Raw genomic sequence first — 57671 nt, 5'->3', positions numbered from 1 at the left:
CCACCACCATTATTTAAAACTGCGGTCATAAACTCCAAAGGGTAGTAGCACTTTAAGAACAAACTCTGGTAACTTTCTACGGCATAGGATGCCGAATGTCCTTTAGCAAACGCATAGCCTGCAAAACTTTTGATCTGATTCCACACCTCAAAAATTAAATCATCATTAAAGCCTTTATTTCTACAATTGGATATAAACTTTTGTTCTACCTCTAAAAACTCTTTCCTTGACCGATATTTACCACTCATTCCTCGTCGCAATATATCTGCTTCGCCAAGTGTAAGATCAGCAAACTGATTTGCTACTTTAAGCACATCTTCTTGATAAACCATAACTCCATAAGTCTCTGGCATAATTTGCATTAATATAGGATGAGCATCTTTTCGTTTTTCAGGGTTACAATGGCGTCTAATATATTCGTCTTTCATACCCGAACTAGATACACCTGGTCTAATAATGGAACTGGCAGCAACCAAACCCAAATAATTATCAGTTTGCAACTGTTGCATTAGTCCACGCATCGCTGGAGATTCTACATAATATGCACCAATAGCACCACCCGATTTTAGCAGTTGATTGATGTTTTTGTCTGCCTTAAAGGCTTCTACATTTGTAATGTCTATATCTTGTGCTTCTGGTCTGTTGGTTTTAATAATTTCCAAGGCTTCTTTAATTTTTGCCAAGCCACGTTGCCCTAAAATATCGAACTTAAAAATGCCAACATCTTCAGCAATTATCATATCAAACTGAACCGTTGGGAATCCTTTGGGTGGAAGATCTGTAGCGGAATAATAATGCACTGGTTTCTCTAAAATGATGATGCCAGCGGAATGCACGCTAAGATAGTTAGGGAAACCCTCTATAAGTTTACCATAGCGTAGTACCAATTTAGAGATGTCATCTAAATTAGATAAGGTATAATTACCCTTGCTTAATTTATCAATTTCTTCTTTTGGCAAACCGAACACTTTGCCTAATTCTCTTACCACAGCACGGTATTTAAAGGTGTTGTAAGTAGCCATTAATGCTGTATGCTTAAACCGTTTAAAAATATATGCGGTAACATCGTCTCTGTCCTTCCAAGAAAAGTCAATATCAAAGTCTGGTGGTGATGCTCTAAACGGATTGATAAAACGTTCAAAGTACAAGTCAAGTTCAATTGGGTCTACGTCCGTAATACCAATAATATAGGCAACAATACTATTGGCACCACTACCACGACCAACATGAAAATAGCCTTTGCTTTTGGCATAGCTTACGATGTCGTAATTAATTAGGAAAAAGGACACAAAATCCAAGGTCTTAATGGTGTGTAGTTCTGTTTTTAAGCGTTTAATAACTCTAGGTGATGGATTGCTATATCGCTTTTTTAGGTTTTGGTAACATAAACGTTCTAATAGCTCATAATCTTCATTAAAAGTGTTGGTATAGAGCTTTAGATTTTGTGATATTCTATGGTTTCCAAACGAAAAATCAATGGTGCAGGTGTCTAATATATGTTGTGTATTCGCTAATATAAACTTAAAGTCCATAAACGTTTCTTTCAACGTTTCTAAAGGATACATCTTATCCGTTATAAGACATTCTTCGGAAGTATCTAGTTTACTTAACAAGCAATTCTTATCAATTGATCGTAATAAACGATGCGCGTTAAAATCACGTTTATTTCTTATGGTGACTTGTTGTTGTATAACTAATTTGTTTTTATAAGAGAGTAGTTTTGAGAAACGTAATTTCCGTAATTCCTCTACAGAAACACCAATAAATTCATAAGGCTTAAATTCAGTTTTTTCAAGTTGTAATACCTTTTCAAATGGGTAAATGACGTAGCAATGGTTAAAGATCACTGTTGGTATCTCTGGTAATTTTATTCCCTTTTCAGAATGATAGGAGAGGTACTGGTTAAGTTCCCTAAACCCCTCATTATTCCTAGCAATACCAACGTATAATTGATCGTTGTCATTTCTAAAGTCAATACCTATAATGGGTTTTATATTGAAATCTTTTGCTTTTCTAACAAAGTTTAAACAAGCAGACGTATTGTTGATATCTGTTAATACCAAAGCCTGTATACTATTTTCCTTGGCTAACTCTAATAAGGCTACCTCAGAAAACGTTCCAAAACGTAAGGAATAATATGTATGGCAATTCAGGTACATTATTGATTTCTATGTGCTAATAAAATTGGTGGTTCACCACTAAAAGGGTTTTGAAAACGTCCTATGGTTTTTGCTCCCATTGATGAGGCTCTCATAATACTCAATTCTCCATAACGGTTTCTAACCTTATCCATAGCGTTATAGAGGTTTATCATTTCCTCAGTGTCATCAAACATGTTAATTTGATAATGACCACTTACAATATCACTAATCTTTACACCAACTAAGCGAATAAGAATTCGACGTTGATATAATTTTTCAAACAATTCCATAACTTTTGGTATGATTATATGATCTGCACTTGAGTATGGAATTTTTATTTGTTTACTGTATGTATTGAAATCAGAATAACGAATTTTAACACTTACAGTTCCTGCTAACTTGTTTCCTTTTCTTAATTGAAAAGCTAAATTTTCTGCCATTGCAAAAACGGTTGTCCTTAGAATGTCCATATCAATTGTGTCTTTATTGAATGTTCGTTCTGTGGAAATAGATTTTCGCTCGTGAAAGGGAATAAGAGGTGGGTTATCAATACCGTTTGCTCTTTTCCAAATTGTTCTTCCATTTGCACCTAATGCGCTAATCATCATTTCAATTGGCATTTGTTGGACTACCTTTACGGTATCAACACCCAAATTCCGTAGTACTTGATAGGTCTTTGAGCCAACAGATGGAATTTTGCGAATGGACAAGGGTGCTAAAAAATCTTTTTCAAAACCAGTATCTATCTTTAGTTGATTGTTAGGTTTGGCTTCACCTGTAGCTACTTTTGACACTATTTTATTGGCTGAAAGTCCAAATGAGATTGGCAATCCTGATTCCTTAATAATCCTTTTTCGTAAATCTGAAGCATATTTGTAGCATCCATAAAATTTATCCATTCCTGAGAGGTCGGCATAAAACTCATCTACACTGGCTTTTTCAAATACTGGCACACTCTCCTTAATCACCTCTGTTACTAAATGAGAATATTTAGTATATATTGATGAATTACCACGAATAACTATAGCTTCAGGACATAAACGTCTTGCTACTTTCATAGACATACCTGAATGCACACCAAAAGGGCGTGTTTCATAACTACAGGCTGCTACCACGCCACGGTCTCCTGTACCACCAACTAATAAAGGTTTGTTTTGTAAACGCCTGTCTATAAGGCGTTCACAAGCGACAAAAAAAGTGTCTAAATCTAAATGCAAAATGCTTTTCTCCATAATGCAAAATTAACTACATATATAAGTAATTATTGCTTATATTTGTAGTATTATGAAGATTATATCAAAAAACATTCGCCATCTTAGAGGGCTTAAAGGTTTAACACAAGAGACCTTGGCCGAAAACCTAAATGTTCCAAGATCTCGTATTGGCTCTTACGAAGAAGGACGATCTGCGCCAACTTTAGAGTTTTTGATACAACTTTCGGATTATTTTAGTTTGCCCATAGATATATTATTGCGAAACGATTTGACAAAATCTAAGGATAGTGCATTTATAGAAATAGGTAGTCAACGTGTGTTGTTTCCTATTTTGGTAGATGCGGACAATGATAATTTAATAGAAATTGTACCTGCGAAGGCTACAGCTGGTTATTTAAATGGTTATGACGATCCTGAATACATAGAGCAACTTCAAAAAATAAAACTTCCTTTTTTACCAACAGGAAAGCACAGGGCTTTTCCCATAAAAGGGGATTCTATGTTGCCGATGAAAGATGGTGCTTTTGTAATTGGTAGGTTTATAGAAGACAGAAATGATATAAAAACAGGTAAGACCTATGTTTTGGTTACATTAAACGATGGTATGGTTTATAAACGTGTAATGAATAATATAGACTTTAATGGCTCATTATTATTGATGTCTGATAATAAAACTTATAATGATTATAGCGTACCTATTGACGAAGTCTTAGAAATATGGGAATTTACATGTAGTATTAATACCCAAGAATACACAGAGGAGGAACTTAAAATAAGTAGTATTCTAAGTATGTTTAATGAGCTTGGAGTTGAATTGAAGGCTTTAGGGGAGGTTTTGTAATAAGTTCATTTGGTTTGGTAATATGAATACTATTAAGTTTTAGGAATTACACTTACTTTTCCTATATTTATTGTCCCTTAATTAATAGCGACTCACAATGAGCCGCTTTATTTGTTTAAACTAATATCAATCAATGTCCGAAAACCAACAACAACTACATCAAACACTCTGGAATATCGCCAACGACCTACGTGGTAATATGGATGCCGACGATTTTAGAGATTACATACTAGGCTTTATTTTTTACAAATACCTAAGCCGTAAAATGACACTGCACGCTAACAAAGCACTAGCACCAGATGGCTTAACCTATGATCAAGTAATGGGTCATGAGCAAGAAGAAGCGCTTATTGATGCCTTGCGTACCGATGCGTTAGACGCTTTAGGGTATTTCTTAAAACCAACCGAACTGTTTAGCGAGTTGGCAAAACGTGGTAATTCTGATGGTGTCAATAAGTTTATACTAGAAGATTTACAAAAAGTACTCACTAGCATAGAACAAAGCACTATGGGTAGCGAGAGCGAAGATGATTTTGGTAACCTCTTTGAAGATTTAGACCTTACCAGCAGCAAACTAGGTAAAACCGAAGAAGCCAAAAACGAGCTTATCGTAAAAATACTAAACCGTTTAGAAGCCATTAACTTTGATGTAGACAATGCCGAAAGCGACATTCTAGGTGATGCTTACGAGTATCTTATTGGGCAATTTGCAAGTGGCGCAGGTAAAAAGGCAGGCGAGTTTTATACACCACAACAAGTATCTAAAATATTGGCGCAGTTAGTCACTACTGACAAAGACCGACTTAAAAGCGTGTACGACCCAACTTGTGGATCTGGTTCCTTATTACTACGTGTGGCTAAAGAAGTGAATGAAGTTGGCGCCTTTTATGGGCAAGAAAGCAACCCAACCACGTACAACTTGGCACGTATGAACATGATCATGCACGATGTGCATTACAAACGTTTTGACATTTATAACGACGATACACTAGTCAACCCATCGCCAGTACATAGCGAACTTAAGTTTGAAGCCATAGTGGCAAATCCACCGTTTTCTGCAAAATGGAATCCAGATGCTATTATAAGCGACGAGCGTTTTTCACCATACGGAAAAATGGCGCCCAAAAGTAAAGCCGACTTTGCTTTTGTACAGCACATGATTTACCAGTTAGATACCAATGGGACTATGGCGTGCGTATTACCACACGGTGTTTTATTTCGTGGTGCTGCCGAAGGTCACATACGCAAGTACCTTATTGCAGATACCAACCAGCTAGATGCCGTAATAGGCCTACCAGCCAATATTTTTTACGGTACCAGTATACCAACTTGTATTTTGGTACTTAAAAAAGACCGTAATACCAGCGCTCGCAGTAACAACATCCTGTTTATAGATGCTAGTAACCATTTTGAAAAAGTTAAAACCCAAAATGTACTACTACCAGAACATATAGATAAAATAGTTTCAACATATAGAACTTATTGTCATCCTGAACTTGATTCAGGATCTCAAGCCACACAAGACAAATACAGCTATGTAGCTAGTCTAGATGAGGTAAAAGATAACGATTACAACCTAAACATACCACGCTATGTAGACACCTTTGAAGAGGAAGAACCTGTAGATCTTGCAGAAATCTCAAAACAGCTTAAGGAAGTTGCTGAGCGTAGTCGAAGCACAGATGAAGTAATAGCAGGCTTTTGTAAAGAACTAGGAATAAACACACCTTTTTAATGGCTACTCAAAATAACAATACCAACGTCATGATGAGTCACGAAACCATAGCTTCAAATGCACCTAAAAGACTGGTGCCAGAACTACGCTTTAAAGAGTTTAATGGTGATGGGTTTGTTAAAAATATCTTCGAAGATATATTTCTTTTTACAACAGGGAAAAATATTAAGCAAAATGAAGCTTCACCAGAATTTGAAATTCCTTGTGTTAGATATGGAGAATTATACCATATGTACAATGAAGTAATTCATGAAGTGGTAAACAAAACAAACCTCGATAGAAGAGAATTAAAATTCAGTGATGGTGATGAAATTCTATTGCCATCAGCAGGTGAAGACCCTTTAGATATTGGTTCAGCATCAGCACTTACAATTAAAAATATTGCGATTGGTCGAACAATAAATATCTTAAAACCAAAATACGAATCAGTTTACTCGCAGATCTACGCTTCTTATTACATTAATCAAAAATTAAAGCGAAAAATAGCATCATTAGCAAAAGGTGTTAGTATAAGTAATGTTTATAATTCTGATTTAAAAGGCTTGTACATCATATTACCATCCCTAGCAGAACAAAAAAAAATAGCCCAGTTTTTAACCGCAGTAGAAAGCAAATTACAGCAACTCAACCAAAAAAAGGAGCTGCTGTCGCAGTACAAAAAAGGCGTGATGCAACAACTGTTTAGCCAACAACTACGTTTTAGAAAAGATGATGGCAGTGATTACCCAGATTGGGAAGAGAAACGGTTGGGAGATTTTGTTAAAATAAATCAAGGATTGCAAATCTCTATTTCAAAAAGGTATCTTGAACCTGTAGAAGGAAGTTATTTTTATATAACAAATGAATTTTTAAAAGAAAAGTCTGAAAAAAAGTATTTTATCAAGAATCCACCTAACTCAGTTATTTGTAAAAAAGACGATATCTTAATGACCAGAACAGGTAATACAGGACAAGTTGTTACTGGTGTTGAAGGAGTATTTCATAATAACTTTTTTAGAATAAAGTTTAATAAAAGCTGTATCAAAGATTTTCTTTATTACTTTTTAGTATTAGATAAAACTCAAAATACAATTTTAAGATTAGCTGGGACATCTACAATCCCAGATCTGAATCATGGAGATTTTTATAAATTGAAGATAAGTCTTCCATCCATCGAAGAACAACAAAAAATCGCCAGCTATTTAAGTGCAATAGATAGTAAAATAGAAACCGTTACCCAACAAATAGAAGCCACACAACAATTTAAAAAAGGCTTGTTGCAGCAAATGTTTGTATAGTATGGGTAAAGACTTTAAAAATATATTACAACAAATAGAACAAGTTCATTTAAAGACGTTTGTTAAAATAAGTGTGTTTAAGTCTAAAGAAGGTTTGTCTCACCTAGCAACAACGAGAAGAGGTATGTATTGGTTATGGACAAGTTTAACATTAGAAGAACTGAAGCGTTTGCCTCATAATGATTTAAAAAAAAGACATGTGCCAATTGCTAAACGTATTTTACAAAGGGAAGGTTTAAGCCATATTTGCAAGATTACACGTAATAACTATCGTATAGTGTATAATGGTGTTGGAGGTTATCGTACAACAGATAAGGGGTTTGGGTTGAGAGAACGCATTTTACAAGAAATAACTTGTAATGATGCAAGAACAGGTACACTAAATATTAGTTATGGTTGTAGAGATTTGAGTAAATGGGCTGTAACTTTTTTTGATTTTGATGATCCACAAAATTCTTCTATTCTAAAACAACTTGGTACTAACGCACCTTATGTAGACTATGCAGAAGTACTAGAAGATCTTTGTCGTATGGAATTTGGAACACCAATACTATGTAGAAACTGAAAAACTAAAAAAATCATAGAAGCTGTTTATAAAAGAATTGTTGCAGCACAGGTTTGTTTAAAATGAAGATATGAGACAAAAAATCACAATCTCAAGACTAGAAAAAGAAGGCTTTAACAAGAAAGTAAAAGGTTCGCTAACTTATTATTCAAAAGAAACCTTTTTTGTTACCTCAGGATTAAAGAATTGGTCATATGGATGGGAAGAAGGAGATCCTGTTATAAGTCAGGTATCACAAATTGAATTTATGGATGAAATTCAACCATTGATTAAAGTAGGAAAAATGAAATAAAAATATGGACATTAGAAAATATAAAGACTCATTTTATTTAGTTGAATTATCTACCAAAATAGAGAAGATGATACAACAAATCACTTTATAAAACAGTTTAAAAAGGTATGCTACAGCAGATGTTTGTTTAATTATGGAAGAAGTATTATTAAAAATATTACCTGCTCAAAATTATATGATAGATAAAATCATGATTAATAGTGATTATATATTTCGTCATAACCAAGAGCAGTATAGACGACCTCCAAAAATTTCTAATTGTCAATATTTAAGATATCTGGCAAGTGTTATTTCTGATGATATAATAGTGAATTTGTATAAACTCTTGAAAGATACGCAACATCACTCATTTCAAAAGTTAAATGCTAAAATTGAATACTTTATAAAACAAGGTGATTTTGAATTTAAATCTAAAGAAAAAGAGGAGTTTTTCGATGCATATATGAAGGATTTAAAGAACCTAATTTCTTTATATAATAAAATCAATTGGGAAGGTATTAGAAATAAATATGTAGGGCATTTAGATAGAAATAGACCAGCGATAAAATTTGAACTTTCAGAGTTAAAAAAATTCAAATTTATCTATTGTCTATAAAGAGAAATTTACATGATGCGTTTTATGATATAGAAATGCAAGAGCATCAAAGCCCTCTCATTAAGTTAATAGAAGATAACATCAAGTTAAAAGCTTCATTGGTATGAAAAGTAAAGAAAAAATAGAAAAGCTTAAAAAAGAGATTAAAGGTTACGAGAATACTATTTGGGCTTACAAATTTGAGTTTTATGATTTAGAAGACTCACAAAGAAAGGAAGTTATTGAAGCTTTTGAAAAGAAGATAGAATTAGTAGACGCAAAAATTAAAGCTATTGAGTTAAGTGACGTATTTGAAGAAGAATAAAAAATCCAATTATCAATATCCTAAAATATTTTCACAATTATGAACAGGCACTTAAACGTTTTTCGACCATATAGCTTAGACCAATCCAAAGAGCATATTGAGGATAATTTGAGTAGAGCTTTAGTGTTGTGTTTAAAACATGATACTTTATTGTTTCATGAGTTTTTGCAAACAATTATGTTAAAAAGCCATTCGGATGGCAATTCAGATTATAATTACCTATTTACTAATTTAAGCGAAAAAGATACTGTTAATATAGATATACAAATAGACGTTACAACCTTAAACGAAAATAGTTATAGACGTATTTATGCTATTGCTGTTACTTCGGAGGTATTGGAGATGACAAATTTTAATAACTATTTATATTCTGCAACTAAAGACTATAGGCCAATAACAGATATCTTAATCACAATTAACGACATAGCTTTCGTTTTTGAAGTAAAGCGATGGGGAGAAGATTGCAGGCAGCAATTATATAATCAGGTATATCAATTAACAGCTAAAAGTAACCCAACGACATCAATCAAAAATCAAAGTATTGATGCTATTGATAATGTTATTCCTTTTAGCTTTGATTGGAAGCAGATAATGACATTATTGGTAACTACAAATAACTTTAATACATTACATTCTAAACCGAATTTATTTATAAGTGATTTTATTCATTTAGTGCAGTCTTATAATATTAGCTGGTTGCCAATAGCCCCTTTTGCAAGTATACCACATACTGTAGACATGGATGGTAAAAGGCATCAACGATTAGCTGCTGCGATTAATAATCTACCGGATGAGCTTACAGCTTTAGATTCTAATGCTAGAATGGGATTAGAAGTGGATTTTGGTTGGGCAAAAGAGATTTTGCCTTGGTTTGAAAGAGATGCAAAGAATAACTTAAGTCTTAATTTTTATATATGGCCAGGTAATACTAAAGGACAAGGGTGGAAGACATTTTATAGTAATAAGCTAGATAGACTTCATGACCATAAAAGTGTTATAATTAATAATAAGGAGTTTAATCTTATAATAGAAAACGAAATTAAGTTTTCTCATTTTAATAGGTACATTTGTGAGTTAGATTTTAATGATGACGATCTATTAAAAGAAATAGTGACAACAAAGAATTTTGAGAAATATGCAGGTAAGCATAATCGAGAAGATTGGAATGAATTAGAAGAATTTTTTGATGATTACTTTAAGCCTGAATACAATTGGAGAGAGTATTGTAAATGGGAACAAAACTTTATAAATACCAATAGAGGATACTTAACCTTATCTATTGGATATCAGATAAAGACTGTAATACCTTATCACTATTTGCAGAGTATAGATAGTTCAGAGGAAGATTTGAAAAATCTCACAGATATTTTTCTACAGATTTACAATTTTTATAAAAATCTATTGTAAAAACCACGCAATGACCACACAATCCGAAGCCATATTAGAACAAAACTTAATAACCCAACTTGTTGCGTTAGGTTACGAGTCTGTAAAAATAACAGATAGTAAGGCGTTGCTAACTAACTTAAAACTACAGTTACAACGTTTTAATAATCTAGCAATTAGCGATAAAGAGTTTGAGACGGTTTTAAACCATTTGGCAAAAGGTAATGTATTTGACAAAGCCAAAACTTTACGTGGCAGGTTTCAGTTTACCAACGATGCAAGTGAGCCTACTTATATTCAGTTTTTTAATAGTGAAGATTGGTCTAAAAATGTATTTCAAGTCACTCACCAAATCACCCAAGACGGTGTATATAAAAACCGTTACGATGTTACGCTTTTAGTAAACGGTTTACCGCTGGTACAAATAGAGCTAAAACGTCGTGGTTTAGAAATTAAAGAAGCATTTAATCAAATAAACCGCTATCAAAAACACACGTTTTGGAGTAACAATGGGTTGTTTCAATACGTGCAATTGTTTGTGATTAGTAATGGTGTAAATACTAAATATTTAGCCAATAACGAGTTGCAATCGGTAAAGCAAACCTTCTTTTGGAGCGATTTAAATAACAAAAACATTACAGAACTTACAGATTTTGCTGCTTCGTTTTTAAATCCCTATCATTTGGGTAAAATGATTGCTAAATACATTGTACGTAATGAAACCCATAAAATACTTATGGTATTACGTCCTTATCAATTCTTTGCGGTAGAGCAATTGGTAGAGCAAGTAAAAACCAGTAACAATAATGGCTATGTATGGCACACAACAGGTAGTGGTAAAACATTAACCTCGTTTAAAGCTAGTCAGATTTTAATGGATTTACCACAGGTAGATAAAGTCCTATTTGTGGTAGACCGTAAAGATCTAGACTACCAAACTATGAAAGAGTTTAACAGCTTTAAAAAGGATAGTGTAGATGTTACTAATAATACCAGTAGTTTGGTAAAACAACTTGTAGACGAATCTAAATTGGTATTAACCACTATACAAAAGTTAAACAACGCCATATCAAGAATACAATACGAAACCCAATTAGCGGCATTAAAAAACCAGCGTATTGTTATCATTTTTGATGAGTGTCACCGTAGTCAGTTTGGTAAAACGCATGAACTTATTACTAACTATTTTGCAAACAGTCAGTTATTTGGGTTTACAGGAACACCAATTTTTGCAGATAATGCTTCAAAAAACGATTTAGGTAAACGCACCACTAAAGACTTATTTGGCATATGCTTACACAAATACGTGATAACAGATGCTATTAAAGATGGTAACGTACTAAAGTTTGGTATAGAATACATTGGTAAATACAAGCAAAAAAACAATACGTTTATCGATATTGAAGTAGAAGATATTGATAAGGCAGAAGTGTTTCAAGATGAGAAACGTTTAGAAAAAATAGCTGATTACATCATTAATTATCATAGCTCTAAAACTTTTAATAAAGCTTATTCAGCATTATTTGCAGTAAGTAGTATAGACGTTTTGATAAAATACTACGACATATTTAAACGTAAAAAAGAAGCTGGAGAACACAACTTGCGCATAGCAACTATATTTTCTTATGGTGCGAATGAAGACAGTAAAACAGCACAAGATTATTTACCAGATACTAAAGATGACTATGATGCAGCTGCAGAACCTACTGCAGTTTATAGCAAACATACCAGAGAAAAACTAGACGATTATATTGCTGATTATAATACTATGTACAATACTAGTTTTTCTACCAAAGACAGTAAGCAGTTTGAGAACTATTTTAAAGATATTAGTAAGCGTTTAAAGGAACGAGAGAAAATCACTTTTAAAGACAAAGATCGATTAGATATTGTTATTGTGGTAAATATGATGTTGACTGGTTTTGATGCAAAAAAAGTCAATACACTTTATGTCGATAAAAATTTAAAGTATCATGGGTTGATACAAGCTTTTTCTAGAACCAACCGAATTTTAGGTGAACAAAAATCACAAGGAAATATTATTTGCTTCAGGAATTTAAAAGGCGCTACAGATGAAGCCATCACGTTGTTTTCTAATAAAGAAGCTAAAGAAGAGATTATTTTACCACCTTATGAGTCTATCGCCTCAAAATTTGATGAAGCTTTAAAAAATCTACTTCAAATTACACCAACCTATCAAAGTGTTGACGATTTACGTGACGAAAACCAAGAACTAGAATTTGTTACAGCATTTAGACGCTTGTTACGTGCTAAAAACGTGTTGGAATCTTATGTAGATTTCGATTGGGATGATTTGGGTATTGACGGGCAAACTTTTGAGGGTTATAAAAGTAAATACCTGGACTTATACGATAAAGTAAAAACCGACAAGCAAAAACATAAAACGTCTATTCTTGATGACATTGATTTTGAATTGGAGTTAATTCATCGTGACGAAATTAATGTCGCTTATATTTTACAACTATTAACTAAATTAAAAGAATCAAAACCATCAGAATCTAAAGCACAGAAAAAAGCTATTATCGATTTACTTGGTGGCGAAGTAGAGTTACGTAGCAAACGAGAACTTATAGAGAAATTTATTGAAGAAAACTTACCATATATTGAAAATGCCGATGATATTTCAGACGAATTTGAAAAGTTCTGGCAACAAGAAAAAGTCATAGCATTATCAAAATTATGCGAAGATGAAGGTTTAGATCAATTACAGTTTAACGCATTAATAGATAGTTATGTGTATAGCGGTCAAGAACCTATTAGAGATGAGGTTTTTAAATGTTTAGATAACAGACCAAGCATACTTAAAGCAAGAGAAATAGGGGAGCGCATTATCTTAAAAATGAAAGAGTTTGTTCAGGTCTTTTTAGAAGGGATGACAGGATGACCTTCAGAATAGCATATTGAAAATATAATTGATAAGAATTCAAATCAACAAAGGGTATATAAGAACTATAAATTTTGTTTTAATTTTTTAAATTAAAATCATGAGTTGGAAAAAAACACATTATAGTTTTTGTTACAGGTTATGGAAGAAATTAAGACTTATACAGAAGAATTAGTAACTAAAGCTAAAAAGTACTTATTAAAAGAGTATAAATTAGAAGCTTTAAATCTTTCGGATTTCCAAGCTATTAATTTCTATTTAATAGATGAAGCAGTAAACAAAGAAAGTAACTTATTTATAGAGTCGTTTGATAAAGAGTTACCAGCACTATCACAGTTTCCGGCTGTGCTTTCAGTTGCTATTTCCCTATTCTTCAAAAACTTCTGTGATGATGTAACGTCTTTTAAACCTGGTGTAATATTACAACATCCTTCAGGAGAGCGTTATGTATATGTAGGTTACAATGGAAAACACCATACAGTTAAAAATAGAGCGTCAATTAAATACCCAAGTTCGAAACAATTAAGTAAGTATGCTATTGTTGAGGCCAAATTGTCAAATAGAAAAGTAAAAACTCGTCTAACGGCCTATAGAAAACTTTACGATTTAGTATTTGATATAAAAAACGTGCCTTCACAATTTAAGTATAAGTCTGCGATAATAATGTCTAAAAAAGAGTTTGATGAGGAAATTAAATCTCAAAAATATATGGACTTGGACATTAAAAAAGCCATACCAATGAGATGGATTTCAAGAAAAGGAACAGAAAGTTGGAATCATATACCTATTGAGCCAATGATATATTGTGTTCCTGATTTTGAAACATTGGAAGAATATGTTCTGGATAAAGGTATTGAAATTGAAACATTGGTTGTAATTGGCAAAAATAAATACAAAGAAGAACATGGTACCAATATAAAAAGAGCGGTTAGAGAAGGAGTTATCAAGAATTGTATCATTTTGGGTAGCGAAGAATTACAAGATAAAGCAGGCCAATTTTTAAAATGGAATTGGACCTATCCTGAATTTGCTTATTTAATGAAACACCCTTATGGGGAAATTACGGTAGCCAATATACAAGACCAACCTTTTGAGCAAGCCTTAAAGAGTTTCATTGACTACTTGTCTAAATTGGAAAAACAACACGGTATTTCGCTTAAAAATATTAAAGGTCTTCGTAAATTCTTATATGCTTTAGTTTTAGCTAAACAAGAAAACAGTAGAAACCTTACACAGTTGGAATATGTAAAACATCTTATTGGTAAAGTAACTAACGAAACAATCTATGAAGAGTTTTATAACCAAAATTTAGAGCCATATGAGGTTTTGGAATATGTAAATCCATTAATCCAAAACATCTTTGATTGTTTCAATAATGAGAAACTCAAATTCTTGGAACAACTCAACTTTCTGAAGGTATTGATTGTGCCTGAAAAACTGGTTGATAATTGGAAAGAAGAGCTTCAAACTACATTCGGTACAATCTGTTCTTTTAAGGAATTTATGACCTTTCAGCATAAGTTCGAAGAAAGTAAAAACGTTTTTGTGTTGAGTTTGTTTGGTAATGGAATGAATCAAGGAGAACTTATTGAAACAGCAGCTAATACAAAGCATAATTTCAACTTTTTGGCATATCCTGAAGAAGCAGAGATAATTGAGTTATTCAAAACGAATAGGAGGAACAATCTACTAAATGAATATAAATCTAAAGACAGAAAAAAATTATCTGGAATTAAATTTGAAATTCCTGTGAGTAAGGTTGAAATACCTAAATCTCTTGAAGAAATAATGGATGAGTTATACGATAGGCAGGATAGAAAATCGTATGATTATGAATATGAGTCTCAAGGTCAGGTAAACTATCAGGTGTGTTTTGAAGACCAAGCAACCCCTATTGTAATAGATGGTTCAAAAACTGTTTTAATGCTAAAAGGAGAAAATTGGATTAAAACAAAAACTTACAATTTAGTAGTTGGAGACACAGTTAGAATTTACAATAACCTTTCAAAGGAAAAACTGTTTGAAATAGCAGCAGGAGAAGATAGTAATGGGCGTTTTGCTGAAATTATTGAACTCTCTCAACTCTGGAAAACAGAGCTTCGTAGTTATTTTTCTTCTAAAGTAATGAGTAATAAATATTATGACACTTCAGATTTATTAGAGGATTTAAGAACCAAAGGAGCTACTATATCTAATCCAATTACTGTAAATAAATGGTTGGATGAATGGGATAAGGAGCGGTTTCCTAACGATTCAAAAAATATAATGGCAATAAAAACTTTAATAAATAGTGAAGTGTTAAATCAAAACTTTGACCAAGTTCTTAAAGTAAGGAGTTTTTACAGAGGTGTAATGATTTCTTTGGGAAGAGATTTGAGTGATGATGTTATGGACTATGTAAAATCAAGAGGCCTATATAAAGGTCGAATTTTATCTAAATTCAATGAAGATGAAATTCAATCCTTTATTCATAATGCAGCACCAATTAAAAAGATACAAAGTATAAAAATCACAGACGATGAAGAATTCAACTGATGAAATAGATTACAAAGCAAGACAAATTTTTCAAAATCGGATTAACCGGGGAATGATTGGTCCAGGTTCTGATACATGGGGCTTGCCTGATGAAGAAGAAATAATTTCCGATTATCCCCTTCCACGATATTTTAGTGGTGTTTTGTTTCCAAATAAGTCAGTATGTCCTACTCAAAGTGCACAAGATGATGCAGATGGGAATAGTGAAGGATTAGAAGATGATGTAGATGTAAATGAAGAAAATCCTGAAATTGAAGAAGTTGACATTGAAGAAAAAGACGTCACCGATAAAACAGTTACAACGAAAGAGGAGTTCAATTTAAGTACAAACAGTTTTTTTCCTACCAACATAGGAGTAACAGTAGCAGTTGAAAAATCGGTTAATGAAATTGATGTAGAATTTTCATTTGGGTTATATCACCAACCTAAAAATGAAGAATTAAAAATTAAAATACCAAAAGCAGGTTACGATTCATTTTTTGAGGAAGGTATTCCATACCCTTTACCTTTTAGAAATATTCTAAAATATAGTGAGGATGGGTTTATGTATTTAGAAAGAGAATTAAAAGGAGAACAAAGAAGACCTCAACGTGCTAATGGAGAATATGGTCAGTATGATGAATTTAAGAGGACACAAAATTTAACAAGGCAAACAGAAGAAGGCGGTTATTTTTCAGCCTACTATTATATAGGGTATTTAGACAAGCTGTTAAGCCGCTCTTGGAAAAGGAAACAATACAATTTTAAATTGAAAGTTCCTGTTGTAAAATCAACACCTATACCAGAATATTTTCAGTTTGAAGATGAAATTTTTAAACAAACAAGGGCAGGATATAATATTAAGATATTTGAGGATAGTAGGGCGAAATATATAAAGGTTCAATTAGTAAACTTATCTGATGACCATCCTGCTAATAGGTTTTCCAATAGGTCTGAAAATTTAAACTTGAAATCGTTATTTCAAGGAAAAATAAAAGTGCATTCAGATAAGCTTATTGAGTATAAGGATAATACGCTTTCAACATATACAGCTGGTGATGATATTAGAGATTTTGAAGCAGAAGAAATTGAGTTTATCTACAGAAATATAAGGAGTTATGGCATTGGACACAATTGCTCTGTAAGTTGGGATATTGAGAACAAAACCGTTGAAACAACATTCCTTCCACAACAAGACATTAAAGACGTTATAAATGAGTTTGAAGATTCTTCATTAGATGATTGTTTAGATATGAGAAACCTCTCAATCTGGGGAGTTTCCAAAGAAAAATTAAAATCCAATTTAAGACGCTTTGTAGTCAGTTATAAAGAATGGATAGAGAAACAACTAAACCAAAAAAGTAAATTATCTAAAAATGAACAGGAAATAGCTGCACGTATTATAGACCGTCAGCAAGCCAATTACAACCGCTTAAATAACAACATAGATTTATTGGATAATGAGGATATTTATGAAGCGTTTAAACTGGCTAATACGGCAATGCTAATTCAGTTTATTATTGCCAACGACAATAAGTTGGGAAAATATGAAAAAGAGCTGCACGAAGTAGATAAAAGTATCAATGCAAATCACTTGGAGTTCTTTAAAAATTATGATGCAATAAAAGGATTGGGTTTCATCCCAAAGTATAGACCTTTTCAATTAGCATTTTTGTTGTTAAGTATTGAAGAAATTGCCATACCCGAAAAAAGACAAGAAAATAGTACAGTAGACTTAATTTGGTTCCCTACTGGTGGAGGAAAAACCGAAGCATATTTAGCAGTAGCAGCGTTTACAATTGCTTACCGTAGAATAAGTAAAAGCAAAGATTATGGTGGTACAACGGTTATGATGCGTTATACCTTACGATTGCTCACGGCACAGCAATTTGAAAGAGCTTCACGATTAATAGCGACATTAGAATTTTTAAGAGAACAAAAGGAGTTTAAAGACCAATTAAAAGATGAGCCAATAACTATTGGTTTGTGGGTAGGTCAAGCCTCAACACCAAATAAAATTAGTGATGCTAAAAAGCTTTTGGACGACAAGTATGGTATGGAAGCTGAAGCCTTAAAGGGAAAAGATGGAGACCCTTCAAAGAAAAATGAATTTCAAATAAGTAGTTGTCCTTGGTGTGGCACAAAATTAGTGTCTCAAGAGAAAAATGCAAAGGGTGAGCTAAATTGGAAATATGGCTTTAGGGTAAGAAGTAGTGTTTTGAATATTCATTGTATAAACAGTAAATGCCATTTTCATAATAGCTTACCAATTCAGGTAGTTGATGAAAACTTATATAGAAATCCGCCCACGTTATTATTTGGTACAGTAGATAAGTTTGCAATGTTAGCATGGCAAGAGGATGCACATAACTTTTTTAAGGCAAATATTGATGAAGGATTCCCACCTGATTTAATTATTCAAGATGAGTTACACTTACTTAATGGACCATTAGGTTCAATAACTGGCTTATTTGAATCTACAATTGAATTATTATGTAGTAAAAATGGTATTGGTCCTAAAATTATATCCTCAACGGCAACAACACGTAATACGCAATACCAGATTGAAAAATTATATGGAAATCGAACAGTAAACGTATTTCCACCTTCAGGCATAAATCACGATGATAGTTTCTTTTCAAGAGAAAGCAAAACCAGTAAAAGACGATATATAGGATTTATGCCTACAGGTAAAACATCTATCGATACACAATTACAATTATTGGCACATTTATTCGTAGCGAGATTAGAAGTGTATAGAGATAAGGAAACAGAGACAAGAACAGACCCTTATTGGACAATAGTGTCTTATTACAATAGTTTAAAAGATGTTGGTAAAATCTATAACAAAATAGGTGATGAAATAACAACGTTTACATCAACTTTACAATATAGGTTAGCACAACTTTTTAACCCTTACGACGATTTTAAATTCAATTATTTAGGAATTACGAATAGAACAGAAGAGTTAACAAGTAGAGTTGAAAGTGCCAGAATTAAATCTGTTCTAAAGGAATTAGAAAAAGAGTTTGACACTAAAAATATTGTAACAAGTGAGCGCGGACATAAATACCTTAACGATGTAGTCGATTTTGTATTAGCTACCAATATGATTTCTGTTGGAATTGATATTAGCCGTTTAAATGTGATGCTTATTAACGGTATGCCAAAAAATATAGCAGAATACATTCAGGCATCCAGTCGTGTAGGACGAAAAAATAAAGGATTGGCTATTGCTTTATTAGACCCAAATAGGGCAAGAGAAAAATCATACTTTGAACATTTTGCTAATTTCCACCAAGCATTTTATAAATGTGTTGAACCATTAAGTATTACACCATTTACAGAAAGTACAATTGATAAAATGCTAACAACTGCTTTAGTAGCTTACATAAGAAATAAGTTAACCAAAATGAATGAGGATAAAGATGCATCAAAATTCGTAAAGGAAAACGCAAGGGAATTTAAAGAATTTGTGATGAGAAGATTTAATGAAGACGTTCAGATGTTGGCATATTTTGATAACAAGTTAAACGATGTGGTAGATGATTGGTTTAGAAGGGCAAATACAGAGGGAGATTTGAAATACAAAGCTTTATTAAAAAAGCCTTCTCAAAAATCTGAAGGAGATGTAGATTGGACAGTGATGCAATCCATGAGGGAAATAGATACAGATACATTCATTCAAATAAAATCAAATTTTTAAATGGCAGTAAGAAGGAATAACACAGCTACTGATAATAAATATGTCAAGCTTCAAACTCGTAAAGTGTTGAGCGCTTATGGTGGTTCTGGTTCAATTATAGAAACACCTTTTGGAGCTTTAATGATTGAGGATTTTGATAAATGGCCATTTTTTAAACCTGAATATAAAGATGGTGAATGGGTAGTTAATATAAATGGTTTGTTTCATGTAATAGATGAAAGGTTATTACAAAGGTTATCACATAAGGATGGTTTCGAGCAATTAGAAGCTTTCGTTTATGTACCGGATAATGTATCGTCATCAAGTCGAGCAGATATTCCTGAAACACCTGAAAACACGGTGAGTGCAGAGTTTTTTCCTAAATGGTTTTATTGTAACAAATGCAATAGATTAAAGAAAATTAAAGAGTGGTGGGATATTTGGCAAAATGAGAAAACAGGAGCAACTAAAAAAGATTTTGCACCACCTAAATGCGGAGTGTGTTACAAAAATAATGGTAAAAAATATGCACCAGAATTAGAACAAGTAAGGTTTATTATGACATCGCCTATAGGTAGTTATAAAGAAATACCTTGGGAGAGATGGAATAAAGCAGAAAAGGAAGCCAATGAGGAAGATACATCAAGTGGATCGATTCGATTAGATTATGAAAGCCTATGTTGTGATAATCAAGATTTACGCTACATAAAGTCAAAGAAGTTTTCTGATATGGCTGGTATCAATATTAAATGCATGAATGATACTTGCGAACATAGAGGACGTCAAGTTACATTGGCAGGTATGTTTGGTTTAAGAGAGCGCGTGTGGTTTTCAGATGAAGAGATTTTAGAGCGCCAAACAGAGAACAAGGAATTAAAAGTGTATTATAAACCAGTTATTCGAAGCAGTAATAGTGTGTACTACCCAATTTTGGTTACCAGTATATTTTTGCCTACGGATAAAGGTATTCGAACCAAAGATTTAGAAAAAATTGAAAAATGGAAAGAAAAAGGTAAAGATGCTGAATTTATTTTTGATGCACTATTAGAGGAGTATTCTTTAGAAGTGATACAAAAGTTATTGGATAAGGAAGACAAAAACGAATACATTCCAGAATTGGAATACCGCCTATATGAGTATAACTTTTTAGTTAATCATAAAGAAGATAAGTTTGAAGATAAAAGTCAGAATCTGATTTTTCAGAAAGAAAAATTAAAAACACTAATTGATTATGGTTTTGAACAGCTTATTGGTTTAAGAAGAATAAAAATGACTTCGGTACAAATTGGCTATACAAGGCAGGAACCTTTAAGTAGTGATGACTTTTTTACAGAAATGGATGCTACGCAAGGCTTGATTGAGAAAAAATATACTTCAAAATGGGGAAGAATGACAAAGTACTTACCAGCAGTAGAAAGCTTTGGTGAAGGCATTTTTATTAGTCTATCTAATGATAAAATACAAGATTGGATAGAGGTAAGTGAATCAAATGGTAGATTTAAAAATAAAATAGACCGTTTACAAAATAATATCTTAAATCATGCTTATCGTTCTGTAAATCAAAAATTTGACACAGAAAACAGTCGAGAGCATTTAATTAGATTTTTATTGCTTCATACCTTATCCCACCTGTTAATTAAGGAGTTAGAATTTCTTTGTGGATACCCTTCAACATCATTAAATGAAAGGCTATTTGTAGATGACACAAGAATGCAAGGAGTTTTGTTATATACAATCGCAGGGGCAGAAGGTAGTTATGGTGGCTTGGTTTCTCAAGCGACCGAAGAAAGAACGTTGAGGTTATTAAAATCTGCAATCCATAGAGCTACCGATTGTGCTTCAGACCCAATATGCTATAATACCGAAGATGGTCAAGGAATAGGTGGTTTAAATATGGCGGCCTGCTATAGTTGCACATTGATACCTGAAAACGCTTGTGAAGAGTTTAATTCATTCTTGGACCGTTCATTACTAATTGATGAAGAATATGGATTTTTTAAAAATTTAATAAGATTATAGCAGAACGGGGTTACCGTATCAATTAAAAAAATTAAGAATAGAATGCCAATTTTGTTACAGGATATATGGAAAATTCATACTGATGTACAAGAGCAGATGTTGCAATTACGTTCTGTACCCGTCAGGGTCATTCCAGAACCACCTAGAATCGTAAATGACAAACTTTTTTTAAGGATTGATGAAAATGATGAAACAGACAAATTTTTAGAGTCTTTAGCAACAACGTTCAACATCAATTCAGAGCAAATTAATTTAAAAAATGAATATATTCATGTAGATACAAATCATGCAAATGAAATAAGTTTAGAACAAAAAAGGGAACTGTCAGTTAAGGCTTCTGCAAATTTCATTGAATTCCTTCCAAACCCCATTATTGATGGATATATAAACAAATTCAAATCACCGATTAGTGATTTAAAGGATGTAATGAATAACTTAAGCATTGATTATGAATTTGATAGAAATGGTAGGCTGCAAATTTCAATTGACGACCTTAAATTGTTAAATGAAGAAAGCTCAAACAATATTAATATTCCTGAAAATGCAAGCATAATTATACCAGCATATCCAAACCCTTTATATTTTATTAAAAAGAAACTACCTTTTCTATCAGCAACTCACAAAACAAGTACTCATAGAAGAAATGGAAATATTACATGGAATAGAATCATTGAAATATCCAGTGGATATCTAAAAGAGGAAATTACTGAAAAATTAAATAAAGAATTTGGATTAACACTTATTGGCTATGAATATGTTTTTTATGTAGATGAGAATGCTATTGGAAAATATAACCCCAAAGAATCCTCTCATACTTTGCCAATATTAAATACTGAAAATAATTCATTCCTTTTTAAAACAAATCTTAAACGAAATCGTCAGGAAGATGGTATGTTAAAAGGTTATAATGATGAGAAATGGGAATTTAAAATGAAGTACAACCGTTTAAAAAAGTTTTTTCATTCTTTTTTCGGTTCAGAGAATGTCCAATTTGAATCAAAGTTTGTTTATAGTTATGATTTATATAAATATACCACTGAATTTTTACCTTCTATAAATTATAAACAGGAAGATTTTTGGCAAGAAGTATATAACTCTTTTAATGGAGATTCCATATCAGTTAGCGAAAACACAGAGAGTATTGGAATTGATTTTGATTGGAGAAATGAAGATATAGTCGATGTTATTTTAAATAATATTAGTAAATGTCCTTTTATAAATTTTCACCTTTTTAGTAATCATAGATGCAATATTGATTTTCAAATTCAAGATGTATCATTAGATGAAACGGAAAAACAACTGCGAGAAAAATTTCCCTCTATTAAAACCAAGAGAGATAATAGAAAGGGAACCTTATATTTTTATCAGGAGTATCAATCTAGTGAACAAGCCATTATGCTTAAAGAAATGATTCAATCTGAATTAAATGATTTTGATTCAGGTCTTTACCAGACAGGGTTGTATGATATTCCAAATAATATGGAAAAATATATTCTTTCCATAGATGATTTAGCAAAAAGAGAATCACAGTCTACTGCAATAAAAGAAATAAGGGGTGCTGATTTTAACTTTGATGGCAAGTATCTTGGAAAATTAATTAGAGTAAGTTTTCCAGAAATAACATTGGATATTTCTGGAGATCACTTTGAGAGAAATAGAAGATTACTTGAGGAGAATCAAATTGATACAATAGAACCCAATCTCATTGGTGATATAGAAAAAATCAATCGTTTAAAATCTTCTTTAAACAATATTGTCTCGGGAGACAATCTTCAAAATCCTAATTTATCGGATTTTATTTTTGATGCTTCAAAAGCTATAGCAATTGAAGATATAGAATATCATATCCACAATTCAAGCGAAACATATAATAGTTTAAATAACCATTTGTTAAATAAAAGAATTAATGAACCCCAAAAACAGGCAATTATAAAAACATTGCTTGCGGAAGATTTAGCATTAATTCAGGGACCTCCAGGAACAGGGAAATCTACTGCTATTGCAGAAATTATTTGGCAGCATATTCGTAAGGATTCAAAGGAGAGAATTTTGTTGACTTCCGAAACTAACCTTGCTGTTGATAATGCAATTGATCGTATTGTTAACAGTTCTCACAATTTAGTAAAACCCATCCGTATTGGGGGAGAAGAGAAGTTAGAAATTGAAGGACGTCAGTTTTCAATTGAAACAATGAAAAGATGGGTAGAAAATGGTATAATTGATGTAGCTCATGACGAAATGAATGATGATGAGGAGAGTTTGCCCCAGAAGCTGATATTGCTTAATTGGATTAATAACATAAAAAGTAGGATAGACAAAAATGAGTTAGATGGTTCAATTTATGAGTTATGGCACAAAAACTTATCGAATCCTTCTAAAAAAATGAAAGAAGCTTTTTATAACTCTTATGTTAAAAATTGTAATGTTATTGGAGCTACTTGTAGCTCGATTGGAAAATATAATAAAGTTCTTTCAGACTTGCTATCAGCAACGTATAATAGGAATGTAAAAATTTCAACAGCTTTTTATAAGCAGTATTGCGAAATATATGGAAAAAAGAACGAATATGTCAATAAACAAGGGGAAAATAAAGCTAAATATGAAGAGGTAGATTTATTTTTCACAACAGTAATTCAAGACGAATCGAGTAAAGCTACACCAGCCGAATTGTCACTTCCCCTAATTTATGGTAAAAAAAATATAATCATTGGAGATCATAGACAGCTGCCTCCTTTGTTAGACAAAGAATCATTTATGATGTCTTTGGATTTTCTTTTAGATAGAATAGATAATGAGACGGAAATCAAAAAAATAAATGAGCTTAAAAGGTTTGTGGACAAGAATTTTGACGTGCTTGAAGTCTCGCATTTTGAACGTTTATTTAATGAGATAGATGATAGCTTAAAAGGTGTTTTCAATTTGCAATACAGGATGCACCCAGATATAAATGAGGTTATTAAACAGTTTTATGTAGATGATGGCGGGTTACAATGTGGTTTAATCGAACCAATAGATTTGGGTGTAAATGACCCTGACAAGGGTAATCCTGCATCTCGTTATCATGGAATAGAGATTGAAGGTTTTCTGTCAAGCAATGACTTAACAAAAGATAATCATGTGATTTGGGTGGATACTGATTCTCCAGAATTGTTAGATGGTACTTCAAGGGTAAACTATGGAGAGGTTGAGGCTATTCAAGAAATATTGGAAAGCTTTCGTACATCTGAAAATTTTCATCAATATCAAAATTTTTGGAAAAATCCAGAAGACCAACAAATCGGTTTAATAAGTTTTTATGGGAAACAGATTAGGTTACTAAAAGACTTGAGAAATAAGTTTAAGGATATACCTATTAGAGTAAGTACAGTTGACCGCTTTCAAGGTATGGAGCGTAATATAATTATAGTATCTATGGTTCGTAGTAATAGAATTGCTACTGATAAAAATCAAAAGCCTGATAGGACACTTTATGGAGATTTGGGTTACCAAGAACAAAAAGAGTTAGGATTTGCAAAGTCTCCCAATAGATTAAATGTTGCATTATCACGAGCTAAACGGTTATTAATTATTGTTGGGAATAGTGAATTATTTAGACAAAAATCGATTTATGATAATGTATATCAAACTATTGAGGACAATCCTAACGGTAAAATTATAAAATACGAAACTAAATGAATTGGCAGGATATATTAAAAAATGCTGAACTCGTGTATGCATCTACTTTAGATGATATTGGTTTTCGTACTTGGAGTTTAAAGAAAACAACATACAATATTTCATTTTATGAAGAGCATCAAATTGAAGACTTTGATAAAATAGTCTGTTCAATTCTAAAATCCAATAGCGGAAGTATTGAACAAAAAAGATTTGCTACAATTTTGGGATTTAATGTTTTAGACAACTTTGAGGTAGAGCCTAAACGGTATGCTGATAGTGCTGAACTAGATGTTTTCAACCTGTTAATTCAACCTGTTATTGATTGGGGTCTTATTGAGTTTTATGACGGTTATTACACATTAACTGAATTAGGAGAAAAGGTATTAATTGAAGAAAAGAAATATGAATTCTTTACAGGAGAAAAAATATTGTTCGAAAACCCTAATTTAAGACCTAGTGATTCAATAGAAAATTTGTTTTTTCCGTTCAATACAGCTTTAGGGGTTTATTCTGAAATAACGAATAAAAAGAAAATTGAATACAAAAAAATTAATATAAGTGAGATTTTTCCAGTCGATGAAACAGATTTAATCAAACGACACAAACAACAATCAAATGAAGAGTATTATATCTATCAATCTCAAGAATCACCATATTTTAAATTTGATAGCTGTCAAGTAGATATTCGTCTATTTAAACAAGATGGTGTTTACATTCCAATTGTTTTTTATAATGAGAGTATAAGTATTCAAGCATCAGAATTATTAAACAAATCAGATAATATAATTCAAAAAGAAAAAAAAGTAGAATGGGCTTTGTATTTGAAACTAATTAAAGATCCAAAAGCTAAATTAGATTATGAAACCATTATACCTTTTGAAGATTTATTAGACTTGGATTCTTTAATATTGGATAAGCGTTTAGTTTGGAATGATAAAAAACTATTCACCTATTTAGCTCAAAATGCAAATGCGGACCAATGGTTCGCAATTTCAAATGAGTGTCCAGTTGAGATTTTAAAATTATATTTTAATAAATATAAATCAGAATTAGATTGGACAACCTTATCCTCGCGTATTGATGATGACTTTTTAATTAATAATGCAACCCACTTTCCATGGAATTATGGAGTTATATCTGCAAAAGAAGACATAAGTATTGAAGTAGTTAAAACGTTATTGCTCATTCCAGAATTAAAGGAAGAAGAATGGGATTGGGACGTAATAATGCCTCAATTAGATTTTCAATTCATTAAGTCCAATATTGATAAAGTTAATTTTGAACTAGGTGAGCTAACTAAAAATATTTCTGATGCAGCACCCTTGATTAGTAAATTCCCATCTAAAAAATGGGATTGGATTTTCATTTCAAATGACTATGATTTGTCATACATTTTGGAAAATGTTTTGAACTTTAGTGAACATCTAAACCTAATTAATACATTAAACAGAGCCTTCACTTCAAGTGAACATGTGGAACTCTATTGCAACTCACAATCCTTAAAAGAAGTATTAGTGAAGTATAAAGAAGACAAGTTAATGAGCTACGCTCCAAACCAATTAAATTATGTTTGGTCCGAAAGTTTGATAAATTTATTAGAAAGTAGTGGTTATTTAACTTGGGCTAGTGGTAATTATACTTTGGGTTTTGAATGTAACCCATATCTAGAATGGACTTATGATTTTTTTGGCAAATACACCAAAAAAGTTGTAACAGATAAAGGTTTTGATTTCTTGTCTTCACATATCACTGATACGCGAATAATTTCCGATTATATCCAGTTCAACTGGAATTGGGATTTAATTTCTACAAATACTAATCTAATAAACCAATCTGCTTTCATATTAGAATTTAAAGATAGATTGAATTATAATCTCCTATTGCCTGAAATTAAAGGTGAAACTTTAGAGATAATTTTTCAATCGGATAGTGTTTTAAAGTATTTGGAAGAGAATCCTGATAAATGGTCAGATATAACAGAAAAGCCTTCTAGAGAATTTATTCTAAAAAATATTGATTTAAACTGGGATTGGAAGATATTAACAAAACGATTTTGTTCAACAATAAAAATTGAGTCATTAGGGAATCCTAACTGGATTGATAAATGGGACTGGGTGTATCTAACACAGAATCTAGATTTCAATAATGTTCTTGATGAGTTAGATTTATATGTAGACCGATGGGATTGGGAATATATTTCTAAAGAAGCTGACAAGCAATTTATTTTAAATAATTTACCAGAGTATAATGAACATTGGAACTGGGAAATCCTCTTAAATGAGCGGTTTGAAAAAGTTGATTTAGAATTTAATAAACTAATAGAAATTGCGACTTGTATTTCGGTATTAGACATCGAAACGAATACTTCTTTATGGCAAGTTATAACAGAGAAGTTTGATTATGAAGATTTAGAGTCTTTAATTAGGAAGACTAAAAATATTGAGGTCTTTAATTGGAATTATTCTTTTTTTTATGATTTACCTGATTTTAGTCCTTTAAATTACCTTGGCCAAAATTACGATTATATATCTTGGGAAGCATTTTCCAGTTCAAAATCTCTCAATAAGTCTTTAAAATGGAATAAAAATTTATTTAGCTATGGAGTATGGATAAATAAAATTCTTAACCTACTTAATTCAAGAAACTATAATTGGGATTTTAAATCATTGTCAAAATTGGATAGCATCAATTGGAACACTTCAGTTTTAAGTATTCAAACTACATATTGGGATTGGGAATACTTATCAGAATATAGTAGTTGTTTTAGAAAGGATAAAGGCTTTGAGGACCGTTTCAATGAATTTATAGACTTTATTAATTTTCAATATTTCTCTAAAAGAATAGATTCTGATATAAATGAAGAACTACTAGATGAATATATTGACAAGAATTGGAATTGGAAAACGTTGTCATGTAATGATTCTGTTAAGTTTACTATAACTTTCATAAGTAAACATAAAGATAAGAATTGGGATTGGGAATATTTATCATCAAGAAATGATATTGAATTCAAAAATGAATTATTTCTTGATTTATCCAATAAAGAATGGAATTGGGAAGAAATATCGAAAAGGAGTGATATTGAATTTTCAGAAGAATTAATTAAAAGTATTAGTAATAAGCCTTTAGATTGGATGTTGGTTTCTCAAAGTGAAACTTTTGAGCCTAATGCAAATGTACTTTCATTATTAAAAGGTAAGGAATTAGATTGGTATAGTATTTCAAGTAATCCAAACTTATCATTAGATATTTTATGGGATTATAGAGAACTATTAGATTGGGAACTTGTAACAAAAAACAGAGTAATTAAGTTTTCTGATATTTCATTTTTGAAGAAGTTTCAAAATTTACTGAACTGGAATTACATTTCAAGTTCACAAGATTTTAATATATCGATAGAGAATCTAAAGCAATTTAAAAATAAGTTAGAATGGTCTACTATATGCGACAGGGAAGATTTTATAATATCTGAAGAGTTATTACAACCTTTTGCTGATGTATTAAATTGGTCAATAGTCTCCAGGTCAATGGATATACAGATCACAAGTGAATTGATTGAGAAGTTTAGGGATTATTGGGATTGGCAGGAATTAAGAAAAAACCCTCAAATAATAGAAAAATTTGATTCCACGCTAAAAAAATATCAAACAGAATTTAATTGTGTTGATTTTTTAGAACGATTCGATAGACAACCGTTTATATATCATTTTACACATTTATTTAATGCAATTGATATCATAAAAAAACGAAAAATTTTAAGTCGAAATAAGGCTGAAGGTAATTTCGCTAACGCAGCCGGTAATCTTGTAGATAGACGTAATACAGCTCATGGTTATGCTCGTTTTTATTTTCGTCCTCATACACCCACGCAATTTTACAATGAATGTTTGGGATGGGATGATTCCTTAATAACATCATGGGGTAAATCGTATTATACACAAGCAAGAAATTTAGGACTGCCCAAATGCCCTATCCCTGTGTTCTTTAAATTTGATTTGAAAGAAGTATTAATGAAAATGCCTAGCAAGTGCTTTTATAGTACAGGTAATATGCAAACCAATTGGTCACAAGTAAAGAATGTTTCAAATGATCCTGACTCATTAAATGTAACATACTTGTATGCTAATCCCGATGATTTTGAGAATTATAAACAATATGCACAGCAAGAATTTTTAGTTGAAGAAGAGTTTGATTTTTCAACATTAGATTCATTTGAAATTATTTGCTACAATGAAGAATATGAGAACATTCTTAAAGCTCAATTAGGTGATGATCCAATTTGTAAGAAAATAAATTCTGATGGAATGAGGGTGTATCACCGAGGAAATAGAGAACTTCTAATTTCTCAAACTGATTCTGAAATTTCTATTGAATCAGAATACAAAGATTCTGCTCATATTTTAATTAAGGGGGAAGGAATAAATGAATTAAATATACTGGAATCGGAACACATACAAAGGGAGACTAAAACAGAAATTATAGCTTATCCAAAAATTAAGTTTGTTAAAACAAAGAGACCTTTAGAGGTATATTTTGTTGATACTGCAATAGGGAAAAGGGATTGGCTTATATATAAAAATTAAGATATGGCAATAAAATACATACATGGTAATATTTTTAATTCTAAATGTCAAACAGTTGTGAATACAGTCAATTGTGTTGGTGTTATGGGTAAAGGAATAGCTCAAGTATATAAGTTAAGATACCCATTAATGTTTCAACAATACAAAGAGCATTGTAAAAATAAACTCATTAAACCTGGTGTACTTTGGTTATACAATAAACAAGATAATGTACCTTGGATTTTAAACTTTCCAACAAAGTTTCATTGGAAATACCCAAGTAAAATAGAGTGGATTGTATCTGGCTTGGAAAAATTTGTTGAAACCTATGAAACAAAAGGTATTACGTCAATTGCTTTTCCTTTATTAGGAACGCATAACGGTGGATTGGATATTCAAACAGTTAAATCTTTAATGGATGAGTATCTAGGAAAGTGTTCAATTGATATAGAGATATATGATTATGACCCAAACGCAAAAGATGATTTATTTGAGAAGTTTAAGTTGAAATGGCTTGGTTTAAGCCCAGAATCACTAAAAAAGGAAACAGGTATTCAACCGCAATATGCTCGAAAAATCAGTGAATTGATAAGGTTAGGAGAAGTAAATTCTATGATTGCTTTAGCAAATTACAAAGGGATTGGTGAAAAAACTCTAGAAAAAGCTTTTAATTATGTACTAAACCAATACAACACCAATCAAGGTCAACTTAATTTTTCTTAAAGTATTAAAACAATTATCTAGTTAAAATGGATGGCAAAAAAAGAATAGAAGAAATTTGTGAAAAGGTACCTGCTCTCAATGTTTTGTATAATGCCAGAGTGAGACATTATGTAATAAAAGATCATACCATAAATGTATACAACCAATTTGAAAAGTATTTTTTTGATGGTTTTTCAAAAGAAAATAAGGAAGAGTTTATATTATTCCTGCTCTTACATGATATTGGAAAGTCTATATCATATAAAAATGGAAATCGACAAAACCAATATATAGACTCATATAATGAAGTAAGTAAATATGGTAAGGAATTAGATATATCTGAAGATAGTATGCTTTTATATAAAGCCTTGTTAAATTCCAGTTATATAGGAAAGTATATGGAGAATAAGTTTCCTTTAGAGGGAATATATGTCCTTATCAAAGAACAAAGTGAATATGCGAAATTAGAGTTGGGAGATTTTTTTTATTTACTATCTGTGTATTATCAATGTGATATAGGTAGCTATACAAAAGACGCAGGTGGTTATCCTTATTTAGAGCATCTTTTTGTGTACAAAAATGGACAAAAAGTTTATAATGAAAAGGATAAACTATTAGAGTTTAGTAGTGTTTTTCAAGAAAGATATAATGAACTTAACAAAAAAATTGCTGCCGATACAATAACACAAAAAGTATCAAAAAAATTAAAAGACAAAGTAGACTCAACTTCTCAAATTGGAATTAAGGTTGTTGGTAAAATAGATTTGTCAAAATTAGAGAAACCAAAAAAGGAGATTAAGAAAAACAAAGAAAACCTTTATATCATTGATACAAATGTATTTGTAGACTGCCCTGAAATAATTACTAAAATTAACAAGAAATATCCTGTGATTCTATCTGCAAAAGTATTAGATGAACTCGATAAGTTAAAATCTACTTTAGATAATAATGGTAAAAGACAAGTACAAAAAGCTTTAAAATCCATAAATCAGAATATAGATAAAAGAAATTTAAAAATGGAACTTGCTGACATCTCATTACTTCCACCTGATTTTAGTAATAGATCGGCTGATAATTTAATCTTAACAGTAGCATTAAAATTTAAGCAAGAAAATCCTATTTTGTTAACTTCAGATAATGGTCTACAGATAAAAGCCAAAGGGTTAAAAATTGCAACTATTACACTTAAAGAATATTTAAGTCAATTAAATAAATATTGATTCTAACTGCTAATTAAATCTATTTTGATGAGGTTAAATAAATCAAATACTTCTGGAATTACTATAAAAAGCTTAACGGTAGCTGTACTTCAAAACAAACCAAAAATCTTCCTATATCATTTATTAGCCAATAACATAGAGACAAACTTTCCTAATAAATTAAATTTTTATAAGTTCTTTACCCATATGCTTAAATGTGCTTATAAAACATCTAAAGGGAAGTTGCATTTAAAAATTGAAAATCCAGAATGGGAAGATGAGGGGTACAAGTATTATCGTTTTTACGATAATTACCATAAGCATAGCCGAATCTATGTAAAAATAAAGGAATCAAACGGAAAGCTTTATTTTGATATGTTACCATTTTAATATCTAAAAATGTTAGACAAAAAGTACTTAAACAAAAGAAGGAGCATAATTTTGGTAGAAATAGAAGTACATTTTTAATATAGTTATTTTTTTATGTGAATGTTGTATCTGATTAAAATTGAGTTGTTTATCTTTAAAAAAAATATTTAAAAAAAGAAGCTATCAACCATTTCATCAAAAACATCAACAGGGATTCTATGTTCTAAAAGCGGAAGGATTTTAATATCAAAAGGTTGTTCTGCGTTAAGATGGTCACCAATGAAGTTTAGTGTGCCTTTTGGGTCTACAACGGTGTCTTTTGCTCCTAATACCATAGAAATGTTGTTTCCATTATTAGAAGGTGTATTAGGTGTTTGTTGTTCAACTGATCTAGCAGTTAGAGCAGGATTAAATAGTAGTGCTGGTTTTTGCATTAGTTTACAAAGATGAAACCCTGTAAAACCTCCCATGCTACTGCCTATAATAACATCAATAGTTTTGTTTTTGTAAGTATCGTATAACCATTCTATAGTATTGGGTATGTTGTGATAATCTATGGAAGGGGATATCACAGTTCCATATTGCTCCAAAATTGTTCGTTTTTCGGCACTTAATGAGCCATTAAGACCATGGATGTATAATATTGTCATAAGTGATTTATTGAGGTCTTAAATATACAATTTTGCCTTCCAATAAATCAAAATATGGATACGCTCCTTGAGCATTCGGATTCATATTCTTTATCAAATGATAACGGTTAGATAGTTTCTCTACCAATTGCGCTAAATCTTTTTTAGTTGCTGGTTTATTTTCCTCTTTAGTTAAGAGACGTTTTACTCCTTCTACTGCCAAAACACCAGCAGCAGCATTACTAATTCCAGCTAAGGACAGTGATTCTTGTTGTGGAGTAGGAGTATCTAGTGGTACAATACCTTGGTCTGTTTGAGTTGTTAATGCATTAATTTTTCTTGCATGAAACGCTTTTGAACGACAAGTATTGCTGCAATATTTCTGCACACGGCGTCGTTTTGGCTCATATTCCTTGAAACAATACTTACAAGTATAAAATCTCTGTCTATCCATTTATCGTAAAATAAACGTTTGTTTTACGTAAAAATACAATATTATTCTTTAATTTTTATTGTTTTTTGCTTTTAAATCAACATTAAAAACAGTTTGGAGTAAATAAATGTCAACCTCCTTTTCAGTAATTAATTTTGGTTTTATTTTATTGTTTTTATTGTTTTCTTTTTTCGTAATTCCTGTTGACTCTCTTTTATTATATGCATCTAGCTGTTCTTCGGTAGGTGGTGCCAAATTAAATACACGTTCTAATTCGATACTCATTTTCCAATAACCGAAATGAGACTTGAGTTCATTCTTATGTTCTACAAGAAATCGATGTTGCATGTCTAAATATGCTTGAATGGGTGACGAATAATTATGGGTGTCTTTAATGGCGCTTTCTTTAATAATGTTGGTTGTGTTTATCCAAGTGTCAAGTTCTATTAAATAGTTATCTAATAAGAAATAAAAAGTATCCTTTTCTAAAGATCCTTTCATTTTTAATAATTCAAATACACTAGCTTTTAATAATTGATCTTTACCTAATAAGAAAATTGGCTCTATAACATTGGTTATTTGTTTAGTATTACCTTCAGTGTCTATACTAAAAAGTGTATTGGTCATTCCAATATCATCCAACGCTTTTAGATCTTTACCAGATACTTTTTCTATTACTGCCCTTGGGAGATAGAAAATAATAGGTCGACTAATTTTCTTTATTAAATTTTCCATTTTGTTGCTCTCAATATTACCAAATTATAATAAATCTGAATAGTCCTCTGGCAGTTCTGCGTCAATATCCCTAAGATATTTTTCCAGTGCTGTCATAGTAGTATGTCCAGTGATTTGCATGAGCTTGCTTTTGGCTTCATACGGTGAGGAGTCTTTTTTCAATGCTCTGTACAATTTAGTGATGAATGTATGTCTAAAACTGTATAAACTGTAATTTTCATTAAAACCGAAACGGTCTTTAATAACCGATTTGAACCGTTTACTAAAGTAGTCTCTGCGGTTAATTAATGCTGTGTTCCATTCACCTCCGATACCGTTCGGTGTAAACAATAAAAATTCACCGTTTAGTTTGGTCAAATCGGGAAGTTCTTTAAATAGAATGTCTGGTATGATTTTCGTTTTCAAGATTTTGTTCTTGGCTTGGAAATGCAATGTCTTTTGTTCAATATTGATATCCTTAATTTTTAATCTGCAAACTTCGATAGGTCTCAATAAGTTATAGGATATGAACTTTATATACAGTAAAAGCAATCTATCATTAGTCTCTAAAAATTCGAATATAGCTTTCTGTTCCTTTAAGGAATAGGTTTTATGTCGATTAGGTTTTGTTCTGATGGACTTTATTTGTTTTATGAAATTCTTTTCCATCAACTCATTATCCTCCATCAATTGAAATATACTACTTAAAACCACTCTATAATTATTGCGGTTTCTCGCAGAACTACTTAATTGAACGCCATTTAAAAATTCAACCACTATTTTTTTATTGATTTGATTAACCTTGGTTATGTTTTTATGCTTTTCCGATAACCATTTCTGGAATTGTGAAATACGGGTTTTGTAATCGTTAAGTGTTGTTTTACTTACGACATTAGTCTTCAAAAGAATAGCTTTATCAAAGGCTTTATGGATAGGCATTGAATAACTTTCTTCTTGTTGCGGTTTGTTTTCTGTCTTATTCTGTTGATCAATATTAGTGTTGGCTATATCAGCATTTAGGTTTTGTTGTTTGTTTTGAGGAACAACTTTCGATTCATTGGTTCTTTTTTGATGAAACTCTGTATTTTCTTCAAAGGGATTATACCCTTCATTTAAAAACTTCAAAAGTCGTTTGCGATATAGATTTAAGATACTATAACGTTCGGACTTGGTCTTATATCTATTGGCACCACCATATATGTTTTTCATCCGTTGTAGTTTTCCTGTTTCAGGGTTGCGAAATGAAAAATAGACATACCAACGCTCTTTTAAGTCACCATTGGCGTCATATATCTTTGGTTCAGTAAATTTTCGTTTGTGTTCCAAATCGTGTTCTAAATCGTGTTCGTTTAAGAACTCTAAGGTAATTAATTCATAAATATTTTGCATAAAAAAACGGTTTAGAGTGAACTAAACCGTTTATTTGCAATTGATTAAGAATTGTAGCGAGAAGGAGATTTGAACTCCTGACCTCTGGGTTATGAATCCAACGCTCTAACCAACTGAGCTACCTCGCCATGATTGCGGCTGCAAATATAAAAACAAATTCTACTACAACAAACATAACATTCTAAAAAAAATATTTTTAGTTTAAAGTTTTTAATTGTACCATAATTGTATATATTGAGCACACAATAAAATGCTTATATGGACGATAAAGAAAAATATGAAATGGAGTTTGTTATTCAGGCATCTCCATCCCTTATATATCAGTATATATCTACACCTTCTGGTTTGTCAGAATGGTTTGCAGATAATGTAAACTCTAGAGGAGAATTATTTACTTTTATTTGGGATGGTTCTGAAGAACAAGCAAAACTGCTTAGTAAAAAAAGTGGTGAACGAATTAAGTTTCGTTGGCTAAGTGATGACGAAGATGGTGCAGCTTACTATTTTGAAATTCGTATTCAAGTTGATGAAATCACCAAAGATGTGTCATTAATGATTACAGATTTTGCTGAAGAGGATGAAATTGACGAAGGAAAAATGCTTTGGGAAAATCAAATCTCTAGCCTTAAACAAGTTTTGGGCTCTAGGTAACCCGTAACTAACTCAACTATTATATCTTTGTCTCGATTTAATTTTTTAATGAATCGAGACTTTTTTTTATGATAAATTTTAATGGCAATCTAGTCGATAAAACAAATTCTAAGCTAACATCTGAAAATAGAGGGTATAAGTATGGTGATGCGCTTTTTGAGACCTTAAAAGTAGTGAATGGTAAAATTTTCTTTTGGGAAGATCACTACTTTAGACTCATGGCTTCTATGCGAATTATGAGAATGGATATTCCTATGAATTTCACCATGGAATTTCTTGAGGCAGAAATCTTAAAAACTGTTGAAGTAAACGACTTATTAAATGCCTCAGCTAGAGTAAGACTTAATGTAGATAGAGGAGAAGGTGGTAAATATTTGCCAGATACAAAAACCGAAATCAACTTTAATATTGTTACTGAGCCTTATGATAGCCCGTTTTATAACATTGACAGTTCAGTTTCGTATACAGTAGATTTATATAAAGACTATTTTGCGGCGCCAGGATTATTATCGGGTTTAAAATCTAACAATAAAGCTATTCAGGTTATTGGGAGTATTTATGCTAAGGAAAATGATTATGATAATTGTTTAATCTTAAACACAAATAAATCTGTAATTGAAGCATTAAACGGAAATTTATTTTTAGTTAAAGGGGATAAAATAAAAACTCCTCCTCTAGAAGATGGTTGTTTAAAAGGTGTAATGCGAAAGCAAATGCTGGATATTTTATCTAAAGATGTTAATTTGTTTGTTGAAGAAACGTCCATTAGTCCGTTTGAACTTCAAAAAGCAGATGAATTGTTTATTACCAACGTAATTAAAGGCATTGTGCCAATTACCCAATATCGTAAGAAAACTTATGGTAGTAATTTTGCTCAAAGTCTTGTGGCAAAATTGAATGCTAAGTTGAGGTTAAGTATGTAATTAGATACATAACCTTATCTAATTATAGCTAGGATTTTCAGGAGCATTAGACCATATACTATAATCACCTCCCAGTTCTAGCATTTTTTCGCGCCAAAAAGAATTGCACGATTTTGCTATAATGTTATTGTCGTAAATGTTTTCTGAAACTAACCAAGCATTAGACTCAAGCTCATTGTCTAACTGTTGTTCTGCCCAACCAGAATAGCCTAAAAAGAACCTAATATCGTCCTGCGAAATTTTGCTTTCATTAATAAGGTCTATCACTACATTAAAGTCGCCTCCCCAAAAAATACCATTAGATATTTCTATACTATTAGGGATTAATTCGGGTGATTTATGGATAAAATAAAGATTATCCTGTTCTACAGGACCACCATTATAGATTTTAAAGTCTGCCTCAGTTCCGTCTACAAGATCTTTAAGGTTATATTCTAAAGGCTTATTTAAAATAAAACCTACGGAACCCAAAGCATTATGATCTGCAAGAAGAATCACTGCTCTATTGAATGAGATGTCTCCGATTATGGATGGTTCTGCAATAAGTAAATTGCCTTTTTCGGGTTTAGTCATTTTCTTTTCAGCCTTTGTGACAACTAAATCTATGATATTTTTATTAATTAAACAACTTAAACGACTGAAAAATAGCGCAAAAAAAAGCCCACTCTGTGAGTGGGCTCTGTATCTTTAAGATAAAATGTCTTAGTTTACAGCGTTGCTTAAGTCAGAACCTGCCTTAAATTTCACTACGTTTTTAGCTTTAATCTTAATAGTCTTTCCAGTCTGAGGGTTTCTTCCATCTCTTGCAGCTCTTCTAGATACTGACCAAGAACCAAAACCTACTAAAGAAACTCTGTTTCCTTTTTGTAAAGCTCCTTCGATGTCAATTAGCATAGAATCTAATGCTTTTTTTGCAGCCGCTTTTGTAATTCCAGCATTTTCTGCCATACCATTGATTAAATCTGTTTTGTTCATAAATATTAAATTTAAATTGTTAAAAATTTGGTTTTTAAATAGTGATTATTAAAAATCCGTACACAAAATTATTAGGAATATTAAGCTACGCAAGTAATAGCAAGGGAAAAAGGCGTTTTTGTTAATAAGTTATGCCATTTGTTAATAAAGGAATGCATTTTGTCGGATTTTTTATGATACCAATGCCCATAAGGGTTTACAGCAGTTTTGCGGATTCAGAAAATTCAAAGCCATTTAACAACGATTTTACATCCATTTTTCGCTTTCCTGGAAGCTGAATTTCGTTAACTTTAATGTAACCTCCTATACATGCGACTTTTAATTCATCCTTTGTAGTAAATATGGCTCCTGAATTGTGATTGTGTGTTGTGGCTTCTTTTTCGATATTATATAATTTAATGGTGAGTAGTTCGTCTTCGTCATTATCTAAATAACACCAAGCTGTAGGAAATGGATTTAATCCACGTACCTTATTGTATATAGTATCTAAATCTTGAGACCAATCAATCTTACAATTATCACGGTTGAGCTTATAGGCGGTTTTTAAATCTTCTGATTTTGGTTGAATGGTTGTAGAAACAGTGTCTTTTTCAATTAACTCTACCGTTTTTATAACTAAATCACTTCCAATAGTCATTAATTCGTCGTGAAGTTCACCAACCGTTGTGTCATTTCCAATTTTAGTTTCTTTGCTTAAGATAATGGCTCCTGTATCAATTTTTTCATCAATAAAAAATGTGGTGACACCTGTTTTTGTTTCTCCATTAATTATAGCCCAATGAATTGGAGCTGCACCTCTATATTGTGGTAATAACGAAGCATGAAGATTAAAGGTACCATATTCTGGCATTTGCCAGACTATTTTTGGCAGCATCCTAAAGGCTACAATAATTTGTAAATTGGCATTTAGCGCTTTTAGTTCCTCTATAAATGATTCAGCTTTTAAGTTTTTAGGTTGTAAAATATTTAGGTTTTGTTTTAAAGCAAATTCCTTTACTGCCGAAGCTCTTAATTTTTGTCCACGACCAGCTTTGCGGTCTGGTGCTGTAATAACACCAACAACATTGTACTCATTTTCAATGAGCGCTTTTAAGGTAGCCACAGCAAAATCTGGTGTGCCCATAAAAACAATTCGTAAGCTACGTTTTTCTGTCATGTAAGTGTGTAAGTATTTATGTGGGTTAATTTAATTTTTTTAATCTCGATGAGTTCAGATAGGTTGTCTAACAACACTTTTTCGCTACAATGAAGTGCGTTTAATAGTTGTCGCGAAGATAAATCTTCTCTTTGTAAAATTTCTAATATTTGGTTTGAGATATCAGCTTTTTTATTAATGGATATCTTTGTAGTTTTATCTAAGCAAACCGAACATTGACCACAGGATTTTGTTGATTTTTCTCCAAAGTAAGCAAGGAGTTGCCGGTTCTTACAAACAGAGTCGTTCTTAATATAATTAAGGACTGCATCAACTTGTTGGTGTTTTAATAAATGTTGCTGCTCTATAATTTTAGAAATAGGATTTATAGTAATATCATCCTCACGAGGTTTTAAGAATGTAATTTCAGAATCGGTATTGGCAATTTGCAGACTAATAACTTCATCTTTTTGTAATTGTTCTAACTGTGATATCACTTGCTTTTCTGATAGGTTGGATTTTTGTATTACTAAACTTAAATTCACTTTAGTTTCATAATCAAAAATGCCACCATAAGTCCTCAGTAACACTTTTACTAATGTATTTAATTCTAAATGTGTTTCGAGATATTGAAACAGCACATTATTTGTTGTTATAAACTGAATTTTTGTCCTAAAATTAAAATGCTGGGTTAAGGCTATAACTGAGTTTCGGTCTAAAATTAACAAGGTGTTGTAGGTTATACTAGGATTCAGTTTATAGGTAGAACAAAAGGATTTAAAATCAAATTGATGTGTACTACCTTCGCCTTCGCCATAGGCAATCTGAAAATAGTTGCAGAGTTTAATGTAAACTTTCTTTACATAATCAACCGAAGGTAATGTGCTTAAAAATTGGCTACGTAAGTTATCTTCATCAATATACTGTTTTAAAATAATAGCATGTGCCAATTCTCCATCACGACCAGCTCGACCAGCTTCTTGATAATAACTTTCTAAACTTTCTGGTAAATTAAAATGAATTACGGTTTTTACATTAGCCTTATCAATTCCCATTCCAAAGGCTGTAGTGGCAACGATTATTTCCTTTTGCCCATTAGTCCATTGGTACAACCGTTCTTGTTTTTCTTTATTAGTAATACCTCCATGATAAAAGGTAGAAGAAAATCCTTTAGCACTTAAAAAGTTATGAATATCTATTGTCGCTTTTCTATTACGCACATAGACAATAGAAGCACCTTTGTGTGTATTGAGAATATGTTGTAATTGAAATAATTTGTCGTCCGTATGTATAACACTGTAGGCTATATTTTTTCGTTCGAACGAAGCTTTGAAGACCTTTGGAGATATAAAATCTAAGTTTTCAATAATATCATCTACCACATTATGTTTTGCTGTTGCTGTAAGAGCGATACAGTTAACCGTAGGATGAATTTTTCTTAAAAGATTGATGTTTTTATAGGCTGGTCTAAAATCATTTCCCCATTGACTGATACAATGCGCTTCATCAACAACAATTAGGTTTACTTTCATTTGTTGTAAACGTTCTTGCACTATTGGCTGCTGTAAACGTTCTGGTGATAAATACAAGAATTTATAATTTCCGTAGATGCAATTATCTAATTGTGTATCTAAATCGCTATAAGACATACCAGATGTTAGTGCAATAGCCTTAATACCTTTTTGTTTTAAGGTGCTCACTTGGTCTTTCATCAAGGCGATTAGTGGAGAAATTACAATGCAAATACCATCTCTAATCAAAGCAGGAATTTGAAAACAAATGGATTTTCCGCCTCCTGTTGGTAATAGGGCAAAAGTATCTTCTTGGTTTAAAACCGAAGTGATAATTTCTTCTTGAAGCGGTCTAAAAGCTGTATGATTCCAGTACCGTTCTAAAACTTCTATTGGGTGCATTACTGCAAATTTAAGGTCTCTAGGACAAAATCTGTACGTTTTTCAATACTTTCAAAAGGGACATCAACTAATTTGTAGCCAAAACGTTCATAAGTTTCTAAAAGGTGGTGGTGAATTTTAGTTGCTTGGTCAAAGTTTTCGTAACGTTCACTATCACTGATAAATATTTCTTGCCATGGTGCCAATATAAAAACAAAGTCGTAACGATGCGTCTCACACACTTCAACAAAGTGCTTTGGGTAAGTATCTCCTATATAATCCATATAAGCTAATACATCATGTAAACCTCTGTCTAAAAAGACTAAAGGCTCAGACTCGTTACTGGCATCTATATATTGCTTTGTGCGTCCTTCTAGCAACTTCTCACTAAATAATAAAGGTTCGGTTAAAAAGAGTTGTTCTATACCACTCTCTCTGGCTTCCAAGGTAATCTGTCTGGATATTTCATCGTAGCATAAGTAGCCACGTTTTTTTAACGCATTAATAATTGAAGATTTCCCTGTACCAGGGCCACCAGTAATAACTATTTTCTTTGGGTTCAAATTGGCAAAATTTTTGTTGTAAAATTCGTGATAAAAAATTAAATCGAAAAATGTAAAGTTAAGTGTATCTTTGCACTTGAAAAATTTTGACATGGATAGTTCTAAGAAAAGTGAAGAGTTTTACGAAAAGCTAAAGTCTCAATTATACGATACTGCGCTTTGGCCAACAGAATATTTGTACAAGTTTATTGTTCTTTCAGATGGCTCTGGAATTAAGGACGTAGAAGACCTGTTTAACGATTTGGGTGCTGTAATTAACACCAATGAATCTAAGAACGGAAAATATACAAGTATTTCTATCAATGTTAGAATGAAAAACCCAGAAGCTGTTATAGAAAAGTACAAGGAAGTTGCAGAAAATGTAGAGGGTGTAATTTCTCTTTAAAAATTCTTTTAAGCTTCGTAATTTTTTGTACTTTGCAACAAAACCTAATGACTACAGGTTTATAAATATTTACTACACATTTTACAATTTTGATTGACAATTTAGAATACAACACAGAACGCGAGCATTTAATTATTCCTGAGTATGGAAGACACTTGCAGAAGATGATTAATTATGCAAAAACTCGCGAAACCAAAGAAGAACGCAATAAAGTAGCCAAAGCTATTATTTCGGTAATGGGAAATCTGCAACCTCACTTAAGAGACGTGCCAGATTTTCAGCATAAATTATGGGATCAGCTTTTTATAATGTCTAATTTTGAATTAGATGCAGACTCTCCTTATGAGAAACCTTCTGAAGAAGAATTAAAATCGCGTCCAGAACCATTAAAGTATCCGCAAAACCATCCTAAGTACCGTTTTTATGGTAATAATATTAAAACTATGATAGATGTAGCGGTGAGTTGGGAAGAAAGCGAACTAAAAGAAGCTTTAACTTACACCATTGCTAACCATATGAAAAAATGTTTCCTTAATTGGAACAAAGATACGGTTGAAGATGAAGTGATTTTTGATCATTTATACGAGCTTTCTGACGGTAAAATTAACCTTAAGAATAGCGAAGAAGATTTAAGTGATTCTTCAAGTTTGATGCGTACTAAATCTAAATACGGTAATAGTAAGAGCAGTTCAAACAAGAAAAGTTCTGGCAAGAAAAAATATTCCAATAACAGAAAACGTTACTAAAACGTATGGGAACATTTATAATTGAAGGAGGTCATAAGTTAAAAGGAAAAATCCAGCCTCAAGGTGCTAAAAATGAAGCATTACAAATCTTATGTGCAGTTCTCTTAACTGCAGAAAAAATTCAAATAGACAACATACCAGACATTATAGATGTCAATAAACTAATCGCTTTATTAAAAAAACTGGGTGTTAAAATCGAAAAGCTAGGCAAAGGCTCATTTTCTTTTCAAGCAGACGAAGTTAATTTAAAATACTTAGAATCTGCTGAATTTAAAGAAGACGGTAAAGGCTTAAGAGGCTCAATAATGATAGTTGGTCCTTTATTAGCACGTTTTGGCAAAGGATATATACCAAAGCCAGGTGGAGATAAGATTGGTCGTCGTAGATTAGATACACATTTTGAAGGTTTTATAAATCTAGGAGCTAAATTCCGTTATAATAAAGAAGATTTATTTTATGGAGTAGAGGCAGACAAGCTAAAAGGAACTTACATGCTTTTAGATGAAGCTTCGGTAACTGGTACGGCTAATATTGTAATGGCAGCTGTTTTAGCAGAAGGAATTACAACAATTTACAATGCAGCTTGTGAGCCTTATTTACAACAACTATGCAAGATGCTAAATCGTATGGGAGCCAAAATTTCTGGAGTTGGTTCAAATTTATTAACTATAGAAGGAGTTGATAAACTTGGTGGTACAGATCACAGAATGTTGCCAGATATGATTGAAATAGGTAGTTGGATAGGTCTTGCAGCGATGACTAAAAGTGAACTGACCATTACTAATGTGAGTTGGGATGATTTAGGGCAGATACCAAACGTATTTAGAAAAATAGGTATTACAGTAGAGCGTCAAGGAGATGATATCCATATTCCTGCTCATACAAATGGTTATGAAGTACAGAATTTTATTGATGGTTCTATCTTAACCATTGCAGATGCACCATGGCCAGGATTTACACCAGATTTATTAAGTATAATATTAACAGTACTAACTCAAGCTAGAGGAAGTGCAGTAGTGCATCAAAAGATGTTTGAAAGTCGTTTGTTCTTTGTTGATAAACTTATTGATATGGGAGCAAAGATTATTCTTTGTGATCCACATAGAGCTACAATTATTGGTCATGATTTTAAATCGACCTTAAAAGCGACTACAATGACCTCGCCAGATATTAGAGCAGGTGTGTCGTTGCTAATTGCGGCTTTATCTGCAAAAGGCACTTCAACTATTCATAATATTGAGCAGATTGATCGTGGTTACGAAAATATAGATGAGCGTTTAAGAGCCATTGGTGCTAAGATTGAAAGAGTAGAAGGGAACTAATATTTTAGTATATAGTAAAAAGTAAAAAGTGTAAAGTCATACAAGGTATACAATTTTACACTTTTTACTTTACACGGCTTCCTTATTTATTCCATAGAATATAAAAATTGCTCATTTACAATTTTTCCGTCCTTAACTTCAAATACGGCAAGTTCTTCCATTTGTTGTCTTCCTCTGTCCTTAAAGGTAACATCGAAAGTCATTTTTGTGGTAAAATGATTTCCTGCAACAACAGGCTCGCTTATATCTCCTCCATGAAACTCTTTAACATTATCTAGCCACTCTTTATTTTTATTCCATACATTTTGCCTTCCTGTAACCACTTCACCAGGCATTCCTGGCATTTCTTTACTGGTTACATTGTCTGCATAAAGTTCATTAACGCATTCTAGGTTTTTACCTTCTGCACACATTTGATGCCATTTTTTTGCTACGTCCCAAGTATTCATAATATATAGATTTACAATTAGTTGCTTAAAGTTAACCAAAAGAAAACAATGTTATCTTAAAATAATGTTAGGTTTTGTAGTGTATAAAAGAAAAAGCCCTGAGGACTAATCAGAGCTTTTTAAAATTGTTTATTGAAATGGTTATTTCTGTAAAGGTGTATAACACCTTATTAATTGCAACGTAAATTATTTTATTTTATTGTAATCCTTTAGTATAAAAGTTAATAGCGAAGTGTATCCTTAGCATTGAAGTTAATTTAATGCAGATTTATAAGTTTCTAAGCAACGTTCTCTAGCTTCTTTATGGTCTACCATTCTTTCCACATAATCATCAGACTCAAATTCTGGGACATATTTTTTAATGTACTTTCTGTCTTTATCGAATTTATCTATCTGAGTTGTTGGATTAAAAATTCTGAAATAAGGTGCAGCATCAACACCACTTCCCGCAACCCATTGCCAATTACCAACATTGCTGGCCATTTCGTAATCATGAAGTTTCTCTGCAAAGTAAGCCTCGCCCCAACGCCAATCTATTAGTAAATGTTTACATAGAAAACTACCAACTAACATTCTAACCCGATTGTGCATAAACCCGGTTTCATTAAGTTGGCGCATACCAGCATCCACTAAAGGATAGCCTGTTTGGCCCTTGCACCATTTTTTAAATTCTTCTTCATTGTTTCTCCATTCAATCCTGTCATATTTAGCTTTAAATGAATCTTTGGCAGTGTGAGGATAATGCCATAGAATTTGCATAAAGAATTCGCGCCATATTAATTCTTGCCAAAAGATTTCATTGTTTTCGGCAATGGCCTTTTTAATCATTTTACGAATACTAACCGTACCAAAACGTAAGTGAGGGCCTAATCGGGATGTGGCATCCTTTGCAGGGAAATTTCGAGTGTCTTCATATTGTTGAATTAGAGTAGGCGTTACCTCATAATCTGCAATTTCTTGTTTAGAAGTTTTAAACCCAATGTCTGATAAACTTAAATTTGGTAATCTTGAGTGTTCAACTAAATTGCTGAGATAGGAATTGGTATAGAAAATTTCTAAGTTGATAGTTTTGAATTTTTCCTTCCAAGTGCGCATATATGGTGTGTAAACAACATAGGGATCACCATCTTGTTTTACAACTTCATTTTTCTCAAAAATTACCTGGTCCTTAAAAGTTTTAAAACCAACATCATTTTTATCTAGCAACTTTTCTATTTCCTCATCACGTTTTTTAGCATAAGGCTCGTAATCGTGATTTGTATAAACTGTATGAATTTTGAATTCTTTCAATAGGGTTTCAAAAATATCTTTTGGTTTACCGTGATATATCGCAATACTGCTTCCATATTCATCTTGCAAAGTCTGCCTCATATCTTGAAGCGTTTTGTGTATAAAGGTTACACGAGCATCATTTTTTGGTAATTCATCCAATATTTCAGAATCGAAAATAAAAATTGGTAGTACAAGATGTTCTCCTCTTAAGGCTTCATAAAAACCAACATTATCGTCTAATCTCAGGTCTCTTCTAAACCAAAATATATTCACTGTAGGATTCATAAATTAATATTTTCCAAAAAGTTCTTCTAACTTTTTTGTTCGGTAGTTAAAAATTTCTTCAAGTTTCGGTTTTACTACAATTGGATGGAATAGTTGACCTATAATTCCCATTGGTACTTTATAATCTATAATGTCTTCCATCTCTATACCACCTTCAATTTCTTTAATAAAATGTTTGTGATGCCAAAGTGCATACGGCCCAAAGCGCTGTTCATCTACAAAGTATTCTTTATCTCTAACATGTGTAATCTCTGTGACCCATTTCGTTTTTATACCCAGCACAGGAGTTACAATGTATTGAATAATCTGACCAGGAAACATTGGTCTGTCAGCACCAGATAGGATATTAAAGCCCATATAATCTGGTGTTATAGTTTTAAGGTTTTTTGGACTCGATAAAAAATCCCACGCTTGGTCAATAGTAATAGGTAGATTTTGTTTTTTATGCAGTCGGTAAATTTTCATCAGAAATCTTAATTGTTAATAACAATGTATGCATTAAGTGAGGTGGCAATACATAACCATAAAAGATACGGTAATAGTAGGTATTTGGCATATTTGAGTTTATCGCTTCTAAACGTTATGAAATAATAAAATATGACTAAAGTGAGTGCTACGATAACAGCCAGTGCGACAATTGTTAGGTGTTGATTAAAGAAAAACCAATTCCAACTAACATTTAACAAAACCTGAAAAGCATATAATAGCCATAGAAATTGTGATTTTCTTAAGTGAAATAATTCTGCTAAATACCATGAAAAGCAAAGCATTATTGTAGTCCATGCTACACCAAAAAACCAACCAGGTGGCGTCCATGGTGCCTTATAAAGGTAAGTGTACCAGTCCGAAGTTGGGCCATTATTCATTAACCAACTTCCTAAAGCTAAACCTCCAAAATTGATGATAAGAAATAGTATGAAAACATATTTTTTTTTCAAACTGTTATGATGTTAGTCTGTTTATTTTTTCAGAAATCCGTTCTGCTTCAGCATATTTTTTGTCGCTTTCAGCACGATTAGTGGTTGAGAGTCTATGCCAATCGGCCATTAGCTTTTCATATTGTTTTTGTAATTTATCTAACTCTGACGTTTTCTTAAATAATCCGAACATAATCTTTATTTTAAATATTTGGTAATACGAGAATTCATTGGTTTTGTAATCGAGTAGAAGTAATCAATAAATTCACCATTTTCATCCACTAAATATTTCTGAAAATTCCATTTTACCACTGAATTTTGTCGGCCGTTAATAGCTTTTTTTGTTAACCATTTGTACAGCGGATGCTGATTTAAGCCTTTAACACTAATCTTCTCAGTTATTAAAAAAGACACGCCATAATTGACTTCACAAAATTCTTGAATCTCATTAGAATGTCCTGGTTCTTGTTTTCCAAACTGGTTACATGGTACACCAATAACTACTAAGTTATCCTTGTAAGTTTCGTGCAATTGCTGTAACTCTCTATATTGTGGCGTAAATCCGCATTTAGAAGCTACATTTACAAATAATATCTTTTTACCTTTATAGTCGGAAAATTGAATTGGTTTGCCTTGAAGACTATTAATTTCAATATCATAAATAGATTGAAGTGCATTTTTTTTTACACTGGCATCTGAAGTCGATATTGTACTGATAAAAGCTTTAATTGGGTTCATAATCTTATAATTTAAAACTTACAATACCACAATCCATTTCAAAAATCTGTCCAGATAAGGACGCAGCTTTATCAGACAATAAGAATGTAGCCATGTCCGCAACCTCTTGTGGTTCTAAATATTTTTTTAGCGGATGCCTCTCATTCATGTTTTCAATCATCCTGTCGTTTCGTAATAATTTAGAAGCTAAATCTGTGTTTGTTACTGTAGGTGCAATTGCATTAACACGAATAGTTGGCGCTAATTCTGCACCTAATGATTTGGTTAAACCTTCTACTGCAGATTTTGAAGCTGCTACGCTGGCATGAAATGGCATACCTAATTTAGAAGCCACAGTACTAAATAGTAATATTGATGGTTTGTCACCATTTTTTAGGATGGCTAAATATTTTTGAACCGCTTTGACCGCACCAAGTACATTAATTTCAAAATCGCTTTTAAAATCGTCTATACTTAGTCTGTTAATAGGTTTTAGATTAATGCTGCCAGGACAATAAACTAAACCGTCTGTAGCCTCTAAATCTGGTAACTCATCATTTAAAACATCACATTGGTAATGCGTTAAATTTTCGTGAGTAACCTCTGGTTCAGTTCTACTTATATTTATGACTTTATGCGAAGAAAGCAAAGCTATTACAACTGCATTGCCTATACCTTTGCTTCCTCCAATGACTATTATAGTCTTCATTTTTATGATGCTGTTAAAGGGCGTCCTTTTAATCGCTTTTCAATCTTTTGCTTAATAACAGTAAGACGTTTCATAAGATCCATAAGTTTAGAATCTTTTTTTTCTTTATAAATTTCGTTTACTTCTAATATTAAATCTTTAGCTTCTCTTGCGGCTAAAATTCTATCACTTGTTGTTTTAAATGAAAACTTTCTGTTTTCAAATTCTAAAGCTCTTTCTATTGTTTTCATAGCTTAATTGTTTATATAATTTTGTAATTCTGCAATTTTTGAGGCTGTATTAAATTCGCCTCCATAATATGTTGTTACTGTAGTTGATGTATCATCTTGTATACCTCTAGAGGAGACACAAAGGTGCTTAGCATCAATAATTACGGCAACATCTTCTGTGTCTAACACAGTTTTTAATTCATTTGCTATCTGATTCGTAAGACGTTCTTGTACTTGTGGACGCTTGGCGTAATATTGAACTATACGATTTAATTTTGAAAGTCCAATCACTTTACCAGAAGATTTGTACGCAATATGTGCTTTACCAATAATTGGCACAAAATGATGTTCGCAATTAGAGTAGAAGGTGATATTCTTTTCTACTAACATCTGATTATACTGATATTTATTGTCAAAGAGTGCAATTTTTGGCTTATTCTTTGGATTTAGTCCAGAGAAAATTTCTTCTACGTACATTTTAGCTACTCTATCTGGTGTACCTTGAAGAGAATCATCGTTAAGGTCTAACCCAATAACATCCATTATTTCTGAAAATAAGATAGATATGCGTTCTTTTTTTTCGGTATTAGACATTTCAAAAGCATTAGGCTTCATCGGTGTTTCTAAGCCTGTAAATAAATGGTCGTCTCCGATATCTTCAACACTAAAACCGTTTAAGTTTTTACCATTTTTTTTGGAAATCGTTTCTGTATTCATAGAATCTTTTTAATGTGCTGTCTTTAAGTACTCCAAGCTTAAATCAAAGCACGTGTTAACGTTTTGAAATAGAGTTGTTTGATATTGTTCTTTGTCTAGAGCACTTAAATCTGCCTTCGTCAAACGTTCTTTTTTTACTGTGTTTAGTAGCTCTACCTTGTACTCTTGCTCTCCATAATCTGAAGCTACTTGGTTTTAATTCGCTTCGCATTAAATTAATAACCTCTTGTTCTTTTAATTTAAATTGAAATGTAATAGCATCAAACGGTGTTCTATCCTCCCATGCCATTTCAATAATTCTATCAATGTCTCTAAGTTCTATTTTCATAAATCTTGAGGCATTGCATATTGCATATCATATTTCGTTTTTTCATCTAAAAGCTTGTCAAAGAACTTTTTGTTTTCACGAAATGTTTTATTTGCTCTAAAATGCACAAATTTTCCTTGTGCATGTATACTAGAACCATTGATTTTATAAATAACGAGATGGTAATAAGGTATAATCCATGTAAAATTTTTTAAACCTTTATTTATTCTTATAAGAATGCCTTTGGGTCTTAATTCTATATTACCGTAATTAACGTCTGAAACCAAATTCATCATCGATTGCATATTTGGACTCACTTCGTCAATGATCATGCGTTTAGAACCTACACCATTCATTTTCAATTTCTGTACCAAACTAAAAGGACGGCCAACTAAATCGGCAATAATCTGTTTGTGTTCAGTGTTATAATGTGTAGAATTTAGTATCATATTCAGTCAAATATACAAAATGTTTAATAATTTTAAAAAATAGTTAAACAAAAATTAACAGATAATTATGAGTAAAGAAAAGTGGCTATATAGAATGAAGAATTAGTCGCTCTTCAGTATACGTTTACTATCTTTATAGTAAGTCGTTTAAAAATTCTAAAACTTTCTTAGAATTTATTTTCTATTTAGTTCTTATGTACTAATGAATTTATCATGCCATTAAAAACTAAAGCATGAAATGGTAAAACAGCATACCAATACAATCTGCCCCAAATACCTTTAGGTCTAAAAACAGCGCGTTGATGCAATTGTCCTTTTACAATTTTAAATTCTAACCAAGCTTCTCCTGGTAAACGCATTTCAGCGAATAGTAGCAATCGTTTTTCTTCTTTACTGGCATACAAAACACGCCAAAAATCTAATGCATCACCAGCTTCTAAATACGTATCGCTGGTTCTTCCACGCCTTAGACCAACACCACCAAAAAGTTTGTCCATATAACCTCTTACTTTCCAAAGTCCATTGAAACTATACCAGCCATTTCTGCCACCAATTCCCCAGATTCTATCTAAGGTATAAGCTTCATCAGTAACAGTTTTTTGTCTTTCATCTTTAAAACAACCGAATTGTGGTATTTCGATATGCTTAGACAATTGATCTTTAAAACGTCCGCTGCTTACGGCATCTTTCCAGCTCGATATTACAGCATTTTGTTCAATTCTTTGAAAGGCTAAATCCACAGCAGTTTTATAATCCATAGGTTCTATGTCTATAATTTCATTGATGTTACTGGGTTTGCCTATCACTTCAACGGTCATGCTATCAACCAAGGCAGCTGCGAGTTGAAACGACGTCGAGGTAACAAAATAAAGCCAATACGAGGATAGTTTAGGTGTTAGTACAGGAAGCGTAACAATATAACGTTTTAATCCTCTGACTTCTGCAAATTGCAATAGCATTTCTTTGTATGTCAATACTTCTGGACCAAAAATATCGTAAGCCTTGTTGTATAATTCTTCTTTACCTAATCCACCAGCTAAAAAGTTTAAAACATCTCTAATGGCTAAGGGTTGTGTTTTAGTATTCAGCCATTTTGGAGTTATCATAAAAGGTAGTTTCTCTACGATATCTCTTATAATTTCGAAAGATGCGCTTCCACTACCAACGATAATTCCCGCTCTAAAGGTTGTTAAGGCGTAGGAATCGGATTTTAAGGTATTTTCTACCTGTAATCTCGATTTTAAATGTTTAGAAAGGGATTCATCATTAACAATACCACTTAAATAAATGACTTGCTTACAATGCGTTGGTTCAACCAGTTTTTTGAAATTTTCGGCACATTGTAATTCCAAGTCTACAAAATCATCAGAGCTTGTAGACATGGAATGAATTAAATAATACGCAGCGTCAATGTCGTCAGGAATTTCTGCATCTTCTGGTTTTAAGAAATCAACCTTTATAAATGTGCAAAGTGGATTATCTTCAATTTCATCTGGAATACGATTTAAATCACGTACACAACAAATTAACTCATGTTTATCTTTTAACAGTTGTAGCGCTAGCCGTCTTGCAATATAGCCTGTTGTGCCTGTAATTAATATTTTCATTGAACATTGATTTTTATAAATTCAAGGCAAGGCTGTGGGCTCATTCCTAGTCCTTGTTATGAATTTACTAGGCAAAAATACAAAATGTTTAATGATATATGATAAAAGTTAAACAAATAGTGGAAAAATAGATAGTTTTACATTTAACTACACTGTTTTAGGTTGATAGTATTTCTTACGTAACCAAAATGCCACTCTAACTAAAAGTATTAATGCTGGTACTTCTACCAAAGGTCCAATCACACCTGTAAAAGCTTGACCAGAATTTAGTCCAAAAACAGCTATGGCAACAGCAATGGCTAATTCAAAATTATTGCCGGCTGCAGTAAATGCGATAGCGGCATTTTTATCATATGTTGCTCCCATCGCTTTACTAACAAAGAAGCCAATGAGAAACATTATTGCAAAGTATATTAACAATGGAATGGCAATGATAACAACGTCCATAGGTATTTCTACTATTAGCTCGCCTTTTAAGGAAAACATAACAATAATTGTAAATAATAAGGCAATTAATGTTAAAGGTGAAATGGCAGGAATAAAGGTTTTAGTATACCATTCTTCACCTTTTAATTTCACTAAAATTAATCGCGAAAAAATACCGAGTAGAAATGGAATTCCTAAATAAATAGCAACACTTTCAGCAATTGTTGCAATAGAAATATCTACAATAGCACCTTCAAAACCAAAATAGGGTGGAAGCACAGTAATAAATAAGTAAGCATAGAAGCTATATGCGAAAACTTGAAAAATACTATTAAGTGCAACAAGACCAGCGCCATATTCACTACTCCCTTCAGCTAAATCATTCCAAACCAACACCATAGCAATACATCTTGCTAATCCAATAAGAATTAAGCCAACCATATATTCAGGATAATCTTGCAAGAATATAATGGCAAGAATAAACATTAGTACAGGTCCAATAATCCAATTTAAAACTAAGGAAATAGACAAGACTTTTACATCCTTAAATACTTTTGGTAATAAAGCATAATTTACTTTAGCAAGTGGTGGATACATCATTAAAATGAGTCCAATAGCAATTGGGATGTTGGTGGTTCCGCTACTATAGGAATCTATAAGATTTGGAAATGAAGGTATAAAATAGCCTATACCTACACCAACAATCATAGCTAAGAATATCCATAAAGTGAGATAGCTATCTAAAAAACTGAGCTTCTTTTTGATTTTGGTCATTGTTATGATTTTTTTATCTGAGAGAAAACATATTTTAATTCAGTTGCAATTTGTGTGCTGCGCTCATCATATTTTTCCAATTGCATAGGTGTATTATCAAATGCCTTTGGATCTTCGAAAGTAATCGGAATACGCTTTTCTGCACCAGCAATAAAAGGACAGCCTTGATCTGCCGAAGAACATGTCATGATAGCTGCAAAACCAGAAGCTGGATTGAATTCTGAATTGACAGTTTTAGAAAACCCAATGATAGCAGGTGAATTTTCAGCATACTTAATGCTATATATTGGATTATTTCCGGTAGAAAGGGTTTCTACTTTAAATCCAGACGTTTCTAAAGTCTGTGCAGCTATAGGAAATAGGGCAGTAGCTTCAGTTCCTGCAGAGTAGCAAAACAAACCGTTAATACCAAAATAAGTGCCAATAGCCTGTGCCCAAGCTTGAGATAAATGACTTCTTCTAGAGTTATGGGTGCAAATAAAATTTAGATTAATGGTTGCTTTGGCATCAACTTTAGCTTGAATAAACTCAATCAAGGGTTGTAAAGTAGCTTTTCTATCCTCTGAAATTGAAGAGGTGTCTAAACCATCTATTTTTTCTGATAATTTTGAAAATAACATAGCGAATTAATAGGTTATGATTAACAGCAGTTTCCGTCTGGTGAACAACAAGGTTCGGCTGATAGATCTGCTAATTTTACTTTTGGTTTTGCTACAGGAATACCACAATTGTCTTTTGCTAAACAATCTGTTTGCTTTGTGGTGAGTAAAAAGCTTGTTCCATCGAAATCTAAACCAAACTTCCCAATGGTATCTGCTTGATATTCGACTTCAATTTCTAAATTGTCCATAATATTTAAAGTCTTCTGAGACAATTCTATAATGTTCAATAATTTTTCTGGATGCAGTCTGTGATTGTAATCATTAGCATTCCAAAGTTGAAAGTTTACGACTTCTTCATAGCGAACAGTGCCACCACAATCAATAAAGTTTTTAGTGATTTTGCCAACTTCCGTAACATGGAAATGACTTGGTACTAAAGTTCCGTTTGGTAATTTAAAAGCTATAGTTTCAAGCTCATTTAATTTTGATTTAATCTCTGAAAGTTTCATAATTCTAGTGATTTAAAATTTTATTTAACAACAGTTATTTTTTTCGTTTAGATCTTGATTAATAAAATCTGAAATAATGGTTTTCATATTTGACCAATTTTCTTCATCAATACAATAGCAAACACTTGTGCCTTCAATATTTCCTTTTATCAATCCTACTTTTTTTAATTCCTTTAAATGTTGGGATATCGTAGGTTGTGCTAAGCCAATTTCTTCAACCAAATCACCACATATACAAGTGTTTGATTTAAAAATATGCTGTAGAATAGCTACTCTAGCAGGATGTCCAAATACCTTTGCTATGTTAGAAATTTCATTTTGTTTCTCGGTAAATATTTCACTTTTGGTTAAACCCATAATTAGTTATATTATTATATTGCAATATTACGATTAATAAATTTATTTCTACATAAATTTTTCATAAAATCATCTTTAAGCTTCAATTTAATTTTGTTTTAAGTATTCCTTAACATTTATAGCGTCTGTTAAGTCGTAAATTTATGGCACTTTAAAAACAAACACTTAACACTATACAAAATGAAAAAATTAGTACTATTTGTATTTGCTCTAACATTAATGGTTTCGGTAAATGCACAGATTGAAACACCTGCACCGAGTCCTGCTGGTAAAATTGAACAAGTTGTAGGTTTAACCGACGTGGCTATTGAGTATTCACGCCCATCTATGCGTGGAAGAACAATTTTTGGCGATTTAGTTCCTTATGGTAAAATATGGAGAACTGGAGCAAATGCAAGAACAAAAGTAACATTCAGTGACAATGTAACTGTTGGTGATACAGAGCTTAAGGCTGGAACTTATGCCATTTTTACAATTCCACAAGAAAAAACATGGGAGGTTATTTTTTATACTGACTATGCTGGTGGTGGAGCTCCTGCTGAATTAGATGAGTCTAAAGTAGCTGCACGTGTTAATGCACCTGTATATCCTATAGAAGTAGATATACAATCTTTCACTATTTCTATAGACGATATTACTAGTAACTCTGCTGTTATAGGTATGATGTGGGAGAACACTTATGTTGGTGTGGAATTTAAAGTAGCAACCGATAAGAAGGTGTCGGCTTCTATAGATAAAGCATTAAATGGTCCTGGATTTAATGAATATTATGCTGCTGCAACATATTACTTAAGTGAAGGAAAAGACATTAACAAAGCTAAGGAGTGGATAGACAAAGCAATGTCTATGACTAAAGAGCCACGTTTTTGGCAGTTAAGACAACAATCTTTAATTTATGCTAAATCTGGAGATAAAAAAGGAGCTATTGAAATTGCTAAGAAATCTTTAGCAGCTGCTACCAAAGCTGGTAATGCAGATTATATAAAAATGAACAATGATTCTATAAAGGAATGGGGCGGAAAGTAAAATAGATGTTCTAGACATAAAAAAACGCAACTCATTGAGTTGCGTTTTTTTGTTTTGTATGGTGTTCATTTATGAATAGTCCAAACCAATGATTTTTCTAATGTGGTCTAAAGTGCTAATTAGTTGCAGACTTTTATTAAAAGGCATAACGTCGCTTTCTTTTTTGCCATCTCTAATTAATTGATTGAAGTGCTCTATTTCATAACTATAGCCAATAGTTGTGTACTTAAAATCTAAAAGTTCGGAATTACCGTTTTTGTCCGTTAACGTAACTGTTGATGGTTCGTGAAATCTACTATTGATTTTTATCATTCCGTTTTCGCAATGAAAAATAGCTTCAGTTTTTGTTTCTTCTAGTAATGTGCTTTTTAAATAAGCTTTAGCATTATTATAATGAAAAACCATCTTACATTCAGCGTCGGCTCCTGATGAAAAAAACTGAGCATCAGCTTCTATATGATTTGGCTCACCCAATGAAGAAAGTGCTGCAAATACTGGGTAAATTCCAATATCTAACAAACTTCCTCCGCCAACAGATTTGTCAAAAACTCTCGAGGTTTCATCATATACTGGATGAAAACCAAAATCGGCTTCAAGTTTTATCACATTTCCAAAATGTTTGTTTTTTATTAATTGTAAAACATATTGATAATGTGGAAGGAAAATTGTCCACATAGCTTCCATTAGTAATGTGTTGTTTTGCCTTGAAGTAGCAATCATCTCTTTAACTTCATCGCTATTCATGGCAAAGGGTTTTTCGCAAAGCACAGCTTTTTTGTGATTAAGACAAAGTAGGCTATGGGCTTTATGAAAGCTATGAGGTGTAGCAATATAGATGGCATCGATATTTGGATCTAATGCTAAATCTTCGTAATTACCATAAGCAACATCTGCATTTAACTTTAAGGCAAAACTTTTCGCTTTTTTAAGATTTCTAGAAGCTACTCCATAGAGCTTGGCGTTTTCAACTGTATTTAAATCTTCAGCAAATTTTAAGGCAATTTTGCCTGCTCCAATAATTCCCCATTTAATGACCTTAGTTTCCATTAGTTCTGGTTTTTGGTAATATAGGCTGGAGTATATGAGCAATAATGATAACCAAAATACAGCCAAATAAGTTAAGCCATAGATATGGCATCCAATCTAACCACCAACCGATAATTACAATTAATTGGGTGATTAGTGCTCCGACAAAAACGGCATTACCTTTTATATGTTTAAAGAAGAATGCCAGTAAAAATATACCTAAAACATTACCGTAAAAAATTGAACCTATAATGTTTACTAACTGAATTAGATTTTCGGCTAAATCAGCAAAACAAGCAATAATAATGGCTATAATTCCCCAACCTAATGTAAACCATTTGGTCATTTTTACCATATGTTCTTCGCCTTTATCTTCTTTGAGGTTTCTGCCGTATAAATCTATTGATGTAATTGTTGCTAAAGCATTAATTTCTGATGCTGTTGAAGACATTGCTGCTGATAGAATTACAGCTAACAATAAACCAATCAATCCTGTAGGCAAGTGATTTAAAATAAACCTAATAAACATATAGTCTCTATCATTGGTTTGTGTGTCTTTAGCTGCATCATTATAAAGTGCTATAAGTTCAGCTGACTTAGAAATGTATGCTTCGCTTTTAGGATTGGAACTTAGTTCCTCAACTTCATTTTTTAGTTTGTTATAATCTGCTGTATAGTCAGGATCGACTGCTTTTTTAATTAAGAATTTAGATTCTTGACGATAGGTTTTTTCAAGGCTATCCAGCTTAAATAGCTCTTGTTTTAGAATAGGATCTTCACTTTTAGAAAACTCTAAACTAACGTTCTGCTTTTTAGAAAACACTACTTCTTGCTTATCCTGAAGCATTCTATAGTCATCACCATATTCCGAAGCTAAAACAGTTTGGGTGGACGCATCAATAAAATTTAAAGGCGATGGATTGAATTGATAAAAAACGAATACCATAACACCTACTAATAGGATGAAAAATTGCATTGGCACTTTCAGCAAGCCGTTAAATAGCAAGCCCATTTGCATTTCTTTCATGCTTTTACCGGAAAGATAACGTTGCACTTGGCTTTGATCTGTACCAAAATAAGATAGCATTAAAAATGTACCACCAATTAAACCTGTCCAAACGGTATATCTGTTCTCTAAATCGAATGAAAAATCCAGAACTTCCATTTTTCCAGTTGCGCCAGCAATATCAATAGCATCCGTAAATGATACTTCATCAGGAATTAAATTAATAATGATGAACAGCGCTGCTAACATTCCAGCAAAAATGACAAACATTTGCTGTTTTTGGGTTACGGTTACAGCTTTGGTACCGCCAGAAACCGTGTAAATAATCACTAAAACACCAATAACTACATTTAGCGTTACAATATTCCAACCTAAGACAACGGAAAGAATTATTGCTGGAGCAAAAATGGTGATGCCAGCAGCTAAACCACGTTGTATAAGAAACAGAATAGCAGTAAGGCTTCGTGTTTTTAAATCAAATCGATTTTCTAAGAACTCGTAAGCTGTGTAAACTTTTAGACGATGGTAGAGCGGAATAAAGACCAAGCAAATAATGACCATTGCAATTGGTAATCCAAAATAGAATTG

52 protein-coding genes and 1 tRNA gene (2 of these 53 running past the window's edge) are annotated in these 57671 nt (G+C 32.1%); 23 read left to right on the top strand and 30 right to left on the bottom strand.

Annotated elements, in window-relative coordinates:
* Positions 1-2159 carry the 5' portion of a DNA polymerase III subunit alpha gene (locus tag ACFFGA_RS06960; protein ID WP_386061640.1) on the bottom strand. Its footprint begins 838 nt before the window's first position, so only the first 2159 of its 2997 coding nucleotides appear in the window; the start codon lies at positions 2157-2159; the stop codon falls past the left edge of the window.
* Positions 2159-3373 (bottom strand): DNA polymerase Y family protein, encoded by a 1215-nt coding sequence (locus tag ACFFGA_RS06955; RefSeq protein WP_386061637.1) that lies wholly within the window; start codon positions 3371-3373, stop codon positions 2159-2161. Before ACFFGA_RS06955 ends, ACFFGA_RS06960 begins: the two co-directional genes overlap by 1 nt.
* A 52-nt stretch (positions 3374-3425) precedes the next feature.
* On the opposite strand from ACFFGA_RS06955, the gene ACFFGA_RS06950 reads away from it, so the two are divergent.
* From ACFFGA_RS06950 to ACFFGA_RS06870, 17 genes are all read left to right on the top strand, one after another.
* Positions 3426-4196 carry an XRE family transcriptional regulator gene (locus ACFFGA_RS06950; RefSeq protein ID WP_386061635.1) on the top strand — a complete coding sequence of 257 codons (771 nt, stop codon included), beginning with the start codon at positions 3426-3428 and terminating at the stop codon, positions 4194-4196.
* A 133-nt stretch (positions 4197-4329) separates the two neighbouring features.
* Positions 4330-5931 (top strand): type I restriction-modification system subunit M, encoded by a 1602-nt coding sequence (locus tag ACFFGA_RS06945; RefSeq protein WP_386061632.1) that lies wholly within the window; start codon positions 4330-4332, stop codon positions 5929-5931.
* Positions 5931-7208 (top strand): restriction endonuclease subunit S, encoded by a 1278-nt coding sequence (locus tag ACFFGA_RS06940; protein WP_386061629.1) that lies wholly within the window; start codon positions 5931-5933, stop codon positions 7206-7208. The genes ACFFGA_RS06945 and ACFFGA_RS06940 overlap by 1 nt, the downstream gene beginning before the upstream one ends.
* 1 nt (position 7209) lies before the next feature.
* Positions 7210-7773, top strand: coding sequence for a hypothetical protein (locus ACFFGA_RS06935; RefSeq protein WP_386061627.1), 564 nt, complete (start codon positions 7210-7212; stop codon positions 7771-7773).
* Positions 7774-7843: 70 nt separating this feature from the next.
* Positions 7844-8065 (top strand): hypothetical protein, encoded by a 222-nt coding sequence (locus ACFFGA_RS06930; RefSeq protein WP_386061624.1) that lies wholly within the window; start codon positions 7844-7846, stop codon positions 8063-8065.
* 133 nt (positions 8066-8198) lie between these two features.
* Positions 8199-8660, top strand: coding sequence for a hypothetical protein (locus ACFFGA_RS06925; protein WP_386061622.1), 462 nt, complete (start codon positions 8199-8201; stop codon positions 8658-8660).
* Positions 8661-8763: 103 nt separating this feature from the next.
* The gene (locus ACFFGA_RS06920; protein WP_386061619.1) at positions 8764-8964 is read left to right on the top strand and encodes a hypothetical protein; all 201 of its coding nucleotides are present in this window, start codon (positions 8764-8766) and stop codon (positions 8962-8964) included.
* 39 nt (positions 8965-9003) lie between these two features.
* The gene (locus tag ACFFGA_RS06915) at positions 9004-10371 is read left to right on the top strand and encodes a hypothetical protein (RefSeq protein ID WP_386061616.1); all 1368 of its coding nucleotides are present in this window, start codon (positions 9004-9006) and stop codon (positions 10369-10371) included.
* 10 nt (positions 10372-10381) lie between these two features.
* On the top strand, positions 10382-13255 hold the full coding sequence (locus ACFFGA_RS06910) for a type I restriction endonuclease subunit R (protein WP_386061613.1): 2874 nt from the start codon (positions 10382-10384) through the stop codon (positions 13253-13255).
* Between the two features lie 141 nt (positions 13256-13396).
* Positions 13397-15790 (top strand): DISARM anti-phage system protein DrmE domain-containing protein, encoded by a 2394-nt coding sequence (locus ACFFGA_RS06905; protein ID WP_386061611.1) that lies wholly within the window; start codon positions 13397-13399, stop codon positions 15788-15790.
* Positions 15774-19475 (top strand): helicase-related protein, encoded by a 3702-nt coding sequence (locus ACFFGA_RS06900; RefSeq protein ID WP_386061608.1) that lies wholly within the window; start codon positions 15774-15776, stop codon positions 19473-19475. Before ACFFGA_RS06905 ends, ACFFGA_RS06900 begins: the two co-directional genes overlap by 17 nt.
* The gene (gene drmB / locus ACFFGA_RS06895) at positions 19476-21473 is read left to right on the top strand and encodes a DrmB family protein (protein WP_386061605.1); all 1998 of its coding nucleotides are present in this window, start codon (positions 19476-19478) and stop codon (positions 21471-21473) included.
* A 42-nt stretch (positions 21474-21515) separates the two neighbouring features.
* On the top strand, positions 21516-25148 hold the full coding sequence (locus ACFFGA_RS06890; RefSeq protein ID WP_386061602.1) for a DEAD/DEAH box helicase: 3633 nt from the start codon (positions 21516-21518) through the stop codon (positions 25146-25148).
* Positions 25145-29713 carry a DarT ssDNA thymidine ADP-ribosyltransferase family protein gene (locus tag ACFFGA_RS06885; protein WP_386061599.1) on the top strand — a complete coding sequence of 1523 codons (4569 nt, stop codon included), beginning with the start codon at positions 25145-25147 and terminating at the stop codon, positions 29711-29713. Before ACFFGA_RS06890 ends, ACFFGA_RS06885 begins: the two co-directional genes overlap by 4 nt.
* A gap of 3 nt (positions 29714-29716) precedes the next feature.
* Positions 29717-30415 carry a macro domain-containing protein gene (locus ACFFGA_RS06880; RefSeq protein ID WP_386061596.1) on the top strand — a complete coding sequence of 233 codons (699 nt, stop codon included), beginning with the start codon at positions 29717-29719 and terminating at the stop codon, positions 30413-30415.
* Positions 30416-30441: 26 nt separating this feature from the next.
* Positions 30442-31614 (top strand): PIN domain-containing protein, encoded by a 1173-nt coding sequence (locus ACFFGA_RS06875; RefSeq protein WP_386061593.1) that lies wholly within the window; start codon positions 30442-30444, stop codon positions 31612-31614.
* A 27-nt stretch (positions 31615-31641) separates the two neighbouring features.
* Positions 31642-31983 carry a hypothetical protein gene (locus ACFFGA_RS06870; protein WP_386061590.1) on the top strand — a complete coding sequence of 114 codons (342 nt, stop codon included), beginning with the start codon at positions 31642-31644 and terminating at the stop codon, positions 31981-31983.
* A gap of 146 nt (positions 31984-32129) precedes the next feature.
* Here ACFFGA_RS06870 and ACFFGA_RS06865 read toward each other — a convergent pair whose 3' ends face one another.
* The 5 genes from ACFFGA_RS06865 to ACFFGA_RS06845 all read right to left on the bottom strand — a co-directional run bounded on the left by ACFFGA_RS06865 (position 32130) and on the right by ACFFGA_RS06845 (position 35255).
* Positions 32130-32612 (bottom strand): YqiA/YcfP family alpha/beta fold hydrolase, encoded by a 483-nt coding sequence (locus tag ACFFGA_RS06865; RefSeq protein WP_386061587.1) that lies wholly within the window; start codon positions 32610-32612, stop codon positions 32130-32132.
* A 7-nt stretch (positions 32613-32619) separates the two neighbouring features.
* Complete coding sequence (locus tag ACFFGA_RS06860) at positions 32620-32979, bottom strand: hypothetical protein (RefSeq protein ID WP_386061584.1); 360 nt, start codon at positions 32977-32979, stop codon at positions 32620-32622.
* 114 nt (positions 32980-33093) lie between these two features.
* Positions 33094-33759, bottom strand: coding sequence for a hypothetical protein (locus tag ACFFGA_RS06855; RefSeq protein ID WP_386061581.1), 666 nt, complete (start codon positions 33757-33759; stop codon positions 33094-33096).
* 24 nt (positions 33760-33783) lie between these two features.
* Complete coding sequence (locus tag ACFFGA_RS06850; RefSeq protein ID WP_386061579.1) at positions 33784-35127, bottom strand: tyrosine-type recombinase/integrase; 1344 nt, start codon at positions 35125-35127, stop codon at positions 33784-33786.
* A gap of 54 nt (positions 35128-35181) precedes the next feature.
* Positions 35182-35255 (bottom strand) — tRNA-Met (locus tag ACFFGA_RS06845).
* 130 nt (positions 35256-35385) lie between these two features.
* Between ACFFGA_RS06845 and ACFFGA_RS06840 the strand changes: the two genes are divergently transcribed.
* Both ACFFGA_RS06840 and ACFFGA_RS06835 read left to right on the top strand, forming a co-directional pair.
* Complete coding sequence (locus ACFFGA_RS06840) at positions 35386-35778, top strand: START-like domain-containing protein (protein ID WP_386061576.1); 393 nt, start codon at positions 35386-35388, stop codon at positions 35776-35778.
* A 68-nt stretch (positions 35779-35846) separates the two neighbouring features.
* Positions 35847-36701 carry an aminotransferase class IV gene (locus ACFFGA_RS06835; protein ID WP_386061573.1) on the top strand — a complete coding sequence of 285 codons (855 nt, stop codon included), beginning with the start codon at positions 35847-35849 and terminating at the stop codon, positions 36699-36701.
* An 18-nt stretch (positions 36702-36719) separates the two neighbouring features.
* On the opposite strand, the gene ACFFGA_RS06830 is transcribed toward ACFFGA_RS06835, so the two are convergent.
* The 5 genes from ACFFGA_RS06830 to ACFFGA_RS06810 all read right to left on the bottom strand — a co-directional run bounded on the left by ACFFGA_RS06830 (position 36720) and on the right by ACFFGA_RS06810 (position 41266).
* Positions 36720-37274, bottom strand: a complete 555-nt coding sequence (locus tag ACFFGA_RS06830; protein WP_386061570.1) for a YqgE/AlgH family protein — start codon at positions 37272-37274, stop codon at positions 36720-36722.
* Positions 37275-37403: 129 nt separating this feature from the next.
* Positions 37404-37676, bottom strand: a complete 273-nt coding sequence (locus ACFFGA_RS06825; RefSeq protein ID WP_076620986.1) for an HU family DNA-binding protein — start codon at positions 37674-37676, stop codon at positions 37404-37406.
* 196 nt (positions 37677-37872) lie between these two features.
* Entirely contained in the window at positions 37873-38832 is a 960-nt protein-coding gene (gene fmt / locus ACFFGA_RS06820; RefSeq protein WP_386061567.1) for a methionyl-tRNA formyltransferase, read from the bottom strand.
* Positions 38829-40724 (bottom strand): RecQ family ATP-dependent DNA helicase, encoded by a 1896-nt coding sequence (locus ACFFGA_RS06815; protein ID WP_386061564.1) that lies wholly within the window; start codon positions 40722-40724, stop codon positions 38829-38831. Before ACFFGA_RS06815 ends, fmt begins: the two co-directional genes overlap by 4 nt.
* Positions 40724-41266 (bottom strand): AAA family ATPase, encoded by a 543-nt coding sequence (locus tag ACFFGA_RS06810; protein ID WP_386061561.1) that lies wholly within the window; start codon positions 41264-41266, stop codon positions 40724-40726. The genes ACFFGA_RS06815 and ACFFGA_RS06810 overlap by 1 nt, the downstream gene beginning before the upstream one ends.
* A 91-nt stretch (positions 41267-41357) precedes the next feature.
* Between ACFFGA_RS06810 and ACFFGA_RS06805 the strand changes: the two genes are divergently transcribed.
* From ACFFGA_RS06805 to murA, 3 genes are all read left to right on the top strand, one after another.
* Positions 41358-41651 carry a DUF493 family protein gene (locus ACFFGA_RS06805; protein WP_386061558.1) on the top strand — a complete coding sequence of 98 codons (294 nt, stop codon included), beginning with the start codon at positions 41358-41360 and terminating at the stop codon, positions 41649-41651.
* A gap of 89 nt (positions 41652-41740) precedes the next feature.
* Positions 41741-42397, top strand: coding sequence for a DUF4290 domain-containing protein (locus ACFFGA_RS06800; protein WP_386061555.1), 657 nt, complete (start codon positions 41741-41743; stop codon positions 42395-42397).
* A 5-nt stretch (positions 42398-42402) separates the two neighbouring features.
* Positions 42403-43719: a UDP-N-acetylglucosamine 1-carboxyvinyltransferase gene (murA, locus tag ACFFGA_RS06795; RefSeq protein ID WP_386061552.1), complete on the top strand. Its 1317-nt coding sequence runs from the start codon at positions 42403-42405 to the stop codon at positions 43717-43719.
* Between the two features lie 86 nt (positions 43720-43805).
* Here murA and ACFFGA_RS06790 read toward each other — a convergent pair whose 3' ends face one another.
* The 16 genes from ACFFGA_RS06790 to ACFFGA_RS06715 form a co-directional block, all read right to left on the bottom strand.
* Positions 43806-44168: a SnoaL-like domain-containing protein gene (locus ACFFGA_RS06790; protein WP_386061550.1), complete on the bottom strand. Its 363-nt coding sequence runs from the start codon at positions 44166-44168 to the stop codon at positions 43806-43808.
* Between the two features lie 252 nt (positions 44169-44420).
* Positions 44421-45725, bottom strand: a complete 1305-nt coding sequence (locus ACFFGA_RS06785; RefSeq protein WP_386061547.1) for a cryptochrome/photolyase family protein — start codon at positions 45723-45725, stop codon at positions 44421-44423.
* A 3-nt stretch (positions 45726-45728) separates the two neighbouring features.
* On the bottom strand, positions 45729-46190 hold the full coding sequence (locus ACFFGA_RS06780; RefSeq protein WP_386061545.1) for an SRPBCC family protein: 462 nt from the start codon (positions 46188-46190) through the stop codon (positions 45729-45731).
* Between the two features lie 8 nt (positions 46191-46198).
* On the bottom strand, positions 46199-46663 hold the full coding sequence (locus ACFFGA_RS06775) for a TspO/MBR family protein (protein WP_386061542.1): 465 nt from the start codon (positions 46661-46663) through the stop codon (positions 46199-46201).
* Between the two features lie 4 nt (positions 46664-46667).
* A complete protein-coding gene (locus ACFFGA_RS06770) occupies positions 46668-46835 on the bottom strand; it encodes a Lacal_2735 family protein (RefSeq protein WP_386061540.1) in 168 nt (55 codons plus the stop codon).
* Between the two features lie 5 nt (positions 46836-46840).
* On the bottom strand, positions 46841-47380 hold the full coding sequence (locus tag ACFFGA_RS06765) for a glutathione peroxidase (RefSeq protein ID WP_386061537.1): 540 nt from the start codon (positions 47378-47380) through the stop codon (positions 46841-46843).
* Positions 47381-47384: 4 nt separating this feature from the next.
* Positions 47385-48068: an SDR family NAD(P)-dependent oxidoreductase gene (locus tag ACFFGA_RS06760; protein WP_386061534.1), complete on the bottom strand. Its 684-nt coding sequence runs from the start codon at positions 48066-48068 to the stop codon at positions 47385-47387.
* 2 nt (positions 48069-48070) lie between these two features.
* Entirely contained in the window at positions 48071-48298 is a 228-nt protein-coding gene (locus tag ACFFGA_RS06755) for a hypothetical protein (protein ID WP_386061532.1), read from the bottom strand.
* A 3-nt stretch (positions 48299-48301) separates the two neighbouring features.
* On the bottom strand, positions 48302-48994 hold the full coding sequence (folE, locus tag ACFFGA_RS06750; protein WP_386061530.1) for a GTP cyclohydrolase I FolE: 693 nt from the start codon (positions 48992-48994) through the stop codon (positions 48302-48304).
* Positions 48995-49049: 55 nt separating this feature from the next.
* Positions 49050-49322 (bottom strand): TIGR03643 family protein, encoded by a 273-nt coding sequence (locus ACFFGA_RS06745; RefSeq protein ID WP_386061527.1) that lies wholly within the window; start codon positions 49320-49322, stop codon positions 49050-49052.
* A complete protein-coding gene (locus ACFFGA_RS06740) occupies positions 49319-49750 on the bottom strand; it encodes a hypothetical protein (RefSeq protein ID WP_386061525.1) in 432 nt (143 codons plus the stop codon). Before ACFFGA_RS06740 ends, ACFFGA_RS06745 begins: the two co-directional genes overlap by 4 nt.
* A 185-nt stretch (positions 49751-49935) precedes the next feature.
* Positions 49936-51357, bottom strand: coding sequence for an SDR family oxidoreductase (locus tag ACFFGA_RS06735; RefSeq protein WP_386061522.1), 1422 nt, complete (start codon positions 51355-51357; stop codon positions 49936-49938).
* Between the two features lie 147 nt (positions 51358-51504).
* Positions 51505-52557, bottom strand: coding sequence for an ACR3 family arsenite efflux transporter (gene arsB / locus ACFFGA_RS06730; RefSeq protein ID WP_386061519.1), 1053 nt, complete (start codon positions 52555-52557; stop codon positions 51505-51507).
* Positions 52558-52559: 2 nt separating this feature from the next.
* Complete coding sequence (locus tag ACFFGA_RS06725) at positions 52560-53177, bottom strand: arsenate-mycothiol transferase ArsC (RefSeq protein WP_386061516.1); 618 nt, start codon at positions 53175-53177, stop codon at positions 52560-52562.
* A gap of 20 nt (positions 53178-53197) precedes the next feature.
* Positions 53198-53668: a DUF6428 family protein gene (locus ACFFGA_RS06720; protein ID WP_386061513.1), complete on the bottom strand. Its 471-nt coding sequence runs from the start codon at positions 53666-53668 to the stop codon at positions 53198-53200.
* A 24-nt stretch (positions 53669-53692) separates the two neighbouring features.
* On the bottom strand, positions 53693-54025 hold the full coding sequence (locus ACFFGA_RS06715) for an ArsR/SmtB family transcription factor (protein WP_386061510.1): 333 nt from the start codon (positions 54023-54025) through the stop codon (positions 53693-53695).
* Between the two features lie 180 nt (positions 54026-54205).
* Here ACFFGA_RS06715 and ACFFGA_RS06710 point away from each other — a divergent pair, with 180 nt between their 5' ends.
* Positions 54206-55051: a DUF2911 domain-containing protein gene (locus tag ACFFGA_RS06710; RefSeq protein WP_386061507.1), complete on the top strand. Its 846-nt coding sequence runs from the start codon at positions 54206-54208 to the stop codon at positions 55049-55051.
* Positions 55052-55120: 69 nt separating this feature from the next.
* Here ACFFGA_RS06710 and ACFFGA_RS06705 read toward each other — a convergent pair whose 3' ends face one another.
* Complete coding sequence (locus ACFFGA_RS06705) at positions 55121-56098, bottom strand: Gfo/Idh/MocA family protein (protein WP_386061504.1); 978 nt, start codon at positions 56096-56098, stop codon at positions 55121-55123.
* On the bottom strand, positions 56088-57671 hold the 3' portion of the coding sequence (locus tag ACFFGA_RS06700) for a sodium:solute symporter family protein (protein ID WP_386061501.1). It continues 234 nt past the right edge of the window; only the last 1584 of its 1818 coding nucleotides appear in the window; its start codon lies beyond the right edge, outside the window — the gene reads right to left on this strand; it ends in the stop codon at positions 56088-56090. The genes ACFFGA_RS06705 and ACFFGA_RS06700 overlap by 11 nt, the downstream gene beginning before the upstream one ends.

This window comes from Winogradskyella pulchriflava, from assembly GCF_042434315.1.
GTDB lineage: Bacteria > Bacteroidota > Bacteroidia > Flavobacteriales > Flavobacteriaceae > Winogradskyella > Winogradskyella pulchriflava.
Note: the sequence above shows the minus strand (reverse complement) of the source record. Positions and strands in the feature narration are given on the sequence as shown.

Coding starts and splice junctions, on each gene's coding strand:
- ACFFGA_RS06890 (WP_386061602.1), top strand. CDS start 21,516: ATGCCAATTTTGTTACAGGATATATGGAAAATTCATACTGATGTACAA.
- ACFFGA_RS06735 (WP_386061522.1), bottom strand. CDS start 51,357: ATGAAAATATTAATTACAGGCACAACAGGCTATATTGCAAGACGGCTA.
- ACFFGA_RS06930 (WP_386061624.1), top strand. CDS start 7,844: ATGAGACAAAAAATCACAATCTCAAGACTAGAAAAAGAAGGCTTTAAC.
- ACFFGA_RS06875 (WP_386061593.1), top strand. CDS start 30,442: ATGGATGGCAAAAAAAGAATAGAAGAAATTTGTGAAAAGGTACCTGCT.
- ACFFGA_RS06910 (WP_386061613.1), top strand. CDS start 10,382: ATGACCACACAATCCGAAGCCATATTAGAACAAAACTTAATAACCCAA.
- ACFFGA_RS06710 (WP_386061507.1), top strand. CDS start 54,206: ATGAAAAAATTAGTACTATTTGTATTTGCTCTAACATTAATGGTTTCG.
- ACFFGA_RS06760 (WP_386061534.1), bottom strand. CDS start 48,068: ATGAAGACTATAATAGTCATTGGAGGAAGCAAAGGTATAGGCAATGCA.
- ACFFGA_RS06740 (WP_386061525.1), bottom strand. CDS start 49,750: ATGATACTAAATTCTACACATTATAACACTGAACACAAACAGATTATT.
- ACFFGA_RS06770 (WP_386061540.1), bottom strand. CDS start 46,835: ATGTTCGGATTATTTAAGAAAACGTCAGAGTTAGATAAATTACAAAAA.
- ACFFGA_RS06725 (WP_386061516.1), bottom strand. CDS start 53,177: ATGTTATTTTCAAAATTATCAGAAAAAATAGATGGTTTAGACACCTCT.
- ACFFGA_RS06705 (WP_386061504.1), bottom strand. CDS start 56,098: ATGGAAACTAAGGTCATTAAATGGGGAATTATTGGAGCAGGCAAAATT.
- ACFFGA_RS06915 (WP_386061616.1), top strand. CDS start 9,004: ATGAACAGGCACTTAAACGTTTTTCGACCATATAGCTTAGACCAATCC.
- drmB (WP_386061605.1), top strand. CDS start 19,476: ATGGCAGTAAGAAGGAATAACACAGCTACTGATAATAAATATGTCAAG.
- ACFFGA_RS06935 (WP_386061627.1), top strand. CDS start 7,210: ATGGGTAAAGACTTTAAAAATATATTACAACAAATAGAACAAGTTCAT.
- ACFFGA_RS06765 (WP_386061537.1), bottom strand. CDS start 47,380: ATGAACCCAATTAAAGCTTTTATCAGTACAATATCGACTTCAGATGCC.
- ACFFGA_RS06745 (WP_386061527.1), bottom strand. CDS start 49,322: ATGAAAATAGAACTTAGAGACATTGATAGAATTATTGAAATGGCATGG.
- murA (WP_386061552.1), top strand. CDS start 42,403: ATGGGAACATTTATAATTGAAGGAGGTCATAAGTTAAAAGGAAAAATC.
- ACFFGA_RS06840 (WP_386061576.1), top strand. CDS start 35,386: ATGGACGATAAAGAAAAATATGAAATGGAGTTTGTTATTCAGGCATCT.
- ACFFGA_RS06755 (WP_386061532.1), bottom strand. CDS start 48,298: ATGAAAACAATAGAAAGAGCTTTAGAATTTGAAAACAGAAAGTTTTCA.
- ACFFGA_RS06780 (WP_386061545.1), bottom strand. CDS start 46,190: ATGAAAATTTACCGACTGCATAAAAAACAAAATCTACCTATTACTATT.
- ACFFGA_RS06720 (WP_386061513.1), bottom strand. CDS start 53,668: ATGAAACTTTCAGAGATTAAATCAAAATTAAATGAGCTTGAAACTATA.
- ACFFGA_RS06880 (WP_386061596.1), top strand. CDS start 29,717: ATGGCAATAAAATACATACATGGTAATATTTTTAATTCTAAATGTCAA.
- ACFFGA_RS06865 (WP_386061587.1), bottom strand. CDS start 32,612: ATGACAATATTATACATCCATGGTCTTAATGGCTCATTAAGTGCCGAA.
- ACFFGA_RS06805 (WP_386061558.1), top strand. CDS start 41,358: ATGGATAGTTCTAAGAAAAGTGAAGAGTTTTACGAAAAGCTAAAGTCT.
- ACFFGA_RS06900 (WP_386061608.1), top strand. CDS start 15,774: ATGAAGAATTCAACTGATGAAATAGATTACAAAGCAAGACAAATTTTT.
- ACFFGA_RS06825 (WP_076620986.1), bottom strand. CDS start 37,676: ATGAACAAAACAGATTTAATCAATGGTATGGCAGAAAATGCTGGAATT.
- ACFFGA_RS06905 (WP_386061611.1), top strand. CDS start 13,397: ATGGAAGAAATTAAGACTTATACAGAAGAATTAGTAACTAAAGCTAAA.
- ACFFGA_RS06850 (WP_386061579.1), bottom strand. CDS start 35,127: ATGCAAAATATTTATGAATTAATTACCTTAGAGTTCTTAAACGAACAC.
- ACFFGA_RS06715 (WP_386061510.1), bottom strand. CDS start 54,025: ATGGGTTTAACCAAAAGTGAAATATTTACCGAGAAACAAAATGAAATT.
- ACFFGA_RS06950 (WP_386061635.1), top strand. CDS start 3,426: ATGAAGATTATATCAAAAAACATTCGCCATCTTAGAGGGCTTAAAGGT.
- folE (WP_386061530.1), bottom strand. CDS start 48,994: ATGAATACAGAAACGATTTCCAAAAAAAATGGTAAAAACTTAAACGGT.
- ACFFGA_RS06925 (WP_386061622.1), top strand. CDS start 8,199: ATGGAAGAAGTATTATTAAAAATATTACCTGCTCAAAATTATATGATA.
- ACFFGA_RS06920 (WP_386061619.1), top strand. CDS start 8,764: ATGAAAAGTAAAGAAAAAATAGAAAAGCTTAAAAAAGAGATTAAAGGT.
- ACFFGA_RS06815 (WP_386061564.1), bottom strand. CDS start 40,724: ATGCACCCAATAGAAGTTTTAGAACGGTACTGGAATCATACAGCTTTT.
- ACFFGA_RS06855 (WP_386061581.1), bottom strand. CDS start 33,759: ATGGAAAATTTAATAAAGAAAATTAGTCGACCTATTATTTTCTATCTC.
- ACFFGA_RS06785 (WP_386061547.1), bottom strand. CDS start 45,725: ATGAATCCTACAGTGAATATATTTTGGTTTAGAAGAGACCTGAGATTA.
- ACFFGA_RS06870 (WP_386061590.1), top strand. CDS start 31,642: ATGAGGTTAAATAAATCAAATACTTCTGGAATTACTATAAAAAGCTTA.
- arsB (WP_386061519.1), bottom strand. CDS start 52,557: ATGACCAAAATCAAAAAGAAGCTCAGTTTTTTAGATAGCTATCTCACT.
- ACFFGA_RS06835 (WP_386061573.1), top strand. CDS start 35,847: ATGATAAATTTTAATGGCAATCTAGTCGATAAAACAAATTCTAAGCTA.
- ACFFGA_RS06945 (WP_386061632.1), top strand. CDS start 4,330: ATGTCCGAAAACCAACAACAACTACATCAAACACTCTGGAATATCGCC.
- ACFFGA_RS06790 (WP_386061550.1), bottom strand. CDS start 44,168: ATGAATACTTGGGACGTAGCAAAAAAATGGCATCAAATGTGTGCAGAA.
- fmt (WP_386061567.1), bottom strand. CDS start 38,832: ATGACAGAAAAACGTAGCTTACGAATTGTTTTTATGGGCACACCAGAT.
- ACFFGA_RS06940 (WP_386061629.1), top strand. CDS start 5,931: ATGGCTACTCAAAATAACAATACCAACGTCATGATGAGTCACGAAACC.
- ACFFGA_RS06885 (WP_386061599.1), top strand. CDS start 25,145: ATGAATTGGCAGGATATATTAAAAAATGCTGAACTCGTGTATGCATCT.
- ACFFGA_RS06830 (WP_386061570.1), bottom strand. CDS start 37,274: ATGACTAAACCCGAAAAAGGCAATTTACTTATTGCAGAACCATCCATA.
- ACFFGA_RS06955 (WP_386061637.1), bottom strand. CDS start 3,373: ATGGAGAAAAGCATTTTGCATTTAGATTTAGACACTTTTTTTGTCGCT.